The sequence below is a fragment of the Senegalimassilia anaerobia JC110 genome, assembly GCF_000236865.1.
Lineage (GTDB): Bacteria > Actinomycetota > Coriobacteriia > Coriobacteriales > Eggerthellaceae > Senegalimassilia > Senegalimassilia anaerobia.
Genome location: NZ_HE611015.1, coordinates 89,983 through 147,653, shown reverse-complemented (window position 1 = coordinate 147,653; position 57,671 = coordinate 89,983). Strand labels below are relative to the sequence as shown.

The following is a 57,671-nucleotide window of genomic DNA, read 5'->3' as shown; positions in this document are numbered from 1 at the left end:
GCATGCCCCGCTGCGCGCCCGACGCCTTCGATGCGGTGCTTGCACGCGCATGCGCGGAAGGCAAAGCCGTGGCCGATGGTGGCATGATAAGCCACCCGCAAGCCGGCGCCGGCGCCCGGAAGCTAGAGGAAGACAATGCCGAAAAGCTGGCCGAGCTGCTAGCTACGGTTGGCTCGAAACCACCTACGGTTGCCGACCTGCTCAAGCAAGCAGATCTGGCACCGAAGCAGGGTTACAAGGCGCTCGGGCTGCTGGAGAAGCAAGGCCGGGCCGTCAAAGCCAGCGAGGAATTTTATTTCGACGCCACCGCGCTTGCCGCACTCGAGCAGGCCGTACGAACCGCATTGGCCAACGGCCCCGCTTCCGCTGCCGACCTCAAAGACGCCATGGGCCTGAGCCGCAAGCACGCCATCCCCGTACTCGAGCACTTCGACGATACGGGCATCACGCGCCGCGTCGGCGACGCACGCGAGTTGGCAAGCTAGCCGGAAACACCCGATCAGGGTTGCAACGAACCGATTCAGACGCCCACCGCCGAATGCGAACACCGTTCGAACGCACGGTGGGCAGACGTGGGACGCCTCCCTTCCACTCTGTATGGAAGGGAGGCGTCGTCGCTTTCAGGGCGAACGGATAACGGACCGTCCACCCGATTGCCGGCGATGCTCCGCAGGTAAAAACAACATATGAAAAGGAGCCCCGAAAGGCTCCTGTTTGCGTCTTATATGGCGGAGACGCGTGCGAATCGAACACACCCGAGACGTTCTGCGCGCCTCACAACGGCTTTGAAGGCCGCGGGGCCCACCAGGACCCATCCATCTCCACGTGATTTCATCATGTATTGTACCCGAACCGTAATCTGATGCGGCCCCATTCGATAAACGGCGCGTTATTTCCAAAAAATGGTTGGATAACAGTAGCAAATACTAGGATTCACGCAGAAACAGGATACCTATCAGCGTGAGCACGGCGAAGGCGACACCCGCCATGCCCGCTGCCGCGACCACCCGTTGCTTGAGCGAAGGCCGCTCAAGCAACGGAAACAGCTTCTCGATCGGCCGAGTGTCGACGAGCAACGGGATCGGACAGTCCATGACCAGCCACACGCACACATACGATACCGCGCAAGCGACCGCAGGCAAACGAGCCATGTCCCCTTGCGGGTTCATGCCGGAGGCAACGCACGCGAAGGCCATGACCGCGCCCCAGGCGGCCAGCAGGATATCCCACGCCACGCCAACGCCCAAAGGCAAGCGGTGCGCGATGCCGGACCAAAACTCCCACAGCCATCGAAAGGCGACTTTTGCGCCATGCGCAAAAGCCTCGGATCTTCCCCGCTTTTTGGCATCACGCAACGTTGATGCACCAGGCACTGCAGACGACAAAGCCGGCTCTGCCGCACCAGGCGTGACGCCGGCGAGATCGGAATCAGCGGCATGCCCAACGCTGCCGGGCCGTAAAGCGCCATCCATTCGGAGACCAGGCTGGAATCCGGGATCTTGCGCACAACCTGCTTCGGAAGCCGAATCGCCACGCCAAATATCGCCAGCGCCCCGCGCACAACCCGTATCAGCAGCGAGAGACCCCTTTCGAAAATCGACGGGGCACCCGACCGCGTACATGAACGCCGCGCGCATCGCTCCCACCGACCCGAACCGATCGGCAGGGTCGAACGCCGTCGCCTGGGCAACCACATCGCGCACCGATTGAGGAACCCCATGCGCTCGAGACGTCCTTCCTTCAATACCGCATCAACGCGATAGCACTCATCGCGCGCAAGGCATTCAAGATGTTGTTGGAGGGATTCATTCATAACGATGATGATGGTAGCAGATGCGCCGGCCCGCCAATACCTGCATGCTGCGAACGGGACCGTAAACCCGACGCCTCCTGACGCCGCCAGCTACTCGGTGATGGTGTCCTCGTGGAAGGCGTACAGCTGCTCATCGGCGGTTTGCAGCGTTTCACCATGGTTGATGCAGAAGATAATGATGGCGTCGCGGCGGTTTTTGCAATATAGCTCGTTGCAGCCGCCTGCCTGCAGCAGACGATTCGTCTCGCGCAGCGACAGCTTCATAGCGAAGGCCAGCTGCAATAGCTTGTTGCGTGAAGGATTGCGCTGGCCGACGAAGATCCGATACCCGAACGTGGGATTGATGCCCGCCTGGCGCACCACCTCGGGACGCCTCAAGCCGCGCTCATCGAGCAGCTGCTGAAGATAATCGGGCAGGCTGCGGCACACAAGCTTGTGCTTGCTGGCGAAAGCGGCAGGGTCAGGCGAATCGAGCAGCTCGTTGAGCAGGTCCTCGGTCATGGGTTCTTTCACTCGCCGCTTCCTTCTGCGCTTCGCCGGTTTTGGTTTCCTGGGTTCCATAGTAGCAAAGAAATGCCCATCGGATGCGGGCGCGAACGCCTGACCCGATGGGCACGACCTTTCGCGAAACTTAGGCGATGTTCCAGGAAACATCCGAACCGCAGCCGATAAAGGCGTTTTCGTACAGCACCTTCACCACATCGCCTTCGAAGTACAGGTTGCCCGAAACCGAGCCACCGGCGGCAAGGGTGCCGGAATTGAGCTCGTTCTCGCCATCGGTGTAAAACGCTTGCGAGCGCTGGGCACCCTGGGCATCCTCGGCCTTCCAATCGTAGGGATTGAACGACGCCTGGCTGTTGCCGTTGTTCTGATAGGTCACGCTCACCTGCGTGATCGACTTTCCATCGTAGCTCTGAAGCCCGGTGACCACGCCGTCGACCGTAAGCACGAGGCCGTTTTTGAGCGTAATGGAGTTGCCCGCCGCCGCGGCCTGGGAATCACCGGCAGCGTCATCGGACGCAGGAGCGGTGGTCGCAGGCTGCTCGGTTGCCGGCCGCGGCGCCACCGAGGTACCGGAGAAGGCATCATCGATAGCAGAGCTGTACATGCTTTGCGTGGCCAGCACCACGGCGAATGCGATGACGTTCATCACCACGCCGGCGACGGACAGGCCCTTGCCCGACTTTCTCCCCTTAAAGCACGCGATCGTGCCGATGAGCGCGAGCACGAAGCCGATAGCGGCGAGCAAAGCCGAGAAATTGTTGATGATGGGCAGAAACGATATCGCCAGGGCGATAATCCCCAGAACGAAGCCGGCGATTCCCAGCCCTGATTTCGACGGCTGAGGCGCCGGCGCAGCTTGCACGGTGTTGGTTTCCATGAGCATTCCCTTTCCCTAAACGATGCACTGACGTGCTGAAACGATATAAATGCTAGGGAAAGGGCTTTGTGATTTCATTAGCTGGCAGCTACGATTCCGAAACCTTTTCGGCGAAAAGGGCAGGCGGCTGCATGCGAACGACGCAAAACCTTCTCAGCGAAAGGAGAACAGCTGCCACATATGAAGACAACGAAACCCAACCGGTTACCATCGGTTACCGGTTGGGTTTCGAATCGGTTTGCAACACCCAGGCCATCGCGCAGCTCGCGATATCGAGCGCGGTTTGCACCCGCATACCCGGGCTATCGCGATACAGAGAACCACCAGGCGCGGTTTGCACCCGCATACCCGGCATGCCACGCCAAGGGCGCCTCGCGCCCATGCGATCAGCCTGCGATGTCGGTCGCAGGCTAGGCCTGGATACCCAGCTCCAGGGCGCGCAGGTTGCCTGCCAGCTTGTCCTTCTTACGCGCCGGGACCACGGCGGCCACAGCCGCGCGAATGGTCTCCTCGCTGCAGAAGCGGGTTTCGGCGAACAGCTTGCCCACCAAGATGACGTTGGCAAGGCCCTTCAGGCCCGCCTCCTCGGCGAGGGCCGTGGCGGGCACGGCGCACACCGTGACGCCGGGCATATCCGGAATGCGAGGCACAAGCGTGCTGTCGACGATGACCAGACCGCCGGGCTGCACGCTATGCTCGAACTTGTCGAGCGACGGCTGGTTCATGACCACGAGCACATCGGGGTTGAGCACGAGCGGGCTTCCGATGGGGTCATCGGAGAGGCACACGCTGCAGTTGGCGGTGCCGCCGCGCATCTCGGGCCCGTAGCTGGGAAGCCAGGAAAGCTCGCGGTCCTCAAGCAGGCCGGCGTTGGCGATGATCTTGCCGGCGAACAGGATACCCTGGCCGCCGAACCCGGCGAGCACGGCCTGCATGCAACGTTTCGGTTCGCTCATCGCGCACCCTCCTTGCCCTCGGCGCGTTTCTCGGGATGGGCGACCGGGCAGTCGGCGTTGCGCGCGGCAGCAGCCTGCGCCGCATCAGCGAACCCATCGGCCACCACATCGCGATACACGCCCAGCGGATAATACGGCAGCATGTTCTCGCGCATCCACGCGAAGCTGTCCTGCGGCGTGAGACCCCAGTTCGTGGGGCACGTGGACACCACTTCCACCATCGAGTAGCCGATGCCGTCGATCTGGTTCTGGAACGCCTTCTTAATGGCGCGCTTGGCCTGGCGCACATGCTTGGGCGTGTCCACGGTCACGCGCTCCAGGTATGCCGGGCCGTCAAGGCTGCTCAGCAGCTCGCACACGCGCACCGGGTAGCCGGCGGTGGAGACGTCGCGGCCATAGGGGCTGGTTTGCGTCACCTGGTTCGGCAAGCTGGTGGGAGCCATCTGCCCGCCGGTCATGCCGTAGATGGCGTTGTTGATGAAGATGACGGTGATATGCTCGCCGCGCGTAGCCGCATGCACGGTCTCGGCCATGCCGATGGAGGCAAGGTCGCCATCGCCTTGATAGGCGAACACCACGTTGTCCGGCAGCACGCGCTTGACGCCCGTGGCAACCGCCGGGGCGCGGCCATGCGCCGCCTCGATCATATCGCAGCCGAAGAAGTCCGGAGCGGTGACGGCGCAGCCCACCGGCGCGACGCCGACGGTGCGGCCTTCGATATCAAGCTCGTCGATGACCTCGGCGACCAAACGGTGCACGATGCCGTGCGGGCAACCCGGGCAGTAGTTCGTGACCACGGGCAGCAACGACTTCGGACGCGAAAACACCACGCGGCCTTCGCCCTGTTTCTGCTCAGCCATGCTATTCACCGCCCTTCCCCGCAAGCTTGCGGATCGCGTCCAACACCTCATCAGGCGTGGGGATGATGCCGCCCGTGCGTCCGAAGAACTCCACGGGAACGCGGCCGTTGACCGCCAGGCGCACGTCGTCGACCATCTGGCCCATGTTCATCTCTACCGACAAGAACGCCTTCGCGCACCCCATGCAGCCTTCGATGGCGTCCACGGGGAACGGCCAGAGCGTGATGGGGCGCAAAAGACCTGCCTTGATGCCCTCGGCGCGGGCACGCACGACCGCCGAATGCGCGATGCGCGCGGTGGCGCCGAAGGACACGAGCACGATCTCTGCGTCCTCGCACATGAACGTCTCGGCACGCTGCTCGCGGGCTTTCACCGTCTCATAGCGCTCGAAACGCTCGATGTTCAGGCGCTCGAGCTCGTCTGCCGTCAGGTAGAGCGAGTCCACGATGTTGTGCTTGCGCTCGCCCTTATGGCCGGTGGTGGCCCAAGGCTTCTCCGGCAGCTGCTCCACGCGCTCGGGAAGCACGACGGGCTCCATCATCTGGCCGAGCATGCCGTCGGAGAGGATCATGGCCGGCATGCGGTACTCATCGGCCTTCTCGAAGGCCAGGTACGCCAGATCGGCCATCTCCTGTACGGTGGAAGGCGCGAACACGAGCACCTGGAAATCGCCATGGCCCATAGCGCGGGTGGCCTGCCAGTAGTCGGATTGAGAGGGCTGAATGCCGCCAAGGCCCGGGCCGCCGCGCTGCACGTTGACGATGACGCCGGGAAGGTCGGCGCCCGCCATATACGAAACGCCCTCGCCCTTAAGCGACACGCCCGGCGAAGACGACGAGGTCATGACGCGCGCACCGGCCGACGATGCTCCGTAGACCATGTTGATGGCCGCGATCTCGCTTTCGGCCTGCAGATACGTGCCGCCTTCCTTGGGCATGCGCTTGGCCATGTAAGCGGCAACCTCGGTCTGCGGCGTGATGGGATAGCCGAAGAAGAAACGGCATCCTGCGCGGATGGCCGCCTCTGCCATGGCCTCGTTGCCCTTCATGAGCACCTTTTCCTGAGACATCAGCGCATCACCTCGATCGCAACGTCAGGGCACATAAGCGCGCACGAGCAGCAGCCCGTGCACTTGGACGCATCGATCAGCCGGGCCGGATGATAGCCCTTCGCCGTGATGCGGGAACGGTCAAGCTCGATGATATGGGCCGGGCATGCGTCCACGCACAACCCGCAGCCCTTGCAGAAACCGTCATCGACCGTTATCGCTGCCATGAGCCTTCCTTTCTCGTCTGAGCCGGCGCGACGGCCGGCATATGGTTATTATCGAACACTCCCCCGAAACCCCGCCCCGAACGGCAGCGTAGCCCCGTTCGGGTTCGCAGGAATCGGCCCATACCCTATTCCCAGGGCTTTCTCACATGCACCGAAACAGGATAGCGCACACCGGGGATATCGGCATCTTCGAGCATGTGACGGGGCACCGCGGAAAACGCCAGGGGCAAACCGGCCAGCGCGGCAACCTCCTGCGCGAAGCCGACACCGCGGCTGAGCACTTCCCCGTCGGTGAAGTCGGCCAGGTGCGTGTTGTTCGCCACTGCCGTGGCATGCAGGTGGCTGGCCGCCTCGATCTCGCGAAGCACGGACAGCGCCTCGTGCGCATCGTGCGTGAGATTGCGGCTGCGGTTCACCACATACAGCAGGTCGCAATCCCCCTCGGCGATGCCGCTTGCGAACCGGCCGAGCGCCGTGGCGCCGGCATCGTCGCCGCCCGCATCGACGAGCAGCAGCCTTCCCCGTTCCCCGCGCGCCCAATCCAAGGCGGCCGAAACCTGCCCGGAGATGGCGGGCGCATCGAGCGTGGTGCCCGCATACCGCGGGGCGATCACCTGCACGCCGGCATCCTCGAGAAGACGCCGGTAGTCGCTGCTGCGGAAATACGGGTTGACGATATCCAAGTCGGCAACCCGCACCTCCATGCCAGCATACCGGGCATCAAGGGCCAGGTTGATGGCCAGATTGGTCTTCCCGACCCCATAATGCCCTGTGATAACGGTGACCGCTTTCAACCGTTTTACATCGAACTCGTTCAAGGCCGCACCTACACCAAGCCCTCGGGCACCTTGGTCTTCGGCGTGCCCTCCTGGCTTTCGTCAGCCTCGCGGATGGCCGCTCGGCGGATCTTGCCGTTAACGGTCTTGGGGAGCGCATCGACGAACTCCACAATGCGGGGATATTTGTACGGCGCCGTGCGCTGCTTGACCCATTGCTGCAGCTCGCGCACGAGCACCTCGGAGCCCTCGAAACCTTCCGCGAGCACCACGGTGGCCTTGACCGCCTTGCCGCGCACGGGGTCGGGCACGCCGGTGACGGCGCATTCGCGCACGGCCTCATGCTCGAGCAGCACGCTTTCGATCTCGAAGGGGCCGATGCGATATCCCGACGACTTGATGACGTCGTCGTTGCGGCCGACGTACCACAGGTACCCGTCCTCGTCGACCCAGGCGGTGTCGCCGGTGTGGTACCAACCGTCGTACACGGCAGCGTCGGTCTTCTCGGGATTGCGATAATACTCCAGCATGATACCCGGAGCCTTCTCGTGCACATCGATGCAGATCTCGCCCGTCTCTCCGACGTCGCAGCGGCTACCGTCGCCGCGCTGCACCTCGATGGTGAACGCCGGCGAAGGATGGCCCATCGAGCCGGGCTTGGGCACCGCATGTGTGAGGTTGGCTACCGTCAGCGGCGTCTCCGTCTGGCCGAAGCCCTCGAAGATGGTCAGCCCCGTATGCTCCTTCCAAAAGTCGAACAGGTCGGGGTTGAGCGCCTCGCCGGCGGTGGTGCAATACGTGAGAGTGCTCAAATCATGGGCATCCACGTCGGCCTGCATCATCATGCGGTACATGGTGGGCGGGCAGCACAGCGTGGTGACCCCGTAGCGAGGGATCAGATCCAAGATCTCATCGGCATGGAAGCGGTCGAAGTCGTACGTGAGCACGCACGCCTCCATAAGCCACTGGCCATAGTACTTGCCCCACACCGCCTTGCCCCAACCGGTGTCGGCGATGGTCAGATGCAGCCCGTCGGGCTTGACGTTGTGCCAATGCTTCGCCGTGACCAGGTGCGCCAGGGCGTAGTAGGAATCGTGCAGCACCATCTTGGGGTTGCCGGAGGTGCCGGAGGAGAAATACATGAGCATAGGGTCGCCGACATGGGTTTCCACGCGGGAGAAGCCCTCATCAGCGCTGCGCACGCCGGTGTTGAAATCATGCCAGCCCTCACGCTTCGCAGGCACGGCGCACACGCCTTCAGGGCCGGAGAGAACAGCGCCGACCGGGCCGTCGACGGCAAGCCAGTTGCCATCAGCGTCCTTCTCGGTCAAGCCACCGCCGGCGCCGTTAACCAGGAACAGATGCTCGACCGAAGGGCAACGATCGACCACATTGTCCACCACTTGCGCGATGGTGCCGATGGAGGTGCAGATGACGGCCTTGATGGAGGCGCCGTTCAAGCGATACTCCAGGTCATGCTCCTTGAGCATGAACGTTGCGGGCACCATGACGGCGCCAAGCTTGGCAAGCGCGGTGGCCACGAACCAGAACTGGTAATGACGGCGCAAGATCACCATGACCATGTCGCCTTTGCCCACGCCGTGCGCGGCTAAATAGTTCGCCGTCTTATCCGACCAGCTCTTCATGTCGGCGAACGTGAACAGGTGCTCCTCACCTTCGGGGTTGCACCACATCATGGCACGGCGGTCAGGGTCGTTCTCCGCGATGTCGTCCACCACGTCGTAGCCGAAGTTGAAGGTATCGGGGCACTTCACCTTGAAATCGGTGAGCACGCCCTGCTCGTCGTAGGTTTCCTCGCAGTAACGCAGATTGATGTTTCTCATGGTGTTGCCGGACTTCCTTGAAATTTGGTGCGCGGAACCGGACCGCGCACGATGCGGTCGATATGAAGGTTGGTTTTCGGCAAGCAACCCTAGGCGGGCGCTTGCCTAGATAATGTCTTCCTTCGCCTTCAGAACGACAGCCAGGAATTTGCACGGTGCGCCATCGATGGCGATCATGCCGTGCCCACGTCCGGAATCATAAAGCAGCATATCGCCGGGGCCGAGCTCCTCGGTATGCTCCTCGTATTGGAAGCGCATGCGGCCTTCCAGGATATAATCAAGCTCCTGCCCGGCATGATACGACAGATGGATGGGCTTATCCTGCAGCTCGGGACGGTAATCGGCGGTGACGAAGAACGGCTCGCACAGCTTGTTGCGATAGTGCGGGGCCTTGTGCAGGTACTCAAGGCCGCTGCGACGCTTGACGGCCAGTCCTTCATCGGCACGCGTAAGGGTGTAGCCCGTCAGGTGCGGGGTTTCGCCGGTCAGCAGCTCGATAGGGTCGACGCCGAGATTCGCCGCGCATTTATACAGGAAGGTGAACGAAAGCTCCTCCGCCCCCGATTCCTGCGCCTGATACTCCGCCAGGCTGCGGCCGGTGGCGTCGGCCATTTCCTGCATGGTCAGGCCCATATCCTCGCGCAGCGCGCGGATCCTGTTCGCCACCTCTTGATAGTTCGGCTCCATGTAAACCTGACCTCCTCACATGCAATTGCGTCAACTTCATAGTAAATGGATGGTACGCGCGAAATTGTTTCCAATATGTTTCATGCCGGCGAAGAAGCCTTCGCCGGCGTGAAAACGGGGCGTGAGATTATTCTTGCGGCTTGCGAACGAAGCGCACGGCGAAGTGCGCATCCGACGAGCCGGGGGCAAGGCGGGTTGCAAGGCAGTTGCGACCGCACAGCTGATCGAGCGTGAAGCCGGCGCCCTCCTCGCTTTCCAGGAACGCCTTCACCACGCCGGCGTTCTCCTCGCGCGTGACCGTGCACGTGGAGTATGCCAGCGCACCGCCCGGGGCCACGTGGCCCGCCGCGGCCTTGAGCATGCCCAGCTGGGTTTCCACGAAACCGGCCAGGTCCTCCTCGCTCGTACGCCAACGGATCTCTGGGTGACGGCGAAGCGTGCCCATGCCCGAGCACGGGGCGTCCACGAAGATGAACGAGAACATGCGATCGGGCATGATGTTGTCGAGCTCGAGCGCATTGCCGGTGAAGGCCTCGGTCACCACGACGCCGTACTGCTCGGCGCGCTTCTCGAGCAGGCGCGTCTTGTAGGCGTGGTTGTCGATGGTGACGTACTCCTCGATCTGCGACCCGTACTTGCGGCAGGCGTTGGACTGCAGCAGGATGGTCTTCGTGGCGCGGCCGGCACCGATCTCGAGCACGCTTTCGGGCTTCTCATCGGGCAGCACGTTGGCGGCCACCATCTGCGCGGCGGCATCGGAGACCAAGATCTTGCCCTGATCGAGCTGGCGCGCAAGCGCGGGCACCAGCAGGGCACGGCTTTCGGGCACGCGCAGGCAGCCCTGCACGTTCATATCGCCGAGCGCAACCGGCTGCACTTCCTCTTCCGCACGCTCAAAGGCCTTGAGCACATGGTCGTTGTCCACCTTGCAGGCGTTGACGGCCACATACAGCGGGGCCTGCTCATTGGACGCGCGCATGAACTCGATGGCGGCCTGCGGGCCCATCTCCTCCATGAGCTTTTTGGCCATCCACGTGGGGAACGCCTGAGTGCGGGCAAGCGCATCAAGGTCGGTTGCCGGGTTTCCGAACGGGAAATCGATGCGCAGGCGCACGATCTTGTGCAGCACTGCGTTGGCCACGCGCGCCGCAGGGCCCGGGCTGAACGACTTCACCATCTCAACGCCCTGGTCGACGGCCGCATGGGCCTCCTTGCCCAGGAAGATGAGCTCGTAGGTTGAGATTTGCAGGGCGTCGCGCGTCTCGCGGAAGATGTCCTCGGGCGTGTCGAGCGCGCGGTCGATGATCTCGTCGAGCGTGCCGCGGGCGCTCACCGTGCCAAGGGCGAGCAGCGTGGCGAACGCGCGGTCTTCAACGGACATGGTGGACTTGTCGATCACCTGGGCGATGACGTCCTGCGCGAACGCGTTGCGCTCGCGGACGGTGCGCACCACGTCGAGCGCCGCCAAGCGAGCCGGCGTGGCGTTGGACTTGCGACGCGGACGTGCCGGTTTGGCAGAACCGCGGAAGCCGCCCTTCTCGCCGCCGCGCGGTGCGCCCTGGGCGCCCTGCTCGGGCTTGCGACGCGGGTCGCGAGCGGTGTTGCGGCCGCGGAAATCGGGCTTCGGCTCGCGCGCGGGGCGATCGGAGCCGGCATGTTGCGCGGCCTCGGTGCGCTGGCCGTCCTCGGCGCCCTCGCGTTTGAAATCGGGCTTGCCGTCGCGCTTGAAATCGCGCTTCGGGCCGCGATCGCCCTTATAGCCGCCACGACGGTCGTCGCGGCCGCCGCTGTAGCCGCCGCGGCGCTCGTCGCGCCCGCCGTTGCCGCGATACTCGCGCTTCTCGCCGTCGCGTCCACCCTGTCCGCGGAAGTCGCGCTTCTCGCCGTCACGGCCGCGATATCCGCCCTTTCCGCCATCGCGGCGCTGGCCATCGCGGCCGCCCTGACCGCGATTGCCGCCACGACGGTCGTCGCGGCCGCCGAAGCCGCCTTTGCCGCCGTCGCGGCGCGGGCCGCCCTGACGATTGCCGTGGCCGCCGTGCTGGCCGCCCTTTCGATAGCCGCCGTTGCCGCCTTCGCGGCGCTGACGCGGCGCGCCTTCGTTGTTATGCTGTTCAGCCACGCGGGCCCTCCCAAGTCTTGGTGTCTTCCTTGATTCCCTGAACGCCTGCGGCAAACGCCTTGGCCGCCATGGCCGCCTTGCCTGCAGGTTTCACTTCCATAAGCTCTATCGCGCCGTCCGCCGCGCCCAGGTACAGGCGTTTCGCGGCGAAGCGCACGCTGCCGGGCTCCATGCCCGCGCAAACTGCATCCGTCCGATCGGCGAGCGCCGGACGCGCGGCAAGCACTGTGACGTCCTTGCCGGCGATGATGGCATGCGCCGGATGCGCCGCGCTTGACGCGCGAACCTTGCGGCATGCCTGCTCCACCGTGTCGGCCGGGCCGAGCGAAAGCTCGTCCTTTCCGATCTTCTCGGCGTAGGTGACGCGTTCCTCATCCTGGCGCGTCCAGCGGATGCATCCCGCCTCCAGCTGCGTCAACGCCGTGAGCAACGCATGCGCGCCCAGGTCGGCCAGCAGGTCGGTGAGCAGCGCGACGTCCTTGTCGCCCACCTCTAGCGATCGGCACACGCAGTAATCGCCCGTGTCAAGCCCTTCCTCCATGCGCATGATGCACACGCCGGCCTCTTCGTCGCCGGACAGGATGGCGCGCTCGATGGGAGCGGCGCCGCGCCAGCGCGGCAGCAGCGAGGCGTGCACGTTCAGGCAGCCATGCTCGGGGATGGACAGTACTTCGGCAGGAAGCAGCATGCCGTAAGCGGCCACGCAGATGACATCGGGCTCGAGCGCCGCGAGCGCTTGCTGCTCGTCGGCGTCGCGCAGCGTCTTGGGTGTGAACACGGGGATGCCGCGCTCGCACGCCTCCACCTTCACGGGGCTGGGCACGAGCTGCTTGCCGCGGCCGCGCACGGCGTCGGGGCGCGTGTAGACGGCGACCACTTCGTGCTGCGAGGCAAGCTCGGAGAGCACCGATGCGGCGAAGTCGGGCGTGCCCATGAATACGATGCGCATGCCCCCTACGCCTCCACCGAAGTCTCGCCGGGGCGTGCGCCTGCCGCCAGGGCGCGCTCGTAATCTTCGAGCGCCTTCAGGCGGGCCATCGGCTCGGCGCGCTCGAACATGGTGACGCCGTCAAGGTGGTCGGTCTCGTGCTGCAGGCAGCGGCCGAGCAGCCCGTCGCCCTCGATCTCCCAAAGCTGGCCGTCAAGGTCGTAGTAGCGGCAGCGCGCGAACGGCGGACGCGCGACGGGCACGGAGATGCCGGGGATGGAAAGGCAGCCCTCGTCCTCCGCGACCGGCTCGCCCTCGCGGGCGACGATGACGGGGTTGAGCATGACGATAGGCTCGCGGGCGCCGTCCTCCTGGTCGCAGTCGATGACCACAAGACGCTTGAGCACGCCCACCTGGGGCGCGGCCAGGCCGCAGCCGGCGTTCTTGTACATGACATGCGCCATCTGCTTGGCCAGGCGCTTCAGGCTCTTGTCATTGAAATCGCAGGGCTCGCACACCGTGTTGAGCAGCGGGTCGGGCGATTGCACGATTGAAAGCATATGCATTTCCTTTAGCGGGTAGGTATGGTTGGCGGCGGGTGCGCGATACGCCCGCCTTTCTAATCTGGTTATTGTGACATGCACGCGCAAAGAACGCCCTTGCGGGCGCAAAGTTCCACAAAACCCCTGCTCGGCATGAATGGGAAGCACAAGGCCTATCTGCTGGAGGCGGCGCTTTCGGCATGGGCCCTTTTGCGGGCGGTGAGCTCGCGCTGCATGGCCGCCACCGTCTGGAACATAAGCTCGTAGTCCTCGGCCGACATGGAGCCGGGAGCCGACATCTGCGCGCGCATGGCCGCAACGGCCTCCTCCGCATCGCCGATGGAAAGCTCCTCGACCAAAAACGCAGCCAAATCCTCGGGGACCGCCGATTCGGGAACGCCCCTTGTCAGGAAGCCTGCCGCACGAGGCTCGGCCATGCTCGCCGCGCCCACGATGGCCGCAGGGGAAGCGGCGGGATCGTCTGCCAAGGTGTCGAGCATGCTGGCGGACACGGCTGCGCACGCCGGATCGTGCCACTGCACCGAGGCAAGGGCGTCGGCGTGGACCAGGGCCAGATCGGTGCGGGCGGCGCACAGCGCCAGCAGCTGGCGCTCGAATCTGCGCCGGTTCATCTCCGACTGGGGCAGGCGGCGGCGCACCGGGGGCGCGGGAACGCCATGATCGGCGCGGCTGTCGGCTGCGGGCGCTTCCGCATCGAAGACACGCGGCGGCTTGAGGGCCGCCAACTGCTCCAACACGTCCTTCTCGTCCGCGCGGGCGCGGCTGGCGATCTGCCGTGCGTAGTCTTTCGCGAGCAGCGAATCCTTGATGGGCGCCAGAACGCTGAGCGCATCGGCGACGGCGCCGGAGCGGCCTTCGGCACGCGAAAGGTCCCAGTTTCCCAACCTTCGGTCGATGCCGTATTCCAGCAATGGCTTCGCCTGGTCGATCAGGGCCTGCAGCTCCTGGCCGCCGTGGGCGTCGATGAACTCGGCGGGATCGAGGTTGTCGGGCAGCGTGACGGCGAACAGGTCGATGCGGGCGGCGCCGGCCTCGGGCGTCATGGAGGAGTCGATGAACTGCAAGGCTCGATCGGCGGCGCGCTGACCCGCGGCGTCGCCATCGAACAGATACACGATGCGGTTGCGGGCATGACGCGAGAGCACGCGAATGTGCGTGCGGGTGAGAGCCGTTCCCAAGGTGGCGACCGCATTGCGGATGCCAGCCTCATGCATGGCGATGACGTCGGTGTAGCCCTCCGATACCACGGCAACGCCCGTGGACGCCATGGCCGCCTTCGCCTTATCGAGCGCATAGAGCATGCGGCCCTTGTGGAACAGAGGCGTTTCCTGGCTGTTCAGGTACTTCGGCTCGCCTTTGCCGATCACGCGCCCGCCGAAGGCTATGCACTGGCCCTGCTCGTCTTTGATGGGGAACATCACGCGATTGAAGAATCGGTCGCGCACGCGCCCATCGGAGCCGACGACGGCGACGTTTGCCTGGATCATCTCGTTGGATTGGAAGCCCTTCGACGCCAGATGGCGCACAAGCGCGCCTTGCCCGGGCGCAAAGCCGAGCATCCAGGTTTTCGGGATATCGCCGCCCAGCCCGCGCTGTGAAAGGTAGGCGCGCGCGGCGCCGGCCTGCGGGCTTTTGCTGCGCATGAGCTGCATATGGAAGAACTCCGCAGCCTCCGCGCACACGGCGCGCAGCCGCGCTTTTGCGCCCTGCCCCATACCAGGTCCGCGTTTCGCCTGGTCATCGGCGATGTCGATATGGGCGCGCTCTGCCAGGTAGCGCACCGCTTCGGGAAACGACAGGTCCTGGGATTTCATGATGAAGGCGAACACGTCGCCGCCTTCCCCGCAGCCGAAGCAATGCCACAGCTGCAGGGCGGGGTCTATCTTGCACGACGGGGTTTTCTCGTTATGGAACGGGCAGCACAGCCAGAAATCGCGGCCGCGCTGCTTGACCGGGCCCGTCTCGCCCATGATGGCCACCAAGTCGCTGGCCTCGCGAACCTTTTGGATATCCTCATCGCTGATCGCCATGGATGTGACCGAACCCCCGCCTTGTGCCCGTGTTCCCGATTCCGGCCGCGCAAGGGCGTGCCGGTTGCTTTTCTGGGTAAAGTATACCGCATAGAACCTATGTTCCCGTATGTTCAACGCGTGCGATACAATAAGCCCGTAACATCTCGACATGCGGAAAGGAAGCGCCGTGAGCGAACCCGCATACCTGCAACTTGACCCCGATGTGGAACAGGCCATCGCCGAGAACCTGCGCTGCGGGCGCATGCATCCGCGCAGCTTCCCCGACGAACAGGCGCTGCGCCGCGAGGACAACCCCCACGATGCGGCCACGCTAGCGCGCCCGGCGTTCTCACGCGATATCGACAAGATCATGAACATTCCCGCATATAACCGCTATGCAGGCAAAACGCAGGTGTTCAGCCTGATTGAGAACGACGACATCTGCCGCCGCGGGCTGCACGTGCAGCTTGTCGGGCGCATCGCGCGAAACTTCGGGCGGCTGCTGGGATTGAACTGCCAGCTCATTGAGGCGATAGCGCTAGGGCACGACCTGGGGCACACGCCGTTCGGCCACGCCGGGGAGAAGTTCCTGTCGAAGTGCCTGCAAAGCCGCACGGGCCGTTGCTTTCAGCACAACGTCCATTCCGTGCGGGTGATGGACCGGCTCTACCCGCGCAACATCAGCCTACAGGTGCTTGACGGGGCGCTGTGTCATAACGGCGAGTTCGCCCAACAGGTGCTACGCCAAGGCGACACGGAAACGTTTCAGCAGCTCGATAAGCTGGTCGAGACATGCACGCTCGACGAGGCCGCCATCAAGCGCCTGCGACCCTCCACGCTCGAAGGCTGCGTGGTGCGCCTGGCCGATATGATCGCCTACCTGGGCAAGGACCGCGACGACGCCATCGCCATGGGCGTGCTTGCCTCCCTTGACGGCTTCGAAACCGACGTCATCGGGCGCGATAACGCGCGCATCATCAACAACATCACCGTCGATGTTGTCAACCACAGCTTCGGACAAGACGATATCCGCATGAGCCCCCAGGTTTTCGAGGACGTCAAGCGCGCAAAACGGCAGAACTACGATCGCATCTACGATTGCGAAGGCTGGCGCGCGGGAAGCGGCAACGCCGTCGGCGAGATGTTCGAGGACATGTGCGACAGGCTTTTGACCGACCTGCAAACCGGTGACGAACGGTCACCGGTCATATCGCACCACGCCAAGCAGCTAGCGGCGAAGTCGCGCAGCATCACCGTAAAAGACTACCTTGCGCACACCAACCCCAATCAAGTGGTGGTTGACTACATGGCGTCTATGACCGACCGGTACTTCATGGAGCTGTACCGCTACCTGTTCCCCAACAGCGAAAAGCACATCTTGGCGCGAGGATACTGCGCCGATTTGCCATCTATCGAAAGGAACGACCAATGAAGTTCGTCATCGCATCCGACCTGCATGGCGCGGCGCCCGCCGTCCACGCTTTGATGGAGCGCATCGACCGGGAAACGCCCGACCGCGTGCTCCTGCTCGGCGACCTGCTCTATCACGGCCCGCGCAACGACCTGCCCGAAGGCTATGCGCCCAAAGAAGTGCTCGCCGCCCTTAACGGCATTGCCGAGCGCATCGTAGCCGTTCGGGGCAATTGCGATGCGGAAGTCGACCAGATGGTGCTCGATTTCCCCTGCTTGAGCGACTTTTCCCAGGTATGGGCCGACGGGCACCTGCTGCATCTGAGCCATGGGCATTTGGCAGGCAACTCGCCCGATCGGCCGCCGGCGCTGCCGCACGGAAGCGCGTTGCTCACGGGTCACACGCATATCAAGCGCCTTGAGCTCGTCGACGGCGTGATGTTCGTGAACCCCGGGAGCACCTCCATCCCCAAGGACGGCTGCGCAAGCTATGCCGTATACGAGAACGGCATGTTCGCCCTGAAGACGCTTGACGGGGAAACGTTGCTTGAAGCAGGCTGGGAATAACGAAGGCACGGACTCCGGAGAGGTTCCAAAGCCAGTCCCCAGCGGCTTAGCCTTTATGCAAGCCGTCCGTGTTCTGGGCCGCAGATCGCAGCTGCGGCCCTTCCCTTCTTATGCGATTTCAAAGCGCTCGGCTACGATAGCCTTCCGCGCTCCACGGTGTAGGAGGCATCGCAAATGGCAGCCGTTGACGCACGATGGCTCACCAGCACCACCGTCTTGCCCTCTCGAGCATCCAACAGCGCCCTCAACACGGCAACCTCGTTGAGGCTGTCCAGATTGCTGGTAGGCTCGTCGAGCAAAACGAACGGCGCATTGTGCAAGAACATGCGCGCAAGGCCGATGCGCTGGCGCTCGCCGCCCGACAACGTATCGCCCAATTCGCCGACCGGCGTGTCCAGGCCTTGCGGAAGACGCGAGATCAAACCGGTCAACGACGCCTTCTCGCAGGCCTCCATGAGCTCCTCGGGGGCGGCATCGGGCTTGGCGAGCGCGATGTTATCCCCCACCGTGCCGGAGAACAGATGCGTCTCCTGCGTCATATAGCCCTCGATGGCGCGCAGGCTGTCCGTGTTCACGCCTCGGATATCCTGTCCGGAAACGCGTATGCAACCGTCGCTTGGATCCCAAAACCGCATGAACAGCTTGCAGAGCGTCGATTTGCCCGAACCGCTCCTGCCGGCCAGATGCACGATCGAGCCAGGCGTCACCTCAAGGGACACGTCCTTGAGCACCGGGCTGCCGCCGTATGAGAAATCGATGTCCTCGGCGGCCGCGCCAGAGAACGAATCCACCTTGCAACCGTCGACAACCTCCCGGGTTTGCGGTTGCTCGTCGAGCAGGTCGAGAACGCGCGCTCCGCTTGCGAGCGTCTGCTGCAAGCCGCTGCCAAGGTTCGCGACGGCGATCACCGGGCCGAAAGAAGACATCAGGGCGGCCACGCACACGAACGCCTGCCCGAAATCGATGACGCCCTGCGCGCAGAGCACGCAGGAAAGCGCGACCATGGCCACATCGAGCGCAAGAACCAGCCCGTTCGTGGCCGCCATGCTGCGCGCCGCACGGCCCTTCAGGCGATGCTCCACCTTCGAAAGCGAATCCATCCGAGCATCAAGCCGCTCGGCTCGCGCGTGCTCCTGGCCGAATTGCAGCGTTTCGCGAAGGCCGCGCAAGCTATCGAGCACGAACGAGTTCATGCCGCCAAGGGAGTCGCGCAGCTCCCTGCCGCCATTCCCCGCCACACGCGACGCAACCCACGGCGCTACCGCTCCGACCAAGATGTATGACACAAACGCTGCAATTGCCAGCTGCCAGCAGACGCTGCCGATGAAGGCAATCATGACGGCGCAGACCAACACGGCGATGAGCACCGGGGAGAGGGTATGCGCATAGAACACCTCAAGGAGTTCGACATCCGAGGTCACGAGCGACACCAAGTCGCCTTTGCTTCGACCCTCGAGCTTCGCCGGGGCGAGCGTGCGCAGCTTGCCAAACACTCGATCGCGGACGAGCGCCAAGATCTTGAACGCAAGATAGTGGTTGCACATCTGCTCGCCGTAATGCAAGGGACCGCGCAAAAGGCCGCAGGCGGCGACCAAAGCGATGCCCGCGCTCACTCCAAGCGCCGGTTCGAAACCCGCGATTCCCGTTAGCACCAAAGCGGCGCCCACCGTAAGGAAGATCGCGCACAGAAAACCGACGACGCCCAGGATCACCGCGGCGACCATGACCGGCACAAGCGGCTTGACCAGCTTCACCATACGGCACATGATCGAGAGGTTCGACCTACGGCGCGTCTGAGGCTCACCGAAATGCACAACCCCAGGACCGACGCCGGTGCTTTGAGCTTCATCAGTTTCCCCAACGTCGGCGATGCGCTGCTCAGCACGCGATGCGAACGCCTCAAGCTCCATCTGCCGGCCCCACAGCTTCGCGTACGTCCCATCGGCAGCGCAAAGCCGCTCATGCGGCCCGCTCTCGGCTACGCGGCCGTTTTCCAGCACGAAGACGCGATCGGCTTTTGCAACCGATGCCAAACGATGCGAGATCATGATGACGGTGCGGCTTTTCGCCAGCTCATGGATAACGCCGACGATGGCTTGCTCGCTGTCCGCATCCACGTTCGAGGTCGCTTCGTCGAAGATGTAGACGGGGGTATCGTGCAAAAGCGCCCGGGCAAGCGCCAAACGCTGACGCTGCCCGCCAGAGAAGTTGCCGCCCTGCTCGGACACGGGCGCATCAAGCCCGCCCGATGCACGAACGAACCCGTCGATGCGGCAACGCCGCAAAACGTCCCAAAGCTCGTCATCGCTCGCCTGGGGACGCGCCATCAGAAGATTGGAGCGCACCGTTCCGGAGAACAGGTAGCTGGAGAACGGGACGACGGTCACCGTTTGCGCCATGCTCTCACGAGAAACCTCGCCGAGCGGCACACCGCCGATTTCCACATCGCCCTTGAAACCCCGATTGCGCCCGCACAGAATGCCGGCCAACGTGGATTTGCCCGAACCGCTTTCGCCGACGATGCCGGTAAAGCTTCCGGCAGGGGCGGCGAAGTTGACATGGTCGAGCACCGTGCGCTGCCCGTCATAGGAGTAGGAAACATCGCGCACGACGATACCTGCGTGCGCGGGATCGACGCTGCGCGACCCCTGCTCGGGCTCGGGCGCATCAAGGATGGCGAACATCTTCTCAGCTACCGCCATGCCGTTCATAGCCGTATGGAAAAACGAGCCCAGGGCACGCATGGGGATAAAGAACTCCGCCGACAGGAACACCACGCAAAACGCCGCGTAAAAGGGGATCTGCCCATTGGCGAACTGCACCATCGCCGCGATGATGCCCACGGCGGCGCCGCCGAAGGCGAACACGTCCATCACGGTGATGGAGTTGAGCTGCATGGTTAACAACCGCATGGTCGCCCTTCGGAAGCTCTCGGCCTGTTCGTTCATCTGGCGGTGGCAAGCCTCGTCGGCCTGATAGATCTTCAAAGTGGTCAAACCTTGCAGGTTCTCGAGAAACGCGCCGCCAAGATCGGTATAGGCGCCCCAATACCTGCCCATGACGCGCTTGGCGATCTTCTGCACCGCCACGATGGAGATGGGGATAAGCGGCACGCAAACCAACAGGGCCACGGCGGCGGGCAGGCACAGCGGGGCCAGGAACGCGAACACGGTAAGCGGGGCGAGCACGGCGTAAAGCAGCTGCGGAAGGTACTGCCCGAAATAGCTTTCCAGCTGCTCGCAGCCCTCAACGCTGACTTGCACCGCCTCGCTTGTGGCGATGCGCTCGGAATAACCGGGGCCCATGCGCACCAGCTTGTCGTACACCCGGCGGCGAACCGAGCGCTTTGCGGCCACAGCGGCCGCCACCCCCATGCGCTGCGCGTAGGTCAAGCACGCCATGCGCACCGCGATAACGGCAACGCCAGCGCCCAGAAGCATCGCGACCCAACCATCAACGGCGATGCCATCGAACAGGCGTTGCAGAAACAGCCCGATAAGAAGCATGAGCACGACGTTCGCCACGAGCGCCGTCCATTGCGCCGCCACGTTGCGCAGGATGTACCGCAGAGCCTGCGGCACCATCGATATCAACCGTTTATTGAACACGGAGCCGGTGTCCTTTCAATCCCAAAGTCTGCACGGCGCCGGGATGCGGCGCAACGATATTGATTCAAACAGTCGAATGGCACCATTGGGAAACTTTGGTAGCCAGAGCAAACTATATGATATCGATTATTGTTACACATGACTAATCTATAGCGCCAAAAAAGCCCGACATATACCGGGCTCAGCTGTTCGATATACCGTTGCATTCCGAAAATCCGCTTGCAGCGCAAGCGTGTTCGGAAGGACTCCCTACCAAGCTTTCCTGTTCTTCTGATGCAACATAATCAAGCCTTTAAGCGTGAGCTGATCATCGGCAACCTGGATACGTCGGGAAAGCCCTGCCATGGCCTGAGCGTCATCGCCGGTGGCGACAACGCGCGTTTCGTAGCCAAGTTCGTCCCAAACGGCTTGGATCAGGCCGTCGATACGGGCGACTTCGCCGATAACGATGCCCGCCTGCATGGCATCGCGCGTTGATTTGCCGATGATGGTCCGGGGCGTATGTAGCCCGATAACGGGGAGCTGGGCCGCGGCGTCCGCCACCGCACGGGCAGCCAAACGCAAGCCTGGAGCGATAAGCCCACCCTGCACGACGCCCGCATCGTCGATGACCTCAAGCGTGGTCGCCGTCCCGAAGTCGACGACGATGAGCGGGAACCCGTAGAGTTGTTTTGCGGCAACGCAATCCGCCACACGATCGGCACCGAAATCCGCCGGGCTGTTCAGATGCAGCTTCAAACCGGATTTCAAACCCGGCCCCACCACCAACGGACGTATGCCGCAAAGGACATGCAAAGCTTCGACCCAAGCGTCGGTAAGCCCGGGGACAACGGAGGACACGATGGCGTCGCACACCTTCGCATCGCAGCCCCGGACCTGCAAAAACGACTTCACGCACAGAAGCGCCTCGTCGGCGGTCAAGCGATCAGGGGTGGTCACGCTCCAAGCGGACGAAAGGGACCCTTCACAGGCCAGCCCCAGATTGGTGACGGAGTTCCCCACGTCAACAACGAGGATCACCCCAGATCCGCCTTGAATCGAACGCGCCATCATGCGACCGCCTTGCTCTCCTTGTTCCCCTTGATCGCCTTGAACGCCACCGCTCCGATAATCCCGCCTACAATGGCGAAAGGCAACCAGCTAAAGCCAAGATCGGTGAAGGGAAGCTGCTTGATGGCGGGCAGCACGCCATAGGTGTCATCAATCGTGGTGAGCAGGCTGATGACGAACGCCCCGAGGGCGGCGCCCTTGATCGGCCATGTGGTGCCCATCCGCTTCTTGAATAGCACCATGACCACGCACACCATGAACGGCGGGCAAACCACCGACAGGATAGGCGCCGCAAACGCCACGATGGCGTTCAAACCCAGATTGCAAATGGCGAAGGACACCAAAACAGTAACGATGACGCCAGTGCGATACGAGATCTTGCCGTGCGTGGTGCGCTCGAAGTACGATGCCGATGCGCCGGTAAGGCCGATGGCGGTGGTCAGGCACGCAAGCCCGACGATGATGCCGAGGATGATCACGCCTGTGTTGCCGAGCAGATGCTTGGTGATCTCCACGATAAGCGTGGAGCGGTCCATGCCTGCCCCGAAGGCAAGCGCGCTCGAGGCGCCCAGGTAAGTCAAACCACCATAGATGACAGCCAAAAGGGCACCGGCAACCACGGAAGCGCCCGCGATGACCTTGAGCTGATCCTCGCGGCGCGTATAGCCCGCAGTGCGCGCCGCGTTCTCCATGACGATGGCGAAGCCCACGCAAGCGAGCACGTCCATTGCCTGGTAACCGGCCAAGATGCCATCCTGCGCGGCGTGGCTTGAAAGCGGGGCACCGATCTCACCGAGCGGATACACGACGCCGGTGACGATGATCACGAACACACAGAGCACCAACAGCGGGGTGAGCACCTTGCCGATGATGCTGACCAAACGCGTTTGACGAATGGAAAGCGCAAGCACCACCGCGAAGAACAGCGCGGAAAACGCCAACATGTTCACAGAATCGCCGAACAGCGGAATCATGGACATTTCGTAGGTGGTGGCGGCCGTACGCGGCTCGGCGATGATCATGCCGGTGCACAAGATGACGGCGGTGTTGAGCACCAACCCCGGCACTCGCCCCAACGAGCCCTCGACGGCTGCGTTCGCCCCGCCTGCAGCGTTGAGCGCGAAGATGCCAAGACAGGAAAGCGCGACGTCGATCAAGATGAAGCACAAAAAGCCGATCACCCAATCGGTTCCGCTTTCCATGCCCAAAAACGGCGGGAAAATGAGGTTCCCGGCACCGAAGAACATGGCGAACAAGGCCAGTCCGGTGATCAAAGTGTTTTTCTTCAAGAATGCTCCTTTATGGAATTGCGTCCGAAATGCTTATTATGACGCAATCCAAACGAAAAAAGAAGCCGGCAACTCGGCGCGATGCCAAAACGTTGCAACAAAAAAGGTCTGCGCGAGCAGGCCTTTTCGCTTAACGCTTAATTGAACTTGAAAATCCTCTGGGCAACATGGTACCCGGTGATGCCGATCTTGCGTCCCAGATTAGTAGGCAGGTTCGTGCCCATGTTCAGCACGCTGTGCCTGACTCGGCGGTATACATCGGAGTTGTTCTCCTTGAGATAACGCCAGATGGCGTCGCGTTCGTCCTCGGCATCGACGGTGTTGATCATGCGCAGGAAGATGCTGCAGATGCACATCATCATGGACAGATAATTCTCCATGTAGCGCTCCAGCCGCTTCTCGGGCACATCGCCGGGAAGCTGGACGGCGTCGATCATGATGCGGGTGACGCGCAGCTGCTGATCGATGCGGCTCATCATGACCGACTCGTTAACGCTTTGGTCGTCGCGGCCGATGAAGTAGCGGTACATGTCAACATCAAGATAGTAGATGGTCTTGACGTGCGGCAGCGGCACATACACGAAGATGTTGTCCACGTAGAAGGTGTGCTTGGGCAGCTGAAGACCCATGCCACGCAACAGCTCGGTGCGGTAGATGACCGAGTGCATGAGCAGGTATTGGCTGGGGTTGAAATGCCCTACCTCGGACCAGCCGAACTCGCGACCCTCGGGGAACACGTTGCGGTAATGCATGATGGTGCGCGTGCTCTCGTGCACCTTCTCATACACGTAATTGGCGATGATCAGATCGGTTGGGGCACTGCGCCCGACTTGGCTGCGCACGTATGCCATGACGTCCTCCATGGCACGGCGATCAAGCCAATCGTCGGAGTCGACCACCTTGAAGTACAGGCCGGAAGCGTTCGCCAAACCGGTGTTCACCGCTTGTCCGTGGCCGCCGTTTTCCTGATGGACGGCCTTGATGATGCCCGGATGGAGCTGCTCCCAGCGATCGGCCTTTTCCGCGGTATCGTCTTTGACCGACCCGTCGTCGACGATGACGATCTCGATGTCGTCGCAGCCCTGATCGCCCCCGCATGCAAGGATGGATTCGATGCATTTATCCATATATGCCGCGGAGTTGTAACACGGGATGGCGAACGTGATGCTTTTCATGCCTTTCCTTTCCTGGAAACAACGGCGCGGATGCGGTTGGAAAACGCCGCCGTTCATATGGTCTGCCCGCCATTTTACCGGTAGCAGGCCGCGCAGCCGCCCTATGATGGGACAATATGGATAAAATCCAAGTGAACAGCTCGGGCGCAGCCGAAACCATGCGCAACCGGCAAGACCGCGCCCGGCACATCGCGAAGAAAGGGTACGAACATGAGCTCGTTTCTGGACACCATGCTTGAGCGCGCCAAAGCCGACAAGCAGACCATCGTGTTACCCGAGGGCGACGACCCGCGCACGCTCGAAGCTGCCGAGACCATCTTGGCCCAAGGCGTCGCAAACCTTATCATCTTGGGCAACGTGGCCGCCATCAAGGAATCCGGGCGCGCGCTCGACGGCGCCACGCTGATCGACCCGCAGGACTCCGATTTGCATGATGAGTTCGCAAATACCTTGTATGAACTGCGCAAGCATAAGGGCATGACCCTCGAGCAAGCCGCCGAGAAGGTGCGCGACGTGCTGTTCTTCGGCGTGCTCATGGTGAAAACCGGCCGCGCCGACGGCATGGTCTCCGGCGCCTGCCACTCCACCGGCGATGTGCTGCGCCCCAGCCTGCAGATCCTTAAAACCGCCCCGGGCGTGAAGCTGGTCAGCAGCTTCTTCATCATGGTGGTCCCCAACTGCGAGTACGGCCAGAACGGCACGTTCCTGTTCAGCGACTGCGGCCTGGAGATCCAGCCTGACGCAGAGAAGCTTGCGCACATCGCCGTCAACTCCGCCCAGTCCTGGAAAACCCTTATCGGCACCGAGCCTGTGGTGGCCATGCTCTCCCACTCCACCTACGGCTCCGCCAAAAACGACGATGCGAACAAGGTGGTGGAAGCTGCCGCCATCGCTCGCAAGCTGGCACCCGAGCTGGCGCTCGACGGCGAGCTGCAATCCGATGCCGCCATGGTGCCTTCCGTGGGCGCTTCGAAGGCCCCTAACAGCAAGGTTGCCGGCAAAGCGAACTGCTTGATCTTCCCCGACCTTGATGCGGGCAACATCGGCTACAAGCTGGTGCAGCGCCTGGCGCATGCCGAGGCGTTCGGCCCGGTGACCCAGGGCATCGCCGCCCCGGTCAACGACCTGTCCCGCGGCTGCAGCGCACATGATATCGTGGGCGTCATCGCCATCACGTGCGTGCAGGCCCAGGCGAAGAAAGCCGCCGACGCCCAGTAGCGCGCGCCAGCGCAAAAGCGCCCCCGCAACAAGAGCCTGAACCCCAAGCGCACACGCCCCCGCTTCCCGAATCGAAGACCACGTTCGGAAAGCAGGGGCTTTCTTGTCGAATCTGCCGAGACAACCAAGAACCCCCGCATGCTCCAGGGCCGCAAACCTTGCCAATCACGCATACCGTAACGGCGCCGATGCCGTCATTACGGTTTGAATCTGTTTTGAAGCTTAACCATACGTCCATGGACCCAAAAAAGGCGACCGAGATTTCAAGGCGGCTAGCAATCGCATCGCTCGCTATGCGCAGCACATACCCGCAAACCAGCGGACAACCCTGTTAGCCGCTATCTTAAGTCGATCCGAGGCATCAACACGCGCGACACCCGACAACTCTTGACCGCATACGCCAAAAGAAAAGCCCTCTCTCGAGGGCTGTTCTACATTGCGGGTAATGCAGCGTTTTGCCGCTATGGGGCAACCGGCGGCTTACGGCTGAATGCCGACCATCTGGTCGTGCACGATCTCGTAGGTGTCGCGCGCGATCATGTACTCCTCGTTGGTCGGGATGATGATGATCTGCACCGCGGAATCATCGGTGGAGATGATGCGCTCAAAACCGCGATGGCGGTTCTTCTCCTCGTCCAGCACGATGCCCAAAGGCTGCAGGCCGGAGAAGATCATACGACGCATCTTGTCGCAGTTCTCACCCACGCCGGCGGTAAGCACGATGGCGTCCACGCCGCCCATGACGGCGATGTACTGGCCGATGTACTTCTTCACCGAGTTGGAGAACATGTCATAGGCCAGCATAGCGCGCTCGTTGCCCTCTTCGGAGGCGGTGCGCACGCTGCGCAGGTCGTTGGACACGCCGGAGATGCCGAGCAGACCCGACTGCTTGTTCATGAGGTTGTTCATTTCCTCGGCGGTCAGGTTCTCGTGCTCCATGACGAACGGCACGATGGCCGGGTCGATGGCGCCGCAGCGGGTGCCCATCATAAGGCCGTCAAGCGGCGTGAGGCCCATGGAGGTATCCACGGCCACGCCATGGTCGATGGCGGATGCAGAGCAGCCGTTGCCCAGATGCAGCGTGATCAGCTTCAGGTCCTCAAGGGGCTCATCGAGCACCACGGCGGCGCGCTCGGAGATATAGCGATGCGAGGTGCCATGGGCGCCGTATTTGCGGATGGCATACTTCTCGTAAAGCTCATAAGGGAGCGGGTACATGTACGCCTTCGGGGGCAACGTGGTGAAAAACGAGGTGTCGAACACGGCGACCATGGGGATGCCCGGCATATGCTTCATGCAGGCATGGATGCCCATAAGCGCGGCACCGTTGTGCAAAGGCGCCAGCTCGGCAAGCTCGTCGATCTTCGCGATGACATCGTCGTCGATAAGAACGGAACGATCGAAGTATTTGCCTCCCTGCACGATGCGATGACCGACGGCGTCGATCTCGGAAAGCGAAGCGATCGCGGCGTCCTGGCCCGAGACCAGGGATTCAAGCACGAGCGCCATAGCGTCGTCATGGTCCGCCATCTTCGCGTCGATGACCACTTCGTTATCGTCAAGACCGTGCTTGTGGAACGCCTCGGCCGAACCGACGCGCTCGCAAATGCCCTTGGCCATGAGCGTATGCGTTTCAACATTGATAAGCTGGTACTTCAGCGAAGATGAACCCGCATTGATAACCAAAACGTTCAACGGCCTGCCTCCTTACCAAAAGATTTCGAGCACTCATTGTAGATGCAAAACACGCCGCACGTTGCTGCAAGCGGCGCCCGCGCGGCACTCTGTCGGCAAGCGGCGTTACGAAAGCATGGTATCGCGCTGCTCGTCCGACACCTCCGACTCAAGCTGGCCCATGAGCACGTCGACCTTCTGTTGCGCAGTTGCCAGGCGGCCCTGCAGGGCGCGCAGCAGCGCAACCCCTCGCTCGTAACTGGCAAGGCTGTCCTCCAGCTCGAGGGTGTTGGATTCAAGCACGCCGACGATGCCGTCCAGCTCCGCCATGGCCTCGCGAAACGTCAGATCCTCTACCGGCTTCAAAGCCTCATTGCCCATTTGATGATTCCTTTCACGCAATATCGTCCACGCCAGCGCGCCGGACCCCCGACACGCAGCACCCGATAACGCCATCCGATACCGTCACATCAAGCGGCTGTCCCGTCTTCGCCTGCTCGACCGACTTCACTACGCTCCCATCGCCGTCGCGGGCGATGGAATAGCCCCTGCCGAGGACGGCCAAGGGCGACAGCGCATCAAGCTGCGCCGCCGAAAGGCCCGCCTGCCGGCGAAACGGCTCAAGCAGCTGGCAACCCGCCGAGCGCAAGCGCCGCTGCTCGTGATCGAGGGACATCCGCGTTCGCTCGCAAGCCTGGGGAATCACATGCACCAGACGCTCGCGTGCGCGTTGCGTTTGCGACGTCGGAGGGTCGAGCACCTGCGATAGCGCCTGCGTCAAACGCTCGCGTTGCCGCCGAACGGCGGCGGCATCGAGGGTCAAGGCGTTGGGAAGCGCCGAGCTTAAACGCTCGCGCAGCCGATCGGCCTGCGCACGGTCGCGATCCAAGCTGGCAGGCAGCGCCCTTGCAAGCCTATCGGCGCACAGGTCCACCCCTTGTGAGGAGGCCGCCAGCAGCGCATTGGGGTCGCAGAAGACCGGACGGCCTGCAAAGCGCCCGACCTGCGCCGCACTGCCTTCAAGAGCACGCTGAACGCAGGCATCCAGGCTGCTGCGGCGCGCATCGAACAGCGCTTCAAGGTTCTCACGGGCGGGACTCACAGCCTCGGCTGCGGCCGTGGGCGTCGAAGCGCGCAAGTCGGCAACCATGTCGGCAATGGAGGTGTCGGGCTCGTGCCCGATTCCGGTGACCACCGGCACGGGGCATTTCACGATCATGCGAGCCAAGAACTCGTCGTTGAAGGGCATTAAGTCCTCATACGACCCGCCGCCGCGCACCACGAGCACCACCTCGGCGCCGGCGTGCACCACGGCGCGCATCCCCTCGACGATGCCGGCCGGGGCTTGCGGGCCCTCGACCGCAACGCCGGAGAACAGCACCCGCGCCACGGGGAAACGACGGCGCAAGGTGCGCAGCACATCATGTACCGCATCGCCGCGCGGGCTTGTGACCAGGCCGATGGTAAGGGGGTACGCAGGCAAGGGCAGCTTTCGCGCGGGGTCCGCAAGGCCCTCGGCGGATAGCTTTCGCGCAAGGTTCGCCACCTGCAATCGCAGCTGCCCCTCGCCCACCGGCGCCAACGAGAACACGTCGAAGTTCATGCGGCCTTTCGCCGCGTACAGCGTGAACCTGCCCGTCAACTCCACCAGCTGCCCGACCGCCACCTGCACGCCAGCGGCGCGGAAGCGGTTGTTCCACATCATGCACGGAAGGCTTGCCGACTTGTCCTTGACCGTGAAATATACGGCCTTGTATCCGGGCTTGTTCGACAGCTCGGATATCTCGCCGACCAAGCGCACCGTCACGCCTTCGAGCGCCCCTTTCGCCAGCTGCATGGCAGCGGATACCGACATGGCACGCGAGGCCGCTTCCCTGTTGTGCGAAGCGGCGTTCGCACCCGCCGCCTTATGCGCGCCGAACGCAGCCGCGCATGCGCGGGCCGCTTCCTCGGCGTTTCGCGCAGGGCCCGCGGAAGCCCCCGAGTCAGCAAAAACGCCGCGGGGTCCTCCCGCGGCGCCGTTATATGATCGATCGTAAGCCACGTTGCTACTCGTCACGAGACTGCAGCAGCCACAGCAGCTGCAGGATGGACGTCAAGGCGGCGGCAACGTAGGTGAGCGCGCAGGCGCGCAGCACGGAATACGCCCCGCCCTGCTCGGCCTGCGAGATGCCCTGGGTCTTGAGATATGCAAGGCCGCGACGCGACGCATCGAACTCGACCGGCAGCGTGACCAGCTGGAACAGCACCACCACGGCGTACATGACGATGGCAAGGGTGGTAAGGCCCGACAGCTGCATGAAGATGCCGAACATCAGCAGGAACACCCAGGCGTTGGAGGCGAAGTTCACCGCCGGCACGAGCGCGCCGCGAATCTTCATGGGAGCATACCCCTGCGCGAACTGGATGGCGTGTCCCGCCTCATGGCATGCCGTGGCAATGGCCGTGATGGAGGTTCCGCCGAACGCATCGGGGTCCAGGGTGATGGAATTGTTGCGCGGGTCGAAGTGGTCCTGCTGCGGGCCGCCGCGATACACCTGCACGCCATGCACGCCGTTTGCGGCAAGCATCATCTCCGCCATCTGCGCGCCGGTGACGCGCGTGGACGCGGGAACGTGCAGGTATTTGTTGATCTGGCGGTTCACGTACCACGACGCGCCCATGCCGATGACCATGGTGACGACGATCAGGCTCAAATAGCTCATGCTCATGTGGGTGATGCAACTCCTATCGAATGCGTACGGCGCATGCCCTGCGCCCCGGGGCGCAGCCGCAAGGCGGCGCGCTCGGTTCAACGAACCAAAAGTATACCGAAGCGAAACCCCTTGCCCGCAGCTTCACGAATGTTCCCGCGAAACGTTCGCAATCCGTTACCGGAAACGCATGTCCATCGCCGCTTGCAAGCCGCCGCGTAACGCGGCGGCCGCTCGTCTACTCTTCGCCATCCAGACGCGTGACGCGCAGGTCGTGGCCGTCCAATGACAGCACGAGCTTGCCCTCGAGCAGCTCGATGAGCTCCTCGCCAACAAGCGCCCTGCGCCAGCCGCGCAGAAGGTCGATGCCCTGACGGTATCCGCGGGCCATGCGCACAAGATCGTCATGGCTGGCAAGCGTGGGAAACGCCACGCCGTTCTCCTTGGCGCGCAGGCGCACGAGCGCGCTCATAAGGTCGAGCGGGGCATCCACGTTGGGCTCGTTTCGGCCGCTGCGATCAAGCTCGGGCCAGCTTTGCGGCCCGGACTCCAACGCCTTCTTCATGAGTCCGGCAACCGTTCGGGCATCGCGGGTGTTGAGCTTCTCGCGCATGCCGCGCACCATGAACAGCTCGTCGATGGTGCGGGCCTCGCGCTTGCACGCCTCGACGATCTGCTCGTCGGTGATGACCCATTTTCGCGGAACATTGCGCTTCTGCGCCGTGACCTCGCGCCATGCAGCCACCTCGCGCGCCGCCGCCAGCTGCTTTCGCGAAAGCTGGCCGACGCGCTTGAGCCTGCGGTAGCGTTCGCGCTCATCGGATTCGAAACGCGCAGGATCGCACATCTCGGCAAACTCGGGGTCGAGCCAATGAAGGCGCCCTTGTCGCTCCAATTCCTGCTTCATATGCTCGTACATGCGGGGAAGGTAGATGACATCGTCGGCGGCATAGCGCAGCTGGGATTCCGACAGGGGGCGACGCGACCAGTCGGTGAAGGAATCGACCTTCTTGAGCGCCACGCCGCACTCGGCGCCGACCAAGGCGCCGTAGCCGATCTGCTGCGTGTGCCCCAACAGCGCCGCCGCCACCTGCGTGTCGAACAGCGGCTGCGGAAGCACGCCCACCTCGTGCCACAAGATCTCAAGGTCCTGCCCGCCGGAGTGCAGCACCTTCATGACTCCGGCATCCTCGAGAAGCGGCGCCAGCACATGCAGGTCCTCCATGCAAAACGGGTCGACCACCGCCACCTCGTCGTCGGTGGCGAATTGGATCAAGCACAGGCGCGCATAATAGGTCTTCTCGCGTAAAAACTCGGTGTCGATGGCAAGGACGCTTGAGCGGCGTGCTCGCTCGACGAACGCCTCCAGTGCTTCTTGATCTTCGATATACACCCGGTAATTCCTCACGTTCATATCGTTGTGCTTTATGATGTAAGAATACCGCAACGGAAGGGAAAACCGTGAAACTGCTTGTCATCAACAACCTGGCATCGGGATACGGCGAAGGCGCCATCTACGATTTCATGCGCAGCTTCGCCGCCGACGGCGACGACATCTGCATGCGCTGCACCAACGGCACCACCCCGATAAACACGCTGCTCGACGATGCGAAGGACTTCGATGCCGTGATCGCGGCGGGCGGCGACGGCACCGTGGCCACGGTGTGCTACCTGCTGGCCAGCACCGGCATACCCGTGCTGCCCTTCCCCGCCGGCACGGCCAACCTGCTGGCCCTTAATCTCGCAAGCCCGCTCGAGCCCCATGCGCTTGCCAAGATGGTGCGCGCCGGCAAGACCCTTGATTTCGACATGGGCGAGATCTGCGTCGACGGGCATCGCTTTGGGTTCTCCATCATGGCCGGAGCTGGCTACGACGCCGTCATCATGCGCGGAGCGCAACGCGGCAAGCGGCTGTTGGGCCCCATGGCGTACCTGCAATCGGCGGTGGCCAACGCCATGCCGCAGCAGTCGAAGTTCACGCTCACCTTGGACGGTCGTCAGGTACAAAGCGAGGGCCTCGGAGTGCTGCTGGTGAACTTCAGCAAAATCCAGTTCGATATCGCGGTCACGCACGACAACAAGCCGCGCGACGGCGAGTTCGATGTGGTGGTGCTGAAGGCGAAGACCGCATTCGACCTGATACCGGCCGCCATTGCAGGCCTTTTGGATCGAGACGGCGAATTCCCCGACCGCACGGATGCGCTCGAGATCTTCCGCGCCAAGGAGGTCACGATTGAAGCCGACCCGACCATGGAGGTCCAATATGACGGCGAGGCCACCGGCCTTTCCACGCCGTTTTCCGCGCGGATCATGCCCAGGGCCACCCGCCTGTTCATCTCCGACGAAGGCTACTCGCAGTTCGCGCGATAACAATATGGCGAAACGGCAGCGGCCCCGCAGGCTCAAGGCCTGCGGGGCCGCTTCGTTTCAGGTGCGCCGGCCGAATCCGCAATGCGGACCTTTTCCGGTAAGCTGGCCATCCATCGGCCGCATGCGGCCGATGGCGGGCGTCCAAACTCGCATCGGAGCAGACAGGCTAGCTGTTCGCCTGCTCGCTCTTGAGCTGCTCGCCTTCGAGCTGCTCCTTCCTGCGCTCTTCCTTCCACTTCGCCAGGTTCGAGCTGTAGCGCATTTGAATGAGCTCCAGCACCACCGCGAACACCATGGCGCAGTACACCATGAGCTTCTCCATGTGCATGCCGAGCACCTCGATGCCGGAGTTGATGCCCAGCGAATCGAAGAACAGCAGCAAGCCGATGACGGTGATGAACACCAAGGCCAAGATCTTCATCTCCGTGTGCCTGTTGATGAAATCGGCGATGGCATCGATGAACACCATCATGATGACGATGGCGAAGATGACCGCCATGATCATGATGATCAGATGCTCCGCCAAGCCCACCGCGGTGATGACCGAATCAATGGAGAACACCAGGTCCATAACCATGATGGTGGCGATAGCCTGGCCCAGGCCGATGCGGTGCAGCTGCTTGTGCTCCTCGGAATGCGCGGCCTTCTCCTCGGTCAAGGCCAGCACGTCGCGAAGCTCGTCGATGCCCTTGTAGATGAGGTATGCGCCGCCCGCCAGCAGCACCAGGTCGCGCACGTTGAACGCATGCTGGAAAAAGCCCAGGTCCAACGTGAACAGCGGTTTGGTCATATGTACCAAATAGCTTGCAAAGCACAAGAAGATGCAGCGCGATATCATAGCGCCCAACAAACCGAGCTTACGACCGATATGCTGGTGCTCGGGCGCCAGGCGGTTAGTGGTGATGGAGATGAACACGATGTTGTCCACGCCCAGCACCACCTCCAAAAACATCAGCGTCAGCAGGCTGATCCAAGCTTCGGGCGTGGCAAAGATGGAAAGATCCATTGTCATTGCTCCTTTATGTCGTTTCGTCCGATCCAAAGCGCGCCGTTGCGCACGGCGCGCGGTTTACCCCGTCTCGTCAGATGAGCAGCGCAACAAAAAAGACTCATGGCGCAACGCATTGAAAAACGTTGCGCCATGAGTCTTGCAATTTCAGGTACGCCAGACCGTTGTCGGCCACGATGTTGAACGCACCGCAGGTATGTCCTGCCAGCTACTCCCCCATGGGCATTCCGTAGGCTACCATGAGCGCCCCCTTAGGGCAATGCTATACTTACCCACGCACACAAACCGACTAAAAACCGACAGGCAGGTACCCATGTCGTTATTCCATCGCCATACCGATTACTCCATCGAACAGGGCAATATCCGCTACATGGACGGCTCAAGCCTGCTGCGCCCTATGGACATGCCGCGCAGCCAGCAGATCGTCATGGCGGTTTTCGTCGTCATCGCCGTGATCATCGGCGTTCGCCTGGCGGCCGGGGCCATCACCGCGGTGAACGATTCGAACACCCAGAATAAGGCAAGCGTGGAGGAGAACCTCTCGCGCACGGTCAGCTACAACCTACCCGTTCTCACGCAGATGGCGGATATGGACGATCAGGCGATTCTGGATTCGCTCTCGGCAGCGGGCTACACCGTGTACAACCGAACCGCAGAAGGCACCGCCGGCCTTGATCTGGTCAAGCTTCCCGAAGACGTCACCGTTGCCGATGCAGCCGCCATGTACGCGAAGGGCGTGGGCGGCCTTTCGGCATCCCAAGCGGCACTGCTGCTCAACGGCAGCTGGACGCTTACCGTCGACCGCTCCGATACCTTGACCATGGCGGTCAAGTACGCCGATTTCTCCTCGAGCACGCTCGAGGCCGCCATCCAGGCAGCCGTCGCCGCCGAGGGATTCCAGGCCGCAAGCGCGTCCACGGACACCGACGAGGTGGGCAACACCTTCCAAACCGGCACCGTCGACATCGATGACGTCACCTACACCTGGCGCGTGTCCGCGGCCCCGCTGTCAGACAAATACGACATCAAAGGCCTGCCGAGCACCGCAGCATACGTGGGCATTCGCCTGACGGCCATGTAGAACGGCCCCCCTATGCAGCAAGACACCCCGCAGATCGCGAAACGCCGAGCTCGCGAAGAGAAGACCATCTCTCAGATGGTGGCGCTGTACTGCGCTGGCAACCATGAGCCTGCCAGCAGGACCGAAACCGCCGTATGCGGCGAAGCAGTGTGCCCGGAATGCGCCCAGCTTGACGAATACGCGGCGTTGCGCACGCGCCGATGCCGCAAAATGCACGTGAAGACCAGCTGCGACGCCTGCGAGAACCACTGCTACAAGCCGGAAATGCGCGAGCGCATCCGCCAGGTCATGCGATACAGCGGTCCGCGCATGATAACGAAGCACCCCGTTGCCGCGATCAGGCATCTGCTAGGGAGATAATCGGAAACGCCACGCGATTGCGTGGCGTTTTCCTAATCCGCACCCCTACAATCGAACACTTGCGCGAAGCAAATCGCCCGAACCGCATATCACCCCCTGGGATGCGCCCGATGATGCTCGGCGCCCAAACGCTCGGGAGTGGTATGCGTGTAAATCTGCGTGGTGGACAGGCTTGCGTGACCGAGCATCTCCTGAACGCCGCGCAAATCGGCGCCGCCGCTCAGCACGTCGGTGGCGAAGGTGTGGCGCAGGTCGTGCGGCGTAATGGTGGACGGAAGCCCCGCTGCGGCAAGCGCCTGTTTGAACATCTTGCGCATCGCATCGGTACCCATTTGGTTACCCCGCGTTGAAACGAAGAAGTAGGGACATTCCTTATCCTTGACAAGCAGGGGCCGCGCGAACAGCAGATACGTGCGCATGCTCGAAAGCGCAAGATCGTGCAAAGGCACGATGCGCTCCTTAGCCCCCTTGCCGAGCACACGGCATTGTCCCTGATCAAAATCAACCGCGCAAAGCAATAGCCCCGAAGCCTCCGATATGCGCGCCCCGCACGCATACAGAAACTCGAGCAACGCCTGATTGCGCATCTCGGAAGGCGCGCGCTCATCGCGCCCTTGGGAATCAAGCCGCTTGCCGTATACGCCTAGCAGCGCGGCAACGTCTTGCGGGCGAAGATGATGCGGCAGGCGCTGCGGCTGCTTGGGACCGGAAAGCGCGCTGGCAGGGTCCTCCGACACGATCCCGTTGACGTTAAGCCACTGGAAGAAGGTTCGCACGGCGGACAACCTGCGATTGACCGTGGCACGCGAGTACTGCGCCTGCTCAAGCTGGCTTAAATAGCGGCGAAGCTGCCGGTGGGTAGGATGCAGCCCGTCGACGCACGTTCGCTTTGCCCATCGGGCATAATCGAGCAGGTCGATGCGATACGCGCGCACGGTGTTCTCGGAGGGGTTGCGCTCGGTACGCCACGAGCCGATGAAGCGCTCGATAGCCGAGAACAGGCGCGCATCCACATCCTTGGGCGCCTTATCGTCGCAAGCGGGGTGGGCCTTAGGCGCCATGCCCGACAGCTTCCCCCGCGCAGCCCAAAAGCCCGCAGGCGCGCAGCTCGTCGCAATAGCGCTCAAGGGCCTGCGACCCGCGCTCGGCATAGGCCGCATAGCGCTGCCCCTTGTTGCGGATTCGCTGCTCAAGCGGCTCCATGATGCCGAAGTTCACGTGCATGGGCTGATAATCGACGGTGTCGGGATCGGTGGCGTATGCCAGCAATGCGCCAAACGCCGTTTCCACCGGCAGCTGCGGAGCCTCCACATCGCCGAGCAGCGCGGCGACATGCAACGCCGCATGAAGCCCGGAACGGATCGCCTCGCAATAACCCTCGGTGCCCGCCAGCTGACCCGCCACGAACACGGGCACATCGACGCCACCGGTGCTGCGAAGCCTAAGCTCGGGCGTCAATAGCTTCGGGGCGTTGATGAACGTGTTGCGATGCATGACGCCATAACGCGCGAACTCGGCTTGCTCCAAACCCGGGATCATACGGAACACGCGCTTTTGCTCGGGGAACGTCAAGTTGGTTTGGAAACCCACCAGGTTATAGCTTTCCCCATACGCATCCTCGGCGCGAAGCTGCAAGGCGGCCCATGGGCGCCTGCCCGTAGCGGGATCGGTCAGGCCGACGGGCTTGAGCGTGCCGAAGCGAGGCGCATCGACGCCCTTGCGGGCGATCTCCTCGATGGGCTGGCAAGCCTGGAACAGATCGCGCGTCTCGAATTCGCGCCGGATCACGCGATCGGCGCCGATCAGCTGCTCGATGAACGCCTCGTATTCCTCGCGCGAGAACGGCGCGTTCAGATAGTCGCCCACCTGGCCGCCCGCATCCTCGTAGCGGCTTTGGCGGAACAGCTTGCCCATGTCCAGCGAATCGGCCATGACGATGGGCGCCGCCGCGTCGTAGAACGCCATATGATCCGACCCCGTGATCTGGGAAAGCGATTCCGCCAAAGCATCGGAGGTCAACGGACCGGACGCCAGGATGACGGCATCGGCGCCCTCGCAGGCCTGCTGCACCGAGCGCACCTCCGCGTGCTCCAGGGAAATGCCCGGGTGCTCCTGGATGCGTTGAGTGATCTGGCGGGCGAACGCCTCGCGATCGACCGCAAGGGCGCCTCCGGCTGCCACGGCATTGTCGAGGGCGGCGGCGTGCACCTGCGAGCCGAGCGCGGCAAGCTCGGCTTTCAGCATGCCCGCCGCGCTTTCCGGCTTCGTGCTCTTCAGGCTGTTCGAGCAGACCAGCTCGGCGCACAGGCCGGTTTTATGCACGGGCGTTCCCTTTTCGGGGCGCATTTCCACAAGGCGGACCGAGAATCCTCGGTCCGCTAGCTGCAAGGCCGCCTCGCTTCCCGCAAGGCCGGCCCCGATGATTGAGATTAGTTTCGTAGTATCCATAGCCCATAGCATACCAGACGCTAGGCCCGCGGCCCCCAACGCCCATCAGGATAACGCGCGAACGAACCAGCTTGCTCGCCTACCGCCAACCGCTCCATCAACCAGGCGCGCGCATCCCGCTTGCCACAGTGCTCGCTCGCCAGTTCGTAGAGCTGCTCCATACCTAACGGCTCCGCCTGCAGCGCTGCCGTGATCGGGTCCGTGGCCGCGCGGCTTGCGCCGCGGGCACCCCTCGAGCCGGCCGAGCCTGCTTGACCCCCTTTCCCGCCCAGCTCATCAGCATCTTGCATCTTCAAGCAGCCGAACACGCTGAAAAGCACATCGGAAAACGATTCATCGTCGACTACGGGAAACGCCCCCTGCACGAGCAAACGATTCGCCCCCTTCGAAGAAGCCGAGTTGATGGCGCCGGGCACCACCAACACGTCACGACCCGCCGCAAGCGCTTCATCGGCGGTGGAGAAGGTCCCCGAAGGCAAACCGGCCTCCACAATGAGCGTCGCCCGCGCCAAACCCGCAATAAGCCGATTGCGCGTGCGGAACTGCTGAGGCAAAGCCGGCGCGTCCCAAGCATGCTCGGAAACCACCGCTCCACCGGAGAGCGCTATCCGCTCGAACAGGCCCGCATGCTCTCGAGGGTACGGCACATCGCAGCCGCCACCCAAAAACGCCACCGTGGGCGCGCCTTCGGAAAGCGCCGCCTCGTGAGCGGCGGCGTCGCAACCCCGTGCGCCGCCTGATATGACCGCGATGCCCCGCTGCGCCGCAAGCCGCGCAAAGCGCTTCGCCGCGCCGATGCCGTAAGGCGTGGCCTTACGCGCGCCCACCACGGCAAGCCCCTCCGTAAGCGCCTCGGGGTCGCCCAGCACATACAGCCGCTTCGGCGGTCGCGGGATGACGCGCAAAGCTGCGGGAAACCTTGGGTCGTCGGGCAGGAGCACCGTCCTCATCCCCGCCAGCCGCACGCCGTGCCCCTCCCGCCGTCCGCTCGTCATCATGCGCCCCCTTCGCGCAATCGAAAGCCAACCGCTTCGCATAAGTGGTCTCGGCCCACCTTAGGCACCTGCTCCATATCGGCGATGGTTCTCGCCAGCGCCAACGTGCGCATGATGGCGCGCCCGCTCATCGATCCGGATGCGGCTAACTTCTCCAGAAAGTCGCGATCGGCTTCGCTCATCGCGCAGGACTCGACCAACACCTCGGCCTGACGCGCGCGCTCATCAAAACCCGTGGTGCTGCGGCGCCACGATGCGTATTCTCGAGCCGCAAGCACGCCTTCGCGAAGCTTCGCCGACGAGGTCCCGTGTCCCGTGGACAGCACCTGCCCCGGCGGGATGCGTGCGACATCGATATGCACGTCGATGCGGTCCATGAGCGGCCCGCCCACACGTCCCTGATATTGATGCACCTGGCGCTGCGAACAGGTGCACGTGCGCTCGGAGTCGCCGAAAAAGCCGCAGGGGCACGGGTTGGCGGCCGCCACCAGCATGAAGCGCGCAGGAAAGCGGACGCTTCCATCAGCTCGCGTTACCACAACTTCGCCGGCCTCCATGGGCTGCCGAATGCCCTGCAACACCGAAGGAGCGAATTCAGGCAGCTCGTCCAAAAACAGCACCCCGTTATGCGCCATCGAGATGGCGCCTGGTCGCGGAGGCGATCCCCCGCCCACCAAACCCGCCAGAGTAGCGCAATGATGAGGTGCATGAAACGGCCTGACGCCCGCCAGCAGCGGCGCGGCATCCCGACCGGCAACGGAATGGATGACCGCCGCCTCAAGCGCCTCCGAGCGCGACAAGGGGGCCAAGATCGAGGGCAGACGCGACGCCAGCATGGTCTTGCCGGAACCCGGAGGGCCCATCATCAGCAGACCATGGCCGCCTGCCGCCGCTATCTGAAATGCGCGCTTGGCCATGTCATGACCCGCGATGTCGCGAAAATCAAGTTCCTGGGGCTTTTCAGGCGCCAACGCGCCCCCAAGCTCGGCGAACTCTCCACGGCGCAGCTGCCCAAGCGATTCGATGACGCGCCGCCTTATGCCCTCTATGCGCCCCGCGCCGTCCTCAGCCGCGCTGACAAGCGCAAGGTCCTGCCGCTGGGCGCACAAGGCGTAGGCAAGCAAGCCGGCAATCGGCCGCACCGCCCCTTCCAACGAGAGCTCCCCGGCAAACAGCACGCCATCGAGCACGGCAGGGTTCACTTGGCCCGTTGCGCACAGCAGGCCGACGGCTATGGGAAGGTCGAAGCCGGAACCGGTTTTGCGCAGCGCGCTCGGTGCAAGGTTCACCACCACTTTGCTGCTCGGCATGCTGAAACCGCAGGCTCGCAACGCAGCCCGCACGCGCTCCCGCGATTCCTGCACCGAAGCATCGGCCATCCCGACCACCGAAAAGCCCGGCATCCCATTGCTCACGCACACTTCGACCTCAACGGGAACCGCCTGCACGCCGCGCAACGTTGCGGCATGCACCACGCACGACGCGCTCATAGCGACTCGGCCCCGAAGGCGTTGATGTAATGACGGATAGTGGCGTGCGCGTTGTCGGTGACGACCAACGACATGACATCGAAACGAACCTGCAGGTCTTCAGCATCGTATCTGCTTGTGAAAAGCTCGGCGATCTTGAGATACTTCCCACGCTTTTTGCTGTCGACGGCTTCGCTGGGAAAGCCTTTCTCGGTACTCGATCGCGTCTTCACCTCGGCGAACACCAAGATATCATCATCACGTGCGATGATATCCGCCTCGCCAGCCTGGCACGTCCAGTTCCGCGCGATGATCTCATAACCGCGAGACACCAGGTAACGCGCCGCGACATCCTCCCCTAAACGGCCCAGGCGCTTGTTATGCATATTGGGTTGGTTGGCAGCGCCCTCGATGTCTTTGGAAGCCTGGTTTTCGCTTTGCTCATCTTGTTGATCGTCATGGCGTGATTCGGCCATAGCGTGCTCCTTTCCTCGCTATGACCCACCTTAACGACGCCATCTTGCACAACCCTTGTGTGAACCTTGCAGATAACGCCACGCAAGCTTGCAGAGCCGCATCGAATCATGTCAAATCAGGCGACAGGCACGCAAAGGCCCCACCTTCGCATAAGGCCTGCAGATAGAGCAAAGCATGCCAACCATTAAGAACAACGCTCACCGCCGCCCAACCACGCACGCAATGCCTAGGCACTGCGCAGACGCCGATCAAAACAAGCTTTCCTGCGTGAACGCATGGCAAAAGGAAGCCCGGTGAATCGGACAAAGCCCATGGTCCTTGATAGCCTGGATATGCGCGGCGCTGGCATATCCTTTGTTAGACGAGAAATCATACTCGGGGTACTGCCGGGCATACTCGCACATAAGCGCATCTCGCTCGACCTTCGCCACAATGGACGCCGCAGCGATGGATGCGCATTTCCCGTCGCCTTTCACCACGTTCACCTCTCGCGGGTCCATATGCAATGGATTGCCATCGAGCAGCACCGTGTCGGGCTTCACGCCCGCTGACTCCACTTCCGCAAGGGCAGCCCGAAACGCATGCAACAACGAAGCCGTCATCCCATTGGCATCGATATCCTCGGGTGAAACGTATTGGACGGCCCAGGCAAGCGCAATCTCCTTGATGCGACCAGCAATGACCTCGCGCGATTCCGGTTTCACCTGCTTGGAATCATTGAGACCCGGGATATGCGGCTGATCCGGCAGCACCACTGCGCCCACCGCCAACGGACCCGCCAACGGACCGCGCCCAACCTCATCAAGGCCGACCACCAAGCCCCCATGGGCGATATCGTTTTGGAAGGCGTACATCCCCTCCAGGCGCGCAGCTTCCTGAGCCTCGACGACAAGCCGCCTTCGAGCCGATTCGACCGCCGCAAGAACCCCCTTGCGTGTATCCGCAACCAACGAACGCTCAAGAACAGCAAACTCAGCAGCATCGGCAGCTTGTAGCTTCGATTTGATCTCTGCAACCGTTGGACCCATGGTTTCCTCTCCTGTATGGAACGATAATCTCTCGGACCTTTTCATCCCAGCCGATAGAGCCAAATCCGATAGCAAGTAAATGTAGACGTGTTCCGAATCAAAAAGAACCCCTCCTCCATTCGGATGAGGGGTTCTTGAAGTCGCATATGCCGAATATCGGCTTAGCGGAAGGACTTCTCCTTGATCTTGGCGGCCTTGCCCACCTTGTCGCGGAGGTAGTACAGCTTGGCGCGACGGACATCGCCCTTACGGGTGACCTCGATCTTGTCGATCTTCGGGGAGTGCACCGGGAAGGTACGCTCAACGCCGATGGAGAAGCTGATCTTACGGACGGTGAACGTCTCGCGAACGCCATGACCGTGACGACGGATCACGTCGCCCTGGAACACCTGGATACGCTCACGGTTACCCTCGGTGATGCGATAGTGAACCTTGACGTTGTCGCCAACGTGGAATTCGGGGAGATCGGACTTGATCTGCTGCTGCTCGATTGCGCGAATGATATCCATTGCCTGTTCCTTCTTATATGTTCAGTAAAACCTTTACTTGTCACAAGACACGATTGGACAGTATACCGCCATTGCCCTTATCGTGCAAGTTATTTGGTCCGCTAGCTGCGAATTCCTTCACAACTACCCAAGCTCGGCCAGCTGAGCCTCGACACGAGCCAACTGGTCCTCGATCTCGGCGAGCTTGGCGCGGTCCTTCTCCACGATCTCGGGAGCAGCCTTTGCCAAGAAGCCCGGATTGGACAGCTTCTTGGAGAACTTGGCGGCATCGCCGGCAAGCTTCTTCTGCTCCTTGGCAAGACGGGTGCGCTCGGCGTCGAAATCGACCATGCCGGTGAGCACGCTATACACCTCGGCGCCCTCGACCACCACGGCCGCGCTCTCAGCGGGCTTGGGCGCGCCTGCGGCGACCGCGAACTCGGACACACGTGCCATGACGGAGATCTGCGAGGAAAGTTCCTCGAGCACGGTTACGTTCTCGGGCTGAGCGTTCACCACGACCGCAAGCTCCTGCTTGGGGCTGATGCCGTAGCGGGCACGCGTGGAGCGCACGGCGCCCACGACGCCGCACAGCATGCCGACCGCGCGCTCGGCCTCGGGGTCGATCCAAGACGCAAGCGTCTCAGGCTCGGGCCACGCCGCGACCATAAGCGCCGGCTTCTCGCCTTCGGCCTTGGGAAGATGCTCCCAGATGGCCTCGGTCACGAACGGCATGGCCGGATGCAGCAGGCGAAGCGCGTTGTCCAGCACGAACACCAGATTGCGCTGCGTCTGCAGGCGCTCCTCGCCCTCGGCGCGCAGGCTGGCCTTCGAAAACTCGATGTACCAATCGCAGAACTCGTTCCAGAAGAAGTTGTGCAGCTCGCGCGCAACCTCGCCGAACTGGTATGCGGAAATCCCTTCCGTGACAACCTTGGACAGGCGGGCCAGGCGGCTGAAAATCCACGCATCCGCCTGGGTGCGCGCCACAGGCTCGCCAGGAGTGAAGCCCTCCAGGTTACCGAGCACGAAGCGGCTGGCGTTCCAGATCTTCGTGACGAACGAACGCGCCTGCTCGGTACGCGGGCTGTCGATGAGCTCGCGGGTCTTCTTGTCGATGTTGGCATCGAAGCGCACGTCCTGGTTGTTGGTGACGAGCGTGAGCAGGTTGAAGCGCATGGCGTCGGCGCCGTACTTCTCGATAAGGTCCATGGGGTTGACGCCGTTGCCCTTGGACTTGGACATGCGGGTGCCGTCCTTGGCCAGGATGGTGGCGTAGATGACCACGTCATGGAACGGGATCTCGTCCAGGAAGTAGGTAGAGGCCATGATCATGCGCGCAACCCACAGCGCGATGATATCGCGTGCGGTGAACAAAGCAGCCGTGGGATGATGCCCCTTCAACAGCTCGATGTTGTCGGGCCAACCCTGCGTAGCGAAGGTCCACAACTGGCTGGAGAACCAGGTATCCAAAACGTCCTCGTCCTGGCGCACGTGATGGCCGCCGCACTTCGGGCACACGTCGGTGTCTTCCATGAGCGCATCTTCCCAACCGCAATCCTCGCAGTAGAACACGGGAATGCGATGGCCCCACCACAGCTGGCGGGAGATGCACCAGTCCTTGAGGTTCTCCATCCAGGTGAGGTAGGACTGCGTCCAGCGCTCGGGATGGAACTTGATCTTGCCGGAGGTGACTGCCTCGGTAGCCGGGCCCTTCAGCTTGTCGACGGCCACGAACCACTGCTCGGACAGCCACGGTTCCAGTGCGGAGTCGCAGCGGTAGCAGTGCATGACCGAATGATGATGGTCCTCTACATGATCGAGCAGGCCATGCTCCTCGAACCACGCCACAACGGCCTCACGGCACTCCTCGCGGCTCATGCCGGTGAACTGACCGTAGCCCTCCACGACATGCGCCGTCTCGTCGAAGATGTTGATTTTCTCCAAGCCGTGACGCTCGCCCATGGCGAAGTCGTTGGGGTCATGAGCGGGGGTGACCTTTACAAAACCGGAGCCGAAACCCGCGTCGACGTAGAAATCGGAGAAGATCGGGATCTCGCGATCCATGATGGGCAGCATGACCTTCGCGCCCACGAACTTATCCTTGTCATGGTCTTTCGGGGATACGGCAACGCCTGTGTCGCCCAGCATGGTTTCCGGACGGGTGGTTGCGACCACGATGTAGTCCTGACCGTCGATAGGCTCGACCAACGGGTAGCGCAAATGCCACAGGTGGCCGTCTTCCTCTTTGTACTCCGCCTCGTCATCGGCGATGGCCGTGGTGCAATGCGGGCACCAGTTCACGATGCGCTTGCCGCGATAAATCAGGTCGTCGTGATACCAGTCGCAGAACACCTTGCGCACGCCCTTGGCGTAATCTTCGTCCATAGTGAAGTGCGGGTCGGAGAAATCAACGGAGCAACCCATGCGCTTGACCTGCTCGACGATGAATCCGCCGTACTCGTTGGTCCAGTCCCAGCACGCATCGATGAACTTGTCACGGCCGATCTCGCGGCGCGAGATGCCCTCGGCGGCAAGCTTCTTGTCCACCTTGGTCTGCGTGGCGATGCCAGCGTGGTCCGTTCCCAGGATCCAACGCGTGGAACGACCGCGCATGCGGTTGAAGCGAACGAACGTGTCCTGGATGGTGTCATCCATAGCGTGGCCCATATGCAGCTTGCCCGTGACGTTGGGCGGCGGGATGGTCACCGTGCAATCGCCGACGCCGGCGCTGCGACGGTAATAGTCGCCCTCAAGCCACTTGTCCAGCATGCGCTGCTCAACGGCGGCGGTATCGTAGGTTTTCGGCATTTCTTCCATGTTAGACGCTCATCTCCGGTTGCTCGGGAATAGAAGCGATCACCGGGGTGGTCTCCCCTGTGATATCGGTGGCGCGAACCACCACCGTCGAAGCACCTTCGTGCTCCGGCAGGTCATACATAACGTTTTGCAACACGCGCTCGCAGATGCTGCGCAGGCCGCGCGCGCCCGTGCCGTGCTCCAAGGCCTCGCGCGCGATGGCACGGAGGGACTCGTCGGTAAACGTCAGTTCGGATTCCTCGAATTCGAACATGCGCTTGTACTGCTTGACCAACGCGTTCTTCGGCTCGGTCAGAATGCGCACCAGATCGTCCTCGGAAAGCTCGGACAAGCTAGTGACGACCGGGATGCGGCCGACGAATTCGGGGATCATGCCGAACTTGTTCAAATCCTCGGGCAGAACCTGCGCCAGCAGCGCGGCATCGGCGTGCTTTTTGGACTCGGGCATATCGGCATTGAAGCCCAAGCCCGACTTGCCGACTCGCTCGGCGATGATGTCCGCCAAACCCACGAACGCACCGCCCAAGATGAACAGGATGTTGGTGGTGTCGATATGGATAAGCTCCTGCTGAGGATGCTTACGGCCGCCCTGCGGCGGCACGGATGCCTCGGTCCCCTCGACGATCTTGAGCAGCGCCTGCTGAACACCTTCGCCCGACACATCGCGCGTGATGGAAAGGTTCTCGGCCTTACGGGCCACCTTGTCGATCTCGTCGATGTAGATGATGCCGATCTCGGCTCGCTCGATATTGAAATCAGCTGCCGTGATGAGCTTGAGCAGGATGTTCTCGACGTCCTCGCCGACATAGCCGGCTTCGGTGAGCGTGGTCGCATCCGCGATGGCGAACGGAACCTGCAGCGTACGGGCGAGAGTTTGGGCCAGCAGCGTTTTGCCTGAGCCCGTGGGCCCCAGCAGCATGATGTTCGATTTCGCAAGCTCGACATCGCCTTCCTTGGCCTGCTCGCCAAGGCTGATGCGCTTGTAATGGTTATACACCGCAACGGACAAAGCCCGCTTCGCGGCCTCCTGCCCCACCACATGCTCGGACAGCTCGGCATACAGCTCATGGGGCGTAGGAAGCTGCGAGAGCACGAGCTCGGGGCTAGGCGCTGCATCTTGCTCCATATGGGCCTCTACAACCCTGTCGTTGCCGGCCTCACCCATGGCGGGCACCTGCAAACCCAGGTCGCGCATCATGGCGTCGGCGCATACGGATATGCACTCATCGCAGATATAGATGCCGTTCGGGCCCGAGATCATGGCCGCAACCTGATGCGGATGCTTGCCGCAGAATGCGCACACGATGTCCTTGGGGTCCTTGCCCGCGTATTGATCGTCGTGTCTATCGTTCATCGAGATTATCGTTCCTATTCAGATTTGGCCATTGCCGCACGGGACGTGACGATACGGTCGACAAGGCCGTACTCGAGTGCCTGCTCGGCGGTCATGTAATTGTCGCGTTCAGTGTCGCGCTGGATGGTGTCCAGAGACTGGCCGGTGTTATCGGCCAGGATCTTGTTCAGGCGCTGGCGGGTTTTCAGCATGAAGTCGGCCACGATGGCGATCTCGGTCTGCTGACCCTGAGCACCGCCGGAAGGCTGATGGATGAGCACCATGGAATTGGGCAGGCACAGACGCTTGCCCTTTGCGCCGTTAGACAGCAGCACGGCTGCCATGGAAGCGCACTCGCCCAAGCAGATGGTGGAAACATCGCACTTGATGAAGTTCATAGTATCAAGGATGCCCAGACCAGCGGTCACGCTGCCGCCCGGGGAGTTGATGTAGAGGCTGATGTCCTTTTCAGGATCGGCCGACTCCAAATGAAGCAGCTGCGCGACCACGGAGTTGGCCACCTGGTCGTCGATCTGCTCGCCCAAGAAGATGATGCGCTCGTTGAGCAAGCGGGAATAGATATCGTAGCTGCGCTCGCCACGCGGCGACTGCTCCACAACGTAGGGGATCAGAGCAGAATGTGGGTTGAAACTCATGTAAGCCTCGCTTCTCTTGAAAAGCCGCCGCAGCGGCCAAAAGGTTTGATAGCTATAGTGCGGCAACATGGCCGCGCGCGCAAGCGCTATGACGCATTCATGGAGTAACCACAGCCCGCCCAGGCGTGCGCACGATCACGCGCGCACCTCCTGGGCGGGCTGAAAATGGCTGACAGCTTGTGCTATTCGGCGTCGTCGGCCTTGGCAGCCTTCTTGGCGGTCTTCTTAGCCGGCTTCTCGTCGGCAGCCTTCGGCTGAACCTCGGTGACAACCGCCTTGTCCATCAGGTCCGTGACAGCCTTCGTGCGCAGCACGCCCTCGCGAACCATGTGCAGCTGGCCGTTCTTGCGCCAATCCTCTTCCAGAGCGGCCGGATCCTCAACGCCGGACTTCACGAATTCCATGGTGACGTCGGCATCGGAGACCTGCATGTCGAAATGACGGGCCCAAGCGTCCAGAGCCAGGTCCTGCTTGACGTTGTCAGCGGCCTGCAGCTTGATGTCGTCCTTGAAGTTCTCAGCCTTCAGGCCCATCTGCTGCAGATAGGCGTCGAAGGACATGCCGGAAGCCTGCAGCTGCTGGAACAGCTCCTGCAGCAGGTTGGCCTCAGCAGCCTCGGCCATGGCGGCGGGAACCTCGACATCCATGCGCTCGATGAGCTTGTTCAGGCAAGCGCGCTCCTTCAGGCCCGGCAGCATGGACTTCTTCTGAGCGGTCAGGCTCTCAGCCAGGCGCGTGCGCAGCTCCTCGACGTTCTCGAAGCCCAGGGTCTCCTTGACCCACTCATCGGTGACCTCGGGGAGAATCTTCTTGCGGACGGCTTTGACCTCGACGTCGAAGTGGATCTTCTCAGTCTTGTCCTTAAGGGCGCGCAGCAGAACGGGCGGGTTGGCCGGCATGTCCAGGTCGAACTCTGCGGTCTGGCCCTTCTTCAGGCCCACCAGCTTCTCCTCGAACTCCTCGGGCAGAAGGCCGGCGCCCATGGTGTAGGGGCGCTCCTCGGTGGACAGGCTCTCGATGGCCTCGCCCTTGTCGTCGGTGGACTTCATGGCGATGGTCAGCTCGGAGTCGACCTTGACCTTGGTGTTGGCCGGGGCATCCTTGAACGTGAAGTAATGCTCGCGGAAGTGCTCGATCTGGTCCTCGATCTCCTCATCGGTGGCCTCTTCGCCGGGAAGCTCGATCTCGACGGGCTCGTAGCTGTCGAGCTCGACCTCGGGCTTGCACTCGATGGTGAAGGTGTAGGAGTACTCCTTGCCGTCCTCGACCAGGCCGGGCTCCTCAGCGAACTCGGGCTTGCTGATCGGGAACAGGCCCTTTTCGTCGATGGCGATGGGGGAAAGGCCGTTCACCACTTCGTCGGCGACGGAAGCGCGGACGGCGTCCTTGCCCAGAGCGTTATCGATAATGGGACGCGGGGCCTTGCCCTTGCGGAACCCGGGGAAGTTGTACTTGTTAGCGAATTCCTTATACGTATTCTTGATACGGGCGTCGACGTCCTTGGCATCGAGGGTGATGGTCACCTTCGCGCGGTTGCCCTCAAGAGCCTCAACTTTAGTTTCCACGTAGCTATCCTCCATCGTTACTTGCTCATAGGTGCTATAGCGCACCGACCTGTTATTATGGCACATTCCACCCGCTCGATAAAGCTGAGCTCCCGCGTTCACGAACGAACCACGGAAACGCAAGCATCGACCGCGCAATGGGACGCGGGAAAACCACCGCGCCGCTTGCCACATTTGCCTACCAAAACGAACCTGTTCAGGGTATCATAACTATGTCTGAAAACGCACACTCAACGCACCAGAGGAAATCATCATGGCTTCCATCGAATTGAACATCCTGCAAGAGCGGGAACTTGGCCGCTTGCTCGATTACGAACGCGCAACCTGCACCGTCGACGGCGAGCTGGTCTATCGCTGCGCATTCCCGTTGCGTCCCGACGATGATCTGCAGCGCGAGTTGATCGAACGAGGCGCGCTTGCCAAACGTCCGGACGATCGTCGAGGCACTGTGGTAGCCATAACCACCGACGGCTACTCCTACTTCCCCGCAAAACGCAAGGAGCAGGAAGAGCGCAACCGAGACAAGCATCATGACACCCGGCTTGTGGGTCTTTCAGCTTGCTTCGCTGCTGCATGCGTGATCATCGGCTTTTTGTTGGGCAGGTTTGCGGGATAGCACGCAATCCCCTCTTCCATAAACGATTCAAGGGCGCTGAGGCGCCCTTTTTCGTTGCCACCGCGTATACCCCTCAAAATACAATTGAGCGTCAATGGCGATGCCACACTAAGCGTGCCCCCGGTTTGCCCACGCTTGTCGCAACCGTTCCGCCTTTGGTGGTTTTTGATATCCGTCAACGACATCCAACGGCCATGCCCAGCCCCAAAACCCTCCTAAGCAGACCCCGAACGCCAACATGCAAAAACAGGACGCGCCCGAATGCCAGACCCGACGCAAAACGCAAGAAAGGGGCGCGACATGCGCCCCTTTCCAAGGTGTTGGGATATTCAGCTTATCGCTTAGACCCTACGCATCCGCACCGGGCTTAAAATCGCGGCCCTCACGACGCCACTGCATGTACTCGGCGGAAGCCGCGAACAGCACGTCGGTGGAGGAGTTGATAGCCGTCTCCACGGAGTCCTGGATAACGCCGATCACAAAGCCGATGCCGACGACCTGCATGGCCACGTCGTTCCCGATGCCGAACAGGCTGCAGGCCAGCGGGATGAGCAGCAGGCTGCCGCCGGCGACGCCGGAAGCGCCGCAAGCGGACACGGCGGAAAGCGCGCCCAGGATGACAGCGGTGCCGAAACCGACCTCAACGCCCATGGTGTGCGCAGCCATCATAGCCATCAGGGAGATGGTCACAGCGGCACCGCCCATGTTGATGGTCGCGCCCAAGGGGATGGACACGGAGTAGTTGTCCTTGTTCAGGCCCAGCTTCTTGCACAGCTCCATGTTCACAGGGATGTTAGCCGCGGAGCTGCGGGTGAAAAACGCCGTAACGCCGGAGTCCTTCGTGCAACGCCACACCAGCGGATAGGGGTTCTTGCGGAAGCACGCAAACGCCAAAAGAGGATTGGTCACGAAGGCGACCACGGCCATGGCGGCAAGGAGCACCAACAGAAGCTGACCGTACTCGGTGAAGATCTCAAGGCCGTTGGTGCTGACCGAGGTGTACACCAAGCCCATGATGCCGAACGGAGCCAGGGAGATGATCCAACGCACGACCTGCGAAACCGCGTCGGAGATAGAGGCGAAGACCTCCTTCACGCCGTCCTTGGCATGACGCAAGGCGATGCCGAGCAGCACAGCCCACGCAAGGATGCCCAGGTAATTCGCGTTGGTCAGGGCATCAACGGGGTTGGAGGCGATGGACAGCAAAAGCTTGGAGAACACCGACCCAATATCGGAAGGAGCCGCAGAGGTGTCCTGCGCCGCGGCCAAGGTAAGCTCCACGGGGAACAGGGAGCTCATCAAAACGGCGACGAACGCCGCAATGAACGTAGCAGCCAAATACAAGATCACGACCACCTTCATGGCACCGGCGCCCTTGGCGTTTGCAAGCGCGCTGATGACCAAGAAGAATACCAGGATGGGTGCCACGCCCTTCAACGCGGAGACGAACAACGTGCCGAACATCTCGAGCACGTCGTTACCCGGCCAAAACACACCCAAAACAGCGCCGATAACCAAACCGACGAGAATGCGCTTGATCAGGCTGATGTCGTTCCACTTCCGCCCGATTGCCTTCAATGTTTCCATATCATTCGTTCCTTCCCGCCCGCCTTGCCCTGCAACAGGGAAAGCAAGCTTCAGCATAAAGCAGCTGAGGGGAACATGCATGCGTGCATGCTCCCCTCAAATGGTGCGGGCGAAAGGACTTGAACCTTCACGGGGGTTGCCCACCAGAACCTAAATCTGGCGCGTCTGCCAATTCCGCCACGCCCGCACGCCCATCTACGCAAATTTGCGCCTTGCAATCATAGCAAAACCTGCAGCAGGCGACAGGGTGGATTGACCGGTTATCGCCCCAAACGGCGGATTTTACCGGATGGAAACACATGATGCGCCGGACAATGCAGCGACCGCGTAAGGCGCAAGCCTATTCTTCGAGCACGGCGAAATAATCGCTGCCCCGCTTCTCAACCTTAATGTCAGCTAGAGAAGCGATGTACTGCCGCATTTGAGCGAACCCGTGGTCGCGAACCTTAAACGACTTGAACGTGCTGCGCACAAGCTTGGACAGATCGACGATGCCGACCCCGTCGACGCCCGCATCGCGCACAGCATCGAAGATGAGCTGTTCGGGGGTCTGCCCGTGCATCTTCTCGGACCGTTGAGCACGCGAAAGCTTGCGACGCTTGCGAGCCGGTCTGGAGTCCCAAGCCTCAGGCTGGGCAGCACGCTCTTCCCCATCCTCCAGCGCAACAGACGCTTCGTCGGCGGCATCGAATGCACGACCAGCTTCGGAGTGGTCCGCCAATGTGGCATCAGCCTGCGCCCCATCGAAGGTTCCGACAGCAGCCGCATCAACCGAAACCGCCCCATCATGGGAGGCATCATCGGCTCGGTCATGAGGGTGACGGCCCGTCGCAACGGATTCCTCAGACGAGAGAACCTCTTCGATCTCGACCTTATCCTCCAGGACAAGCTCGGCCTTATCCGATTCGCCATCGAAGGATTGCGCCCTATCGCCAGTGCTGCTGGCTTTCGAGCGGGACCTGCGGGATCGGGACCTGCGGGATCGACGTGGCTTGTCGCTCTCCTGCGCTTCGGATGCACCATCCTGCAGTTCGGCGGCATTGTCATCAGCTCGGTTTTCGGAATCTGCGGGAACCGCCGTCCCCGCTCGCCCATCGTCGCCAGTTCGATCGTCGGCGGGAGCCGTGGAGCTTTCCGTCAACTCCACCATCACGCTATTGCCATCCTTGGTGATCTGAACGCTGGAGAACTCGCCGAGCAACTTCGTAAGCTGATTAGTGCCATAGCTGCGCACATCGAAATCGGGATAGCGCTTGAGAAGACGACTCCCAACCTCTCCAAGGCCCGTAGCCTTACCGTTATTCTGGTTATCCGTAACGATATCGGCCACAGCACGCTCGACCTGCTCGATGCTCGGCCCGCTGCCCTGCCCCGCATTCGAAGCCGCCTGCCCCCGATGGCCGCGCCGGGACGCTTTGCCGCCTTCGCCCACAAGCAGCTCAAGCGTGGTGAAGATATCGCACGCCTTGCGAAACGGAACGGGCGTCTTCTTCTCCCCCATACCGATGACGGTGAGGCCGCTTTCGCGGATGCGGCTTGCAAGACGCGTGAAATCGCTATCGCTGGAAACGATGCAAAACCCCTCGACCGCTCCGGTGTACATGATGTCCATGGCATCGATGATCATTGCAGAATCGGTGGCGTTTTTACCCGTGGTGTAACTGAACTGCTGAATGGGCGTGATCGAGTTCTCAAGCAGCGAATCTTTCCATTTCGCATGCAACGTGCTCGTCCAGTCGCCATAGATACGCTTGTAGGTAATAGTGCCATATTTTGACAGTTCGTCGGTGATCGGCTTGATGTACTTTGCAGAAACGTTGTCCGCATCGATGATAAGCGCAAATCGTTTCTCAGATGATTTGGAATCCAATATGTCTCCTTTTAGGGAATCTGCTCCCGTGGGCAAGATGTGTCGTGCACATTGTACGACAGCGCCGCACGTGAAAGCTGATTGCAGGCAACCATAATCACAATGTATGAAAAAGAAAAAGCCCCGCATATGCGAGGCTTGGATTCACATGGTGGACTGTCGGGGACTCGAACCCCGGACCTTGGGATTAAGAGTCCCCTGCTCTACCAACTAAGCTAACAGTCCAAGAAAAAGAATATGTGAAGGTTCGTTTAACAAGCATGTTCAAAATGGTGGACCGTCGGGGACTCGAACCCCGGACCTTGGGATTAAGAGTCCCCTGCTCTACCAACTAAGCTAACGGTCCAAGTAAACACACTATGTCAAACAGCTGCGCGATGGGGTGGGTGAAGGGATTCGAACCCTCGACCTCCAGAGCCACAATCTGGCGCCCTAACCAACTAGGCCACACCCACCAAGGCGCGAGTAAGTATTATACGCACTTCCAAAATCTGTGCAACCCCCTTTTCGAAACTTTTTTCGAAAAGGTTTTTGAAACCGCCTAGCGCTTGGTTTGCGAGTTCATCCGAGAGCTTCGCTTCCGCTATCGAACTCAACCGATTATGCATCAGCTGAACAGGGGCAGCCCATTCTGGAGACGAAGGCTGAAGCCCACCTGATTCGCGCGAGCTCGTCCGGGCGCTTCGCTTCCGCCATTGCCCAGAATCGGCATCCACGACCAAGTTTGAGGAGTTCCCTTCCAAGGGCAAATGCCGAATGCCCTCCGACGCGATAGGAGGCGTTCGCGTAAAGGGGCCGGTTATCTTGCATCAAATCGGATCGCAGCGTTGCCATGAACGAAAGCCGCGCCAAGCATACATCGCCGCAACGCCTCGCAATGCATGCTTCGCATCCGCTATATGCGGCACGTTATATCCTCCATATAAGGCAATGGTGTTAGGAGCCTCAGCCACCTTCCCCGATCAACCATCGAGCCATTTACCCCGGCTTTGCATCAACTCATCTAAAACACCGCATAACACGGCGAGCGCACATGGCGAAACCACCATCTCGCGTTCGCCTTCAACGGCAGGGGCTTATAGAACATAGCGGCAAAGGCGATATGACGACACGCAAATTTTTGTGCAAATGCACTACGGTCACATGCCGTTAACCAAATAGAAGCTACCGCTCGGGTTACAATATGGTCATTCCCGTTGAATACTTGGAGACACCCATATGGAGACATTCCTGCTTATATTGCTTATGCTCGCCGCTGTTCTGGCATCGTCGGTGATTGACCAGCTTGTACCTAAAGTGTCATCACCGCTTATCCAAATCGGCCTAGGCCTTGCCATCGCCGTGGTCGCAGGACGGCAAATCGATCTGCTGTTCGACGAATCGGAGCTATTCTTAGTCTTGTTCATCGCCCCGCTGCTGTTCCATGAGGCGAAAGAAGCCAAGAAAACGGAATTGTGGCGCAACAGACGCTCTATCTTGTCGCTGGCAATCGGCTTGATCCTGGCGATTATCGTTGCCGTGGGCTTTTTCGTGAACGCCATGATCCCCTCCATTTCGCTTGCCGCGGCGTTCGCGCTGGGCGCGGCGCTTGGCCCTACCGACCCCATCGCCGTATCGGCCGCATCGAAAGATGCCGACATCAGCCCGCGATGCAAAGCGCTCCTTAAGGGCGAATCCCTTATCAACGATGCCTCGGGTATCGTAGCCTTTCAGTTCGCCATAGCCGCGGCTATGACCGGCGCCTTCTCCCCCGCTCACGCCATTGGCGAGTTTCTGCTGGAGTTTGTGGGCGGCATCGCGTTCGGCTTGATACTCGGAGTCATCGGCAACGGTATCGTTCGCCTCGTGCGATCCTGGGGCCTTGAGAACACCACGTTCCATGTTCTGTTCGAGGTATTCACCCCGTTCATCGTGTTTCTAGCCGCCGACCAGCTCGGCGGTAGCGGCATCCTGGCAGTAGTTGCCGCCGGCCTGGTCAACGTCATCTCGCCTCGCACCGCCGGACCCTCGGTGTCCCGTCTGAACATCGTCTCCACCAGCGTATGGCGCGTGATCTCCTTCACGCTCAACGGCATCGTGTTCGTGTTGCTGGGAACGCAGCTGCCGCGCGCCATGCAAACCACCTGGAGCAACGTGGCCATCTCGAACTGGACGTTGCTCATATACGTGCTGACCATCAGCTTGATCCTTATCGCCGTTCGCTTCGTATGGGTGCTGCTGATGGAGCGCGTGCACCACCGACATGTCGCAAAGCGCAACGAGAAAGCCGCGAAAGAAAAGAACATCGCTCCCGAGCCGCGTAAATCGCTTGCCCATGACGTGCATTCCGCCGCTATCATGACGCTTGGAGGCCCGAAAGGCACCGTTACCCTGGCGGTGATCCTGACCCTCCCACAAGCTATCGCGCAACGTCAGCTGATCCTGTTCTTGGCGTGCGGCGTGATCGTGGTCACGCTTTTGCTCGCCACCTTCGTGGTTCCGATCCTGGCCCCCCAAAAGAAACGCGATAATACCGAACAGCTTGAACGCGATGTCCAAGCAAACCTTGATATCCTTCGCGTCGTGATCGAGGAGCTGTCCGCCTGCCAAACACCGGAAACGCGCGCAGCAACGCAGATCGTTGTTCGCCAATACAACGACCGCATCAAAAAGATCAAAGAACTCAATGGCATAGAAGATGAGCCCAACATGAAGTTGCGCCTGCGCACGCTGGCCTGGGAACGCGAATTCGCTCGAAACCTTATCGATGCCGACGAGGTGGATCGTTTCGCTGGATATCAGTACCTCATGCGCCTTGCACGCATGGAAGAGCTAATCATGCACCAACACTCCGTGCGCGCAAACCTCCGACAGCATTTCATACGATGGAGGACGTTCGGCAGACGCAGCTTGCAGGAAATCGTCCATAAGGTTCCCGGAGCCGAACTAAGCGAGACCACGCAAGCAACAAGAGCCCTGCAAATCAAATGCTACGAGCATGTGGTTGACAAACTTCATGAAGAGCTGGCTGGAAACTCCCCCGCCAATGCCGAGGACATCTCGAAGCTGCTCATCGAATATCAGCGTTTGCTGAGAACGCTGCGCGCCGCCGCCCCTTCCATCACCACGTTCACGACAACGCAAGATAAAAGCGCCGACGTCGAGCGACTTGGCTTGGAAATCGAGCTTGAGCAGATCCAGACCCGCTACGACGATGGCGAGCTTTCCCGCGTAGCGGCAAAGCGTCTGCGAGAGAACGTCAACCTCATGCAAATGGACCTGGAGGACAACGTCTAGAATAAGTTTTGGTAGTTAACCTATGTCAACTACCAAAACTTGACACACAATTTGTCCTATAAGTCGTGGTTTACCGCCTCTTGCGCTAAGGGTGCAGAGGGTAGGCTAAAGCTAGAATAAAATGGCCGCCCAAAAGGGCGGCCATTTTACTGAGCAGTTGAGCTCAATGAAAGCCTACATGCGCTCGGGAGCGGACACACCGATAAGATCGAGCGTCAAAGCCAATACCGTACGCGTTGCATCGGCAAGAGCCAAACGGGCGTTTTGAATGGCGGGATCTTCGCCGACGATATGACAATTGGTATAGAACTGATGGAACAAGCCGGCAAGCTCCTGCGCATAATGCGTCAAGCGGAACGGAGCACGGTCGCGCGCTGCCAGGGCCACAAGCTCGCCAAAGTCATCCATCTTGCGCATAAGGGCGATCTCGGACTCGTGCGTGAGCACGCTAAGGTCGACATCTGCGGGGATGACCTTTGCAGCCAGCTCATCAGCAGACAGCGACTCGGCACCTTCGCCAGCTGCCTTGCGCAAAACAGAGCAAATGCGCGCATGAGCATACTGCACGTAGTACACCGGGTTGGAGTTGTCCTTCTTCTTGGCAACCTCGATATCGAAGTCGATAGGCTGATCGGAGGAACGCGAGAGCATCAGGAAGCGCGTAGCGTCCACGCCAACTTCATCGATAAGCTCGGCGAAAGTGACCATCTCGCCCGTACGCTTGGACATACGCACAGCTTCGCCATCGCGGAACAGGTTGACCAGCTGTCCCAGCACGACCTCAAGCGCGCCAGGATAGCCCCATGCGGCAAGCATGGCCTCGCAGCGGCGGATGTAACCATGATGATCGGCACCCCACAGGTCGATCAGGTGGTCGAACCCACGCTGCATCTTATCGTAGTGGTAGGCGACATCGGACATGAAGTACGTGTATTCGCCGTTTTCCTTGACCAGAACACGGTCCTTATCATCGCCGAAATCGGTGGAACGAAACCAGGTGGCGCCATCCTTGTCGTACAGGTAACCCTTCTCGTTCATGATCTCAAGAGAGCGGGAGACGGGCGACGTGCCGTTTTCGTCGACCTCGTAAAGGCTGCGCTCGCTAAACCAGGTATCGAACGTGGTACCAAAACCGGTGAGGGTTTCACGGATAAGATCGAGCATCTCCTGATAAGCGATTTCACGGAACGCCTCTATGCGCTCCTGGTCGCTGACGCTCTCCCACTTGTTGCCATCGCGATCGATGATGCCCTGGGCGATATCCTTCACATAGCCGCCGCCATAGCACTTCTCAGGCATCTCGATATCGTGACCAAGCAACTGCATATAGCGAACGGAAACCGAATTACCGAAGACATCCATCTGAACGCCATGGTCGTTGATGTAATACTCTTCGGATACCTGATAACCCGCATGACGCATAACGCGCGCAATGGCATCGCCAAGCGTTGCCCAGCGGCCATGACCGACATGCATCGGACCCGTAGGATTGGCAGACACATACTCAAGGTTGACGTTACGAGGAGTACCTTCAGGCAACGTACCCTTGCCGAAGTCGAAACGCTCTGCACGCACACGAGCAGCAACAGACTGGAACGCGGAAGGCGTCAACTTAATGTTGATGAAACCAGGACCTGCGATCTCGACAGATGCGATCATGTTGTTTTCGGGCAGATGATCAACGATAATCTGCGCAATCTCGCGCGGATTTTTATGGGCCAGCTTTGCCGTACGCATGGCAACGGTCGAAGCCCAATCGCCATTGGATAGGTCGCGAGGACGCTCAAGTGCCGGAGCAGGACGCTCGGCCAGCTCCAGCGTTGCGTCGTCACAAGCAGCGGCAATGGAAGCCGCAATGAGGTTTTCCAGTTCTTCGCGAATTTGCATGTTGATAAAACTTCCTTAAGCTAGCACCGAATACATAGTTCTGCATCTTACCATGCTTGTCCCAACAATCCGATATGCAGTCGCCAGGCAACACGGTAAACCGAAAACCAAAAGCTCCCTCGCATATGCGGGGGAGCTTTCAGGCCTTGCCCAAAGATCAAATCTTGAACAAAGGCAAAGGCTTTAGGAGGTGCGACAGGGCATGCGCACGCACTGTCGCGAGTAAGCGATTGTCTGAGTTTCCGTTCGCGATGAGCAAACGAACGAAACCATGGGAGCGAGAACAATCGAGAATGAGCTCAAAACGCAAGTTGTACGCTATTCAGAATCATCATCGTTCATTCTCCATGTTTGCTGCACCGTGCTCAAATAGACATGATTACGGGAAGGATCAGCAAACAATGCCAGTCATCGAATTAAGCAACGATGACGGTG

The 57,671-nt window shown here is 61.5% G+C and carries 47 protein-coding genes and 5 tRNA genes (1 of these 52 running past the window's edge); 9 read left to right on the top strand and 43 right to left on the bottom strand.

Features of this window, described 5'->3' with window-relative positions:
* Positions 1–485, top strand: the end of a protein-coding gene (gene selB / locus SFHG_RS03960) for a selenocysteine-specific translation elongation factor (protein ID WP_042434047.1). The gene continues 1,450 nt to the left of window position 1, outside the view; 485 of the gene's 1,935 nt are visible here — the last part of the coding sequence; its start codon lies beyond the left edge, outside the window; it ends in the stop codon at positions 483–485.
* Between the two features lie 241 nt (positions 486–726).
* On the opposite strand, the gene SFHG_RS10590 is transcribed toward selB, so the two are convergent.
* The 15 genes from SFHG_RS10590 to dnaG form a co-directional block, all read right to left on the bottom strand.
* Positions 727–823: transfer RNA gene (locus SFHG_RS10590), tRNA-Sec, on the bottom strand.
* Positions 824–926: 103 nt separating this feature from the next.
* Positions 927–1,235, bottom strand: coding sequence for a hypothetical protein (locus tag SFHG_RS10585; protein ID WP_155815086.1), 309 nt, complete (start codon positions 1,233–1,235; stop codon positions 927–929).
* 668 nt (positions 1,236–1,903) lie between these two features.
* On the bottom strand, positions 1,904–2,326 hold the full coding sequence (locus tag SFHG_RS03950) for a helix-turn-helix domain-containing protein (protein WP_042434042.1): 423 nt from the start codon (positions 2,324–2,326) through the stop codon (positions 1,904–1,906).
* 118 nt (positions 2,327–2,444) lie between these two features.
* Complete coding sequence (locus tag SFHG_RS03945; RefSeq protein ID WP_042434039.1) at positions 2,445–3,194, bottom strand: DUF4352 domain-containing protein; 750 nt, start codon at positions 3,192–3,194, stop codon at positions 2,445–2,447.
* Positions 3,195–3,604: 410 nt separating this feature from the next.
* Complete coding sequence (locus tag SFHG_RS03940; protein ID WP_042434036.1) at positions 3,605–4,150, bottom strand: 2-oxoacid:acceptor oxidoreductase family protein; 546 nt, start codon at positions 4,148–4,150, stop codon at positions 3,605–3,607.
* Positions 4,147–5,010, bottom strand: a complete 864-nt coding sequence (locus tag SFHG_RS03935) for a thiamine pyrophosphate-dependent enzyme (protein ID WP_042434033.1) — start codon at positions 5,008–5,010, stop codon at positions 4,147–4,149. Before SFHG_RS03935 ends, SFHG_RS03940 begins: the two co-directional genes overlap by 4 nt.
* 1 nt (position 5,011) lies before the next feature.
* Positions 5,012–6,079, bottom strand: a complete 1,068-nt coding sequence (locus SFHG_RS03930) for a 3-methyl-2-oxobutanoate dehydrogenase subunit VorB (RefSeq protein WP_042434030.1) — start codon at positions 6,077–6,079, stop codon at positions 5,012–5,014.
* Positions 6,079–6,285 (bottom strand): 4Fe-4S binding protein, encoded by a 207-nt coding sequence (locus SFHG_RS03925; RefSeq protein ID WP_042434027.1) that lies wholly within the window; start codon positions 6,283–6,285, stop codon positions 6,079–6,081. Before SFHG_RS03925 ends, SFHG_RS03930 begins: the two co-directional genes overlap by 1 nt.
* Before the next feature lie 125 nt (positions 6,286–6,410).
* Positions 6,411–7,103, bottom strand: coding sequence for a hypothetical protein (locus SFHG_RS03920; RefSeq protein ID WP_042434025.1), 693 nt, complete (start codon positions 7,101–7,103; stop codon positions 6,411–6,413).
* Between the two features lie 8 nt (positions 7,104–7,111).
* Positions 7,112–8,905, bottom strand: a complete 1,794-nt coding sequence (locus SFHG_RS03915; RefSeq protein ID WP_042434022.1) for an AMP-binding protein — start codon at positions 8,903–8,905, stop codon at positions 7,112–7,114.
* A gap of 105 nt (positions 8,906–9,010) precedes the next feature.
* Complete coding sequence (locus SFHG_RS03910; protein WP_042434020.1) at positions 9,011–9,592, bottom strand: helix-turn-helix domain-containing protein; 582 nt, start codon at positions 9,590–9,592, stop codon at positions 9,011–9,013.
* Positions 9,593–9,719: 127 nt separating this feature from the next.
* Positions 9,720–11,714, bottom strand: a complete 1,995-nt coding sequence (locus SFHG_RS03905) for a transcription antitermination factor NusB (protein ID WP_202898084.1) — start codon at positions 11,712–11,714, stop codon at positions 9,720–9,722.
* Complete coding sequence (gene fmt / locus SFHG_RS03895) at positions 11,707–12,663, bottom strand: methionyl-tRNA formyltransferase (RefSeq protein WP_042434017.1); 957 nt, start codon at positions 12,661–12,663, stop codon at positions 11,707–11,709. The genes SFHG_RS03905 and fmt overlap by 8 nt, the downstream gene beginning before the upstream one ends.
* Positions 12,664–12,668: 5 nt before the next feature.
* Entirely contained in the window at positions 12,669–13,202 is a 534-nt protein-coding gene (def, locus tag SFHG_RS03890; RefSeq protein WP_081468925.1) for a peptide deformylase, read from the bottom strand.
* 155 nt (positions 13,203–13,357) lie between these two features.
* Positions 13,358–15,235, bottom strand: coding sequence for a DNA primase (gene dnaG, locus SFHG_RS03885; protein ID WP_042434012.1), 1,878 nt, complete (start codon positions 15,233–15,235; stop codon positions 13,358–13,360).
* A gap of 169 nt (positions 15,236–15,404) precedes the next feature.
* Here dnaG and SFHG_RS03880 point away from each other — a divergent pair, with 169 nt between their 5' ends.
* Complete coding sequence (locus SFHG_RS03880; protein WP_238318266.1) at positions 15,405–16,649, top strand: deoxyguanosinetriphosphate triphosphohydrolase family protein; 1,245 nt, start codon at positions 15,405–15,407, stop codon at positions 16,647–16,649.
* Positions 16,646–17,194 (top strand): phosphodiesterase, encoded by a 549-nt coding sequence (yfcE, locus tag SFHG_RS03875; RefSeq protein WP_042434009.1) that lies wholly within the window; start codon positions 16,646–16,648, stop codon positions 17,192–17,194. Before SFHG_RS03880 ends, yfcE begins: the two co-directional genes overlap by 4 nt.
* 131 nt (positions 17,195–17,325) lie before the next feature.
* Here yfcE and cydC read toward each other — a convergent pair whose 3' ends face one another.
* The 4 genes from cydC to SFHG_RS03855 form a co-directional block, all read right to left on the bottom strand.
* Positions 17,326–20,802 (bottom strand): thiol reductant ABC exporter subunit CydC, encoded by a 3,477-nt coding sequence (gene cydC, locus SFHG_RS03870; protein WP_042434005.1) that lies wholly within the window; start codon positions 20,800–20,802, stop codon positions 17,326–17,328.
* Between the two features lie 249 nt (positions 20,803–21,051).
* Positions 21,052–21,822: a type III pantothenate kinase gene (locus SFHG_RS03865; protein ID WP_238318264.1), complete on the bottom strand. Its 771-nt coding sequence runs from the start codon at positions 21,820–21,822 to the stop codon at positions 21,052–21,054.
* A gap of 29 nt (positions 21,823–21,851) precedes the next feature.
* Positions 21,852–23,141, bottom strand: coding sequence for a branched-chain amino acid transport system II carrier protein (brnQ, locus tag SFHG_RS03860; protein ID WP_202898082.1), 1,290 nt, complete (start codon positions 23,139–23,141; stop codon positions 21,852–21,854).
* Between the two features lie 137 nt (positions 23,142–23,278).
* Positions 23,279–24,316: a glycosyltransferase family 2 protein gene (locus SFHG_RS03855; RefSeq protein ID WP_042434002.1), complete on the bottom strand. Its 1,038-nt coding sequence runs from the start codon at positions 24,314–24,316 to the stop codon at positions 23,279–23,281.
* 210 nt (positions 24,317–24,526) lie between these two features.
* Here SFHG_RS03855 and pta point away from each other — a divergent pair, with 210 nt between their 5' ends.
* Entirely contained in the window at positions 24,527–25,534 is a 1,008-nt protein-coding gene (gene pta / locus SFHG_RS03850) for a phosphate acetyltransferase (protein ID WP_042433999.1), read from the top strand.
* A gap of 480 nt (positions 25,535–26,014) precedes the next feature.
* On the opposite strand, the gene SFHG_RS03845 is transcribed toward pta, so the two are convergent.
* The 5 genes from SFHG_RS03845 to rnd all read right to left on the bottom strand — a co-directional run bounded on the left by SFHG_RS03845 (position 26,015) and on the right by rnd (position 31,294).
* Positions 26,015–27,229: an acetate/propionate family kinase gene (locus SFHG_RS03845; RefSeq protein WP_042433996.1), complete on the bottom strand. Its 1,215-nt coding sequence runs from the start codon at positions 27,227–27,229 to the stop codon at positions 26,015–26,017.
* 105 nt (positions 27,230–27,334) lie between these two features.
* Positions 27,335–27,589 carry an exodeoxyribonuclease VII small subunit gene (xseB, locus tag SFHG_RS03840; RefSeq protein ID WP_042433993.1) on the bottom strand — a complete coding sequence of 85 codons (255 nt, stop codon included), beginning with the start codon at positions 27,587–27,589 and terminating at the stop codon, positions 27,335–27,337.
* A 13-nt stretch (positions 27,590–27,602) separates the two neighbouring features.
* Positions 27,603–29,063, bottom strand: a complete 1,461-nt coding sequence (gene xseA, locus SFHG_RS03835) for an exodeoxyribonuclease VII large subunit (protein WP_042435114.1) — start codon at positions 29,061–29,063, stop codon at positions 27,603–27,605.
* 193 nt (positions 29,064–29,256) lie between these two features.
* Positions 29,257–29,919 carry a zinc metallopeptidase gene (locus tag SFHG_RS03830; protein WP_042433990.1) on the bottom strand — a complete coding sequence of 221 codons (663 nt, stop codon included), beginning with the start codon at positions 29,917–29,919 and terminating at the stop codon, positions 29,257–29,259.
* A gap of 220 nt (positions 29,920–30,139) precedes the next feature.
* Positions 30,140–31,294 (bottom strand): ribonuclease D, encoded by a 1,155-nt coding sequence (rnd, locus tag SFHG_RS03825; protein WP_042433987.1) that lies wholly within the window; start codon positions 31,292–31,294, stop codon positions 30,140–30,142.
* A 68-nt stretch (positions 31,295–31,362) separates the two neighbouring features.
* Between rnd and SFHG_RS03820 the strand changes: the two genes are divergently transcribed.
* Positions 31,363–32,271 (top strand): diacylglycerol/lipid kinase family protein, encoded by a 909-nt coding sequence (locus SFHG_RS03820; RefSeq protein WP_042433985.1) that lies wholly within the window; start codon positions 31,363–31,365, stop codon positions 32,269–32,271.
* A 166-nt stretch (positions 32,272–32,437) separates the two neighbouring features.
* On the opposite strand, the gene SFHG_RS03815 is transcribed toward SFHG_RS03820, so the two are convergent.
* Positions 32,438–33,277, bottom strand: a complete 840-nt coding sequence (locus SFHG_RS03815; protein WP_042433982.1) for a TerC family protein — start codon at positions 33,275–33,277, stop codon at positions 32,438–32,440.
* A gap of 316 nt (positions 33,278–33,593) precedes the next feature.
* Between SFHG_RS03815 and SFHG_RS03810 the strand changes: the two genes are divergently transcribed.
* Together SFHG_RS03810 and SFHG_RS03805 are read left to right on the top strand one after the other, a co-directional pair.
* The gene (locus SFHG_RS03810) at positions 33,594–34,361 is read left to right on the top strand and encodes a hypothetical protein (protein WP_042433980.1); all 768 of its coding nucleotides are present in this window, start codon (positions 33,594–33,596) and stop codon (positions 34,359–34,361) included.
* A 12-nt stretch (positions 34,362–34,373) separates the two neighbouring features.
* On the top strand, positions 34,374–34,721 hold the full coding sequence (locus tag SFHG_RS03805; protein WP_042433977.1) for a nitrous oxide-stimulated promoter family protein: 348 nt from the start codon (positions 34,374–34,376) through the stop codon (positions 34,719–34,721).
* Between the two features lie 89 nt (positions 34,722–34,810).
* On the opposite strand, the gene SFHG_RS03800 is transcribed toward SFHG_RS03805, so the two are convergent.
* The 11 genes from SFHG_RS03800 to tig all read right to left on the bottom strand — a co-directional run bounded on the left by SFHG_RS03800 (position 34,811) and on the right by tig (position 48,000).
* Positions 34,811–35,782, bottom strand: coding sequence for a tyrosine recombinase (locus tag SFHG_RS03800; protein ID WP_042433975.1), 972 nt, complete (start codon positions 35,780–35,782; stop codon positions 34,811–34,813).
* Positions 35,772–37,169, bottom strand: coding sequence for a methylenetetrahydrofolate--tRNA-(uracil(54)-C(5))-methyltransferase (FADH(2)-oxidizing) TrmFO (gene trmFO / locus SFHG_RS03795; RefSeq protein ID WP_148514751.1), 1,398 nt, complete (start codon positions 37,167–37,169; stop codon positions 35,772–35,774). The genes SFHG_RS03800 and trmFO overlap by 11 nt, the downstream gene beginning before the upstream one ends.
* A 20-nt stretch (positions 37,170–37,189) precedes the next feature.
* Positions 37,190–38,167: a DNA-processing protein DprA gene (dprA, locus tag SFHG_RS03790; protein WP_202898081.1), complete on the bottom strand. Its 978-nt coding sequence runs from the start codon at positions 38,165–38,167 to the stop codon at positions 37,190–37,192.
* Positions 38,164–39,654, bottom strand: coding sequence for a YifB family Mg chelatase-like AAA ATPase (locus SFHG_RS03785; RefSeq protein ID WP_042433969.1), 1,491 nt, complete (start codon positions 39,652–39,654; stop codon positions 38,164–38,166). Before SFHG_RS03785 ends, dprA begins: the two co-directional genes overlap by 4 nt.
* Positions 39,651–40,109 (bottom strand): YraN family protein, encoded by a 459-nt coding sequence (locus tag SFHG_RS03780; RefSeq protein WP_042433967.1) that lies wholly within the window; start codon positions 40,107–40,109, stop codon positions 39,651–39,653. Before SFHG_RS03780 ends, SFHG_RS03785 begins: the two co-directional genes overlap by 4 nt.
* 249 nt (positions 40,110–40,358) lie before the next feature.
* A complete protein-coding gene (locus tag SFHG_RS03775; RefSeq protein WP_042433964.1) occupies positions 40,359–41,138 on the bottom strand; it encodes a ribonuclease HII in 780 nt (259 codons plus the stop codon).
* Positions 41,139–41,299: 161 nt separating this feature from the next.
* Entirely contained in the window at positions 41,300–41,647 is a 348-nt protein-coding gene (rplS, locus tag SFHG_RS03770; RefSeq protein WP_042433961.1) for a 50S ribosomal protein L19, read from the bottom strand.
* Between the two features lie 123 nt (positions 41,648–41,770).
* On the bottom strand, positions 41,771–44,446 hold the full coding sequence (locus SFHG_RS03765; protein WP_042433957.1) for a valine--tRNA ligase: 2,676 nt from the start codon (positions 44,444–44,446) through the stop codon (positions 41,771–41,773).
* Between the two features lies 1 nt (position 44,447).
* Positions 44,448–45,800 carry an ATP-dependent Clp protease ATP-binding subunit ClpX gene (gene clpX / locus SFHG_RS03760; RefSeq protein ID WP_042433954.1) on the bottom strand — a complete coding sequence of 451 codons (1,353 nt, stop codon included), beginning with the start codon at positions 45,798–45,800 and terminating at the stop codon, positions 44,448–44,450.
* Between the two features lie 14 nt (positions 45,801–45,814).
* On the bottom strand, positions 45,815–46,435 hold the full coding sequence (locus SFHG_RS03755) for an ATP-dependent Clp protease proteolytic subunit (RefSeq protein ID WP_042433952.1): 621 nt from the start codon (positions 46,433–46,435) through the stop codon (positions 45,815–45,817).
* 182 nt (positions 46,436–46,617) lie between these two features.
* Positions 46,618–48,000: a trigger factor gene (tig, locus tag SFHG_RS03750; protein ID WP_052297823.1), complete on the bottom strand. Its 1,383-nt coding sequence runs from the start codon at positions 47,998–48,000 to the stop codon at positions 46,618–46,620.
* Between the two features lie 253 nt (positions 48,001–48,253).
* Here tig and SFHG_RS03745 point away from each other — a divergent pair, with 253 nt between their 5' ends.
* Positions 48,254–48,616, top strand: coding sequence for a hypothetical protein (locus SFHG_RS03745; RefSeq protein WP_042433949.1), 363 nt, complete (start codon positions 48,254–48,256; stop codon positions 48,614–48,616).
* Positions 48,617–48,964: 348 nt separating this feature from the next.
* Here the strand turns inward: SFHG_RS03745 and sstT are convergent, their stop codons facing one another.
* The 6 genes from sstT to SFHG_RS03715 form a co-directional block, all read right to left on the bottom strand.
* A complete protein-coding gene (sstT, locus tag SFHG_RS03740) occupies positions 48,965–50,203 on the bottom strand; it encodes a serine/threonine transporter SstT (protein ID WP_042433947.1) in 1,239 nt (412 codons plus the stop codon).
* Between the two features lie 101 nt (positions 50,204–50,304).
* Positions 50,305–50,390 (bottom strand) — tRNA-Leu (locus SFHG_RS03735).
* A gap of 153 nt (positions 50,391–50,543) precedes the next feature.
* Positions 50,544–52,073, bottom strand: coding sequence for an NYN domain-containing protein (locus SFHG_RS03730; RefSeq protein ID WP_042433942.1), 1,530 nt, complete (start codon positions 52,071–52,073; stop codon positions 50,544–50,546).
* Positions 52,074–52,222: 149 nt separating this feature from the next.
* Positions 52,223–52,298 (bottom strand) — tRNA-Lys (locus tag SFHG_RS03725).
* 45 nt (positions 52,299–52,343) lie between these two features.
* Positions 52,344–52,419: transfer RNA gene (locus SFHG_RS03720), tRNA-Lys, on the bottom strand.
* A 32-nt stretch (positions 52,420–52,451) separates the two neighbouring features.
* Positions 52,452–52,528: transfer RNA gene (locus tag SFHG_RS03715), tRNA-His, on the bottom strand.
* Between the two features lie 763 nt (positions 52,529–53,291).
* On the opposite strand from SFHG_RS03715, the gene SFHG_RS03710 reads away from it, so the two are divergent.
* A complete protein-coding gene (locus SFHG_RS03710; RefSeq protein WP_042433939.1) occupies positions 53,292–55,349 on the top strand; it encodes a cation:proton antiporter in 2,058 nt (685 codons plus the stop codon).
* Between the two features lie 174 nt (positions 55,350–55,523).
* Here SFHG_RS03710 and argS read toward each other — a convergent pair whose 3' ends face one another.
* Complete coding sequence (gene argS, locus SFHG_RS03705; protein ID WP_042433936.1) at positions 55,524–57,236, bottom strand: arginine--tRNA ligase; 1,713 nt, start codon at positions 57,234–57,236, stop codon at positions 55,524–55,526.
* Positions 57,237–57,671: the final 435 nt, after the last annotated feature.

Bases quoted from the DNA above. Each gene is read 5' to 3' on its own strand.
- SFHG_RS03745 (WP_042433949.1), top strand. From the start codon at position 48,254: ATGGCTTCCATCGAATTGAACATCCTGCAAGAGCGGGAACTTGGCCGC.
- rplS (WP_042433961.1), bottom strand. From the start codon at position 41,647: ATGGATATCATTCGCGCAATCGAGCAGCAGCAGATCAAGTCCGATCTC.
- yfcE (WP_042434009.1), top strand. From the start codon at position 16,646: ATGAAGTTCGTCATCGCATCCGACCTGCATGGCGCGGCGCCCGCCGTC.
- sstT (WP_042433947.1), bottom strand. From the start codon at position 50,203: ATGGAAACATTGAAGGCAATCGGGCGGAAGTGGAACGACATCAGCCTG.
- SFHG_RS03815 (WP_042433982.1), bottom strand. From the start codon at position 33,277: ATGGATCTTTCCATCTTTGCCACGCCCGAAGCTTGGATCAGCCTGCTG.
- SFHG_RS03910 (WP_042434020.1), bottom strand. From the start codon at position 9,592: ATGGAGCCGAACTATCAAGAGGTGGCGAACAGGATCCGCGCGCTGCGC.
- argS (WP_042433936.1), bottom strand. From the start codon at position 57,236: ATGCAAATTCGCGAAGAACTGGAAAACCTCATTGCGGCTTCCATTGCC.
- SFHG_RS03785 (WP_042433969.1), bottom strand. From the start codon at position 39,654: ATGAGCGCGTCGTGCGTGGTGCATGCCGCAACGTTGCGCGGCGTGCAG.
- xseB (WP_042433993.1), bottom strand. From the start codon at position 27,589: ATGGGCAATGAGGCTTTGAAGCCGGTAGAGGATCTGACGTTTCGCGAG.
- SFHG_RS03775 (WP_042433964.1), bottom strand. From the start codon at position 41,138: ATGGGTCCAACGGTTGCAGAGATCAAATCGAAGCTACAAGCTGCCGAT.
- SFHG_RS03830 (WP_042433990.1), bottom strand. From the start codon at position 29,919: ATGAGCATGAGCTATTTGAGCCTGATCGTCGTCACCATGGTCATCGGC.
- def (WP_081468925.1), bottom strand. From the start codon at position 13,202: ATGCTTTCAATCGTGCAATCGCCCGACCCGCTGCTCAACACGGTGTGC.
- SFHG_RS03945 (WP_042434039.1), bottom strand. From the start codon at position 3,194: ATGGAAACCAACACCGTGCAAGCTGCGCCGGCGCCTCAGCCGTCGAAA.
- SFHG_RS03810 (WP_042433980.1), top strand. From the start codon at position 33,594: ATGTCGTTATTCCATCGCCATACCGATTACTCCATCGAACAGGGCAAT.
- dprA (WP_202898081.1), bottom strand. From the start codon at position 38,167: ATGATGACGAGCGGACGGCGGGAGGGGCACGGCGTGCGGCTGGCGGGG.
- SFHG_RS03780 (WP_042433967.1), bottom strand. From the start codon at position 40,109: ATGGCCGAATCACGCCATGACGATCAACAAGATGAGCAAAGCGAAAAC.
- fmt (WP_042434017.1), bottom strand. From the start codon at position 12,663: ATGCGCATCGTATTCATGGGCACGCCCGACTTCGCCGCATCGGTGCTC.
- SFHG_RS03915 (WP_042434022.1), bottom strand. From the start codon at position 8,905: ATGAGAAACATCAATCTGCGTTACTGCGAGGAAACCTACGACGAGCAG.
- SFHG_RS03800 (WP_042433975.1), bottom strand. From the start codon at position 35,782: ATGGCGCCTAAGGCCCACCCCGCTTGCGACGATAAGGCGCCCAAGGAT.
- pta (WP_042433999.1), top strand. From the start codon at position 24,527: ATGAGCTCGTTTCTGGACACCATGCTTGAGCGCGCCAAAGCCGACAAG.
- dnaG (WP_042434012.1), bottom strand. From the start codon at position 15,235: ATGGCGATCAGCGATGAGGATATCCAAAAGGTTCGCGAGGCCAGCGAC.
- SFHG_RS03855 (WP_042434002.1), bottom strand. From the start codon at position 24,316: ATGAAAAGCATCACGTTCGCCATCCCGTGTTACAACTCCGCGGCATAT.
- SFHG_RS03805 (WP_042433977.1), top strand. From the start codon at position 34,374: ATGCAGCAAGACACCCCGCAGATCGCGAAACGCCGAGCTCGCGAAGAG.
- SFHG_RS03935 (WP_042434033.1), bottom strand. From the start codon at position 5,010: ATGGCTGAGCAGAAACAGGGCGAAGGCCGCGTGGTGTTTTCGCGTCCG.
- SFHG_RS03755 (WP_042433952.1), bottom strand. From the start codon at position 46,435: ATGAGTTTCAACCCACATTCTGCTCTGATCCCCTACGTTGTGGAGCAG.
- SFHG_RS03710 (WP_042433939.1), top strand. From the start codon at position 53,292: ATGGAGACATTCCTGCTTATATTGCTTATGCTCGCCGCTGTTCTGGCA.
- SFHG_RS03940 (WP_042434036.1), bottom strand. From the start codon at position 4,150: ATGAGCGAACCGAAACGTTGCATGCAGGCCGTGCTCGCCGGGTTCGGC.
- SFHG_RS03930 (WP_042434030.1), bottom strand. From the start codon at position 6,079: ATGTCTCAGGAAAAGGTGCTCATGAAGGGCAACGAGGCCATGGCAGAG.
- SFHG_RS03925 (WP_042434027.1), bottom strand. From the start codon at position 6,285: ATGGCAGCGATAACGGTCGATGACGGTTTCTGCAAGGGCTGCGGGTTG.
- SFHG_RS03765 (WP_042433957.1), bottom strand. From the start codon at position 44,446: ATGGAAGAAATGCCGAAAACCTACGATACCGCCGCCGTTGAGCAGCGC.
- trmFO (WP_148514751.1), bottom strand. From the start codon at position 37,169: ATGGATACTACGAAACTAATCTCAATCATCGGGGCCGGCCTTGCGGGA.
- clpX (WP_042433954.1), bottom strand. From the start codon at position 45,800: ATGAACGATAGACACGACGATCAATACGCGGGCAAGGACCCCAAGGAC.
- xseA (WP_042435114.1), bottom strand. From the start codon at position 29,063: ATGTCGGTATCCGCTGCCATGCAGCTGGCGAAAGGGGCGCTCGAAGGC.